The 54,922-nt window shown below is 52.1% G+C and carries 59 protein-coding genes; 26 read left to right on the plus strand and 33 right to left on the minus strand.

Features of this window, described 5'->3' with window-relative positions:
• Positions 1-314 precede the first annotated feature (314 nt).
• Positions 315-1,247, minus strand: coding sequence for a LysR family transcriptional regulator (locus QMZ30_RS23860; protein ID WP_283229137.1), 933 nt, complete (start codon positions 1,245-1,247; stop codon positions 315-317).
• A 100-nt stretch (positions 1,248-1,347) separates the two neighbouring features.
• On the opposite strand from QMZ30_RS23860, the gene aptA reads away from it, so the two are divergent.
• Both aptA and QMZ30_RS23870 read left to right on the plus strand, forming a co-directional pair.
• On the plus strand, positions 1,348-2,679 hold the full coding sequence (aptA, locus tag QMZ30_RS23865) for an omega-aminotransferase AptA (protein WP_283229138.1): 1,332 nt from the start codon (positions 1,348-1,350) through the stop codon (positions 2,677-2,679).
• A gap of 136 nt (positions 2,680-2,815) precedes the next feature.
• Positions 2,816-3,712, plus strand: coding sequence for an alpha/beta hydrolase (locus tag QMZ30_RS23870; RefSeq protein WP_283229139.1), 897 nt, complete (start codon positions 2,816-2,818; stop codon positions 3,710-3,712).
• On the opposite strand, the gene biuH is transcribed toward QMZ30_RS23870, so the two are convergent.
• From biuH to ptsJ, 4 genes are all read right to left on the minus strand, one after another.
• Entirely contained in the window at positions 3,701-4,408 is a 708-nt protein-coding gene (gene biuH, locus QMZ30_RS23875; RefSeq protein WP_283229140.1) for a biuret amidohydrolase, read from the minus strand. The genes QMZ30_RS23870 and biuH overlap by 12 nt on opposite strands.
• Positions 4,401-5,711, minus strand: a complete 1,311-nt coding sequence (locus QMZ30_RS23880) for a purine-cytosine permease family protein (protein ID WP_283229141.1) — start codon at positions 5,709-5,711, stop codon at positions 4,401-4,403. The genes biuH and QMZ30_RS23880 overlap by 8 nt, the downstream gene beginning before the upstream one ends.
• Positions 5,701-7,152, minus strand: a complete 1,452-nt coding sequence (locus tag QMZ30_RS23885; RefSeq protein WP_283229142.1) for an amidase — start codon at positions 7,150-7,152, stop codon at positions 5,701-5,703. The genes QMZ30_RS23880 and QMZ30_RS23885 overlap by 11 nt, the downstream gene beginning before the upstream one ends.
• A gap of 209 nt (positions 7,153-7,361) precedes the next feature.
• On the minus strand, positions 7,362-8,660 hold the full coding sequence (gene ptsJ / locus QMZ30_RS23890) for a MocR-like B6 salvage transcription factor PtsJ (RefSeq protein ID WP_283229143.1): 1,299 nt from the start codon (positions 8,658-8,660) through the stop codon (positions 7,362-7,364).
• 296 nt (positions 8,661-8,956) lie between these two features.
• Between ptsJ and QMZ30_RS23895 the strand changes: the two genes are divergently transcribed.
• On the plus strand, positions 8,957-9,793 hold the full coding sequence (locus tag QMZ30_RS23895; RefSeq protein ID WP_283229144.1) for an undecaprenyl-diphosphate phosphatase: 837 nt from the start codon (positions 8,957-8,959) through the stop codon (positions 9,791-9,793).
• A gap of 116 nt (positions 9,794-9,909) precedes the next feature.
• Here the strand turns inward: QMZ30_RS23895 and leuE are convergent, their stop codons facing one another.
• Positions 9,910-10,548 carry a leucine efflux protein LeuE gene (leuE, locus tag QMZ30_RS23900; RefSeq protein ID WP_283229145.1) on the minus strand — a complete coding sequence of 213 codons (639 nt, stop codon included), beginning with the start codon at positions 10,546-10,548 and terminating at the stop codon, positions 9,910-9,912.
• A gap of 220 nt (positions 10,549-10,768) precedes the next feature.
• Here leuE and QMZ30_RS23905 point away from each other — a divergent pair, with 220 nt between their 5' ends.
• Positions 10,769-11,806, plus strand: a complete 1,038-nt coding sequence (locus QMZ30_RS23905) for an ABC transporter substrate-binding protein (RefSeq protein WP_283229146.1) — start codon at positions 10,769-10,771, stop codon at positions 11,804-11,806.
• Positions 11,775-12,503, plus strand: coding sequence for a substrate-binding domain-containing protein (locus QMZ30_RS23910; protein ID WP_283229147.1), 729 nt, complete (start codon positions 11,775-11,777; stop codon positions 12,501-12,503). Before QMZ30_RS23905 ends, QMZ30_RS23910 begins: the two co-directional genes overlap by 32 nt.
• Here the strand turns inward: QMZ30_RS23910 and QMZ30_RS23915 are convergent.
• A complete protein-coding gene (locus QMZ30_RS23915; protein WP_283229148.1) occupies positions 12,489-13,346 on the minus strand; it encodes a LysR family transcriptional regulator in 858 nt (285 codons plus the stop codon). The two genes, QMZ30_RS23910 and QMZ30_RS23915, sit on opposite strands and share 15 nt — an antisense overlap.
• 165 nt (positions 13,347-13,511) lie before the next feature.
• Between QMZ30_RS23915 and QMZ30_RS23920 the strand changes: the two genes are divergently transcribed.
• From QMZ30_RS23920 to QMZ30_RS23930, 3 genes are read left to right on the plus strand one after another with little or no spacing between them, the layout of a single operon-like run.
• Positions 13,512-14,693, plus strand: coding sequence for a M20 family metallopeptidase (locus tag QMZ30_RS23920; RefSeq protein WP_283229149.1), 1,182 nt, complete (start codon positions 13,512-13,514; stop codon positions 14,691-14,693).
• A gap of 1 nt (position 14,694) precedes the next feature.
• Positions 14,695-15,498, plus strand: a complete 804-nt coding sequence (locus tag QMZ30_RS23925; RefSeq protein WP_283229150.1) for a transporter substrate-binding domain-containing protein — start codon at positions 14,695-14,697, stop codon at positions 15,496-15,498.
• Entirely contained in the window at positions 15,485-17,134 is a 1,650-nt protein-coding gene (locus QMZ30_RS23930; RefSeq protein WP_283229151.1) for a M28 family peptidase, read from the plus strand. Before QMZ30_RS23925 ends, QMZ30_RS23930 begins: the two co-directional genes overlap by 14 nt.
• Before the next feature lie 212 nt (positions 17,135-17,346).
• On the opposite strand, the gene QMZ30_RS23935 is transcribed toward QMZ30_RS23930, so the two are convergent.
• Positions 17,347-18,234: a LysR substrate-binding domain-containing protein gene (locus tag QMZ30_RS23935; RefSeq protein ID WP_283229152.1), complete on the minus strand. Its 888-nt coding sequence runs from the start codon at positions 18,232-18,234 to the stop codon at positions 17,347-17,349.
• Positions 18,235-18,325: 91 nt separating this feature from the next.
• Between QMZ30_RS23935 and QMZ30_RS23940 the strand changes: the two genes are divergently transcribed.
• Positions 18,326-19,300: an AEC family transporter gene (locus tag QMZ30_RS23940; RefSeq protein ID WP_283229153.1), complete on the plus strand. Its 975-nt coding sequence runs from the start codon at positions 18,326-18,328 to the stop codon at positions 19,298-19,300.
• 8 nt (positions 19,301-19,308) lie between these two features.
• Here QMZ30_RS23940 and QMZ30_RS23945 read toward each other — a convergent pair whose 3' ends face one another.
• A complete protein-coding gene (locus QMZ30_RS23945) occupies positions 19,309-20,190 on the minus strand; it encodes a LysR family transcriptional regulator (RefSeq protein WP_283229154.1) in 882 nt (293 codons plus the stop codon).
• 118 nt (positions 20,191-20,308) lie between these two features.
• Between QMZ30_RS23945 and QMZ30_RS23950 the strand changes: the two genes are divergently transcribed.
• Complete coding sequence (locus QMZ30_RS23950) at positions 20,309-21,160, plus strand: Vmh family MBL fold metallo-hydrolase (RefSeq protein ID WP_283229155.1); 852 nt, start codon at positions 20,309-20,311, stop codon at positions 21,158-21,160.
• 58 nt (positions 21,161-21,218) lie between these two features.
• Here the strand turns inward: QMZ30_RS23950 and QMZ30_RS23955 are convergent, their stop codons facing one another.
• From QMZ30_RS23955 to yajD, 3 genes are all read right to left on the minus strand, one after another.
• Positions 21,219-22,226, minus strand: a complete 1,008-nt coding sequence (locus QMZ30_RS23955) for an alpha/beta hydrolase (protein ID WP_283229156.1) — start codon at positions 22,224-22,226, stop codon at positions 21,219-21,221.
• Positions 22,227-22,518: 292 nt separating this feature from the next.
• Positions 22,519-23,802, minus strand: coding sequence for an NAD(P)/FAD-dependent oxidoreductase (locus QMZ30_RS23960; protein ID WP_283229157.1), 1,284 nt, complete (start codon positions 23,800-23,802; stop codon positions 22,519-22,521).
• Positions 23,803-24,184: 382 nt separating this feature from the next.
• Complete coding sequence (yajD, locus tag QMZ30_RS23965) at positions 24,185-24,535, minus strand: HNH nuclease YajD (RefSeq protein WP_039332287.1); 351 nt, start codon at positions 24,533-24,535, stop codon at positions 24,185-24,187.
• Between the two features lie 151 nt (positions 24,536-24,686).
• Between yajD and QMZ30_RS23970 the strand changes: the two genes are divergently transcribed.
• The gene (locus QMZ30_RS23970; protein WP_283229158.1) at positions 24,687-25,037 is read left to right on the plus strand and encodes a DUF1304 domain-containing protein; all 351 of its coding nucleotides are present in this window, start codon (positions 24,687-24,689) and stop codon (positions 25,035-25,037) included.
• A 75-nt stretch (positions 25,038-25,112) separates the two neighbouring features.
• Positions 25,113-25,652 carry a DUF2058 domain-containing protein gene (locus QMZ30_RS23975; RefSeq protein WP_283229159.1) on the plus strand — a complete coding sequence of 180 codons (540 nt, stop codon included), beginning with the start codon at positions 25,113-25,115 and terminating at the stop codon, positions 25,650-25,652.
• Positions 25,653-25,666: 14 nt separating this feature from the next.
• Here QMZ30_RS23975 and QMZ30_RS23980 read toward each other — a convergent pair whose 3' ends face one another.
• A complete protein-coding gene (locus QMZ30_RS23980; protein WP_283229160.1) occupies positions 25,667-26,365 on the minus strand; it encodes an RluA family pseudouridine synthase in 699 nt (232 codons plus the stop codon).
• A gap of 188 nt (positions 26,366-26,553) precedes the next feature.
• On the opposite strand from QMZ30_RS23980, the gene QMZ30_RS23985 reads away from it, so the two are divergent.
• Together QMZ30_RS23985 and QMZ30_RS23990 are read left to right on the plus strand one after the other, a co-directional pair.
• Positions 26,554-27,036 carry a cold-shock protein gene (locus QMZ30_RS23985; protein ID WP_283229161.1) on the plus strand — a complete coding sequence of 161 codons (483 nt, stop codon included), beginning with the start codon at positions 26,554-26,556 and terminating at the stop codon, positions 27,034-27,036.
• A 15-nt stretch (positions 27,037-27,051) separates the two neighbouring features.
• Complete coding sequence (locus tag QMZ30_RS23990) at positions 27,052-27,297, plus strand: DUF2543 family protein (protein ID WP_058970286.1); 246 nt, start codon at positions 27,052-27,054, stop codon at positions 27,295-27,297.
• A gap of 61 nt (positions 27,298-27,358) precedes the next feature.
• Here QMZ30_RS23990 and QMZ30_RS23995 read toward each other — a convergent pair whose 3' ends face one another.
• From QMZ30_RS23995 to QMZ30_RS24005, 3 genes are all read right to left on the minus strand, one after another.
• Positions 27,359-28,060: a GntR family transcriptional regulator gene (locus tag QMZ30_RS23995; protein WP_058970284.1), complete on the minus strand. Its 702-nt coding sequence runs from the start codon at positions 28,058-28,060 to the stop codon at positions 27,359-27,361.
• 184 nt (positions 28,061-28,244) lie between these two features.
• The gene (locus tag QMZ30_RS24000) at positions 28,245-29,741 is read right to left on the minus strand and encodes an aldehyde dehydrogenase (RefSeq protein ID WP_283229162.1); all 1,497 of its coding nucleotides are present in this window, start codon (positions 29,739-29,741) and stop codon (positions 28,245-28,247) included.
• 9 nt (positions 29,742-29,750) lie between these two features.
• On the minus strand, positions 29,751-30,653 hold the full coding sequence (locus QMZ30_RS24005; protein WP_283229163.1) for a dihydrodipicolinate synthase family protein: 903 nt from the start codon (positions 30,651-30,653) through the stop codon (positions 29,751-29,753).
• 381 nt (positions 30,654-31,034) lie between these two features.
• Between QMZ30_RS24005 and yddG the strand changes: the two genes are divergently transcribed.
• On the plus strand, positions 31,035-31,949 hold the full coding sequence (gene yddG / locus QMZ30_RS24010) for an aromatic amino acid DMT transporter YddG (protein WP_283229164.1): 915 nt from the start codon (positions 31,035-31,037) through the stop codon (positions 31,947-31,949).
• 291 nt (positions 31,950-32,240) lie between these two features.
• Positions 32,241-33,617 carry an MFS transporter gene (locus tag QMZ30_RS24015; protein WP_283229165.1) on the plus strand — a complete coding sequence of 459 codons (1,377 nt, stop codon included), beginning with the start codon at positions 32,241-32,243 and terminating at the stop codon, positions 33,615-33,617.
• 21 nt (positions 33,618-33,638) lie between these two features.
• Here the strand turns inward: QMZ30_RS24015 and QMZ30_RS24020 are convergent, their stop codons facing one another.
• Positions 33,639-34,670 carry a GlxA family transcriptional regulator gene (locus QMZ30_RS24020; protein WP_283229166.1) on the minus strand — a complete coding sequence of 344 codons (1,032 nt, stop codon included), beginning with the start codon at positions 34,668-34,670 and terminating at the stop codon, positions 33,639-33,641.
• A 1-nt stretch (position 34,671) separates the two neighbouring features.
• On the minus strand, positions 34,672-35,016 hold the full coding sequence (locus QMZ30_RS24025) for a MarR family winged helix-turn-helix transcriptional regulator (RefSeq protein WP_283229167.1): 345 nt from the start codon (positions 35,014-35,016) through the stop codon (positions 34,672-34,674).
• A 252-nt stretch (positions 35,017-35,268) separates the two neighbouring features.
• On the opposite strand from QMZ30_RS24025, the gene QMZ30_RS24030 reads away from it, so the two are divergent.
• Positions 35,269-36,729: a UbiD family decarboxylase gene (locus QMZ30_RS24030; protein WP_283229168.1), complete on the plus strand. Its 1,461-nt coding sequence runs from the start codon at positions 35,269-35,271 to the stop codon at positions 36,727-36,729.
• Positions 36,730-36,737: 8 nt separating this feature from the next.
• Here the strand turns inward: QMZ30_RS24030 and QMZ30_RS24035 are convergent, their stop codons facing one another.
• On the minus strand, positions 36,738-37,706 hold the full coding sequence (locus tag QMZ30_RS24035) for a GlxA family transcriptional regulator (protein WP_283229169.1): 969 nt from the start codon (positions 37,704-37,706) through the stop codon (positions 36,738-36,740).
• Positions 37,707-37,819: 113 nt separating this feature from the next.
• Between QMZ30_RS24035 and QMZ30_RS24040 the strand changes: the two genes are divergently transcribed.
• Together QMZ30_RS24040 and QMZ30_RS24045 are read left to right on the plus strand one after the other, a co-directional pair.
• A complete protein-coding gene (locus QMZ30_RS24040; protein ID WP_283229170.1) occupies positions 37,820-38,461 on the plus strand; it encodes an HD domain-containing protein in 642 nt (213 codons plus the stop codon).
• Positions 38,462-38,893: 432 nt separating this feature from the next.
• Positions 38,894-39,355, plus strand: a complete 462-nt coding sequence (locus tag QMZ30_RS24045) for a YlaC family protein (RefSeq protein WP_283229171.1) — start codon at positions 38,894-38,896, stop codon at positions 39,353-39,355.
• 14 nt (positions 39,356-39,369) lie between these two features.
• Here QMZ30_RS24045 and QMZ30_RS24050 read toward each other — a convergent pair whose 3' ends face one another.
• The 4 genes from QMZ30_RS24050 to QMZ30_RS24065 form a co-directional block, all read right to left on the minus strand.
• Positions 39,370-39,543, minus strand: coding sequence for a LysR substrate-binding domain-containing protein (locus QMZ30_RS24050; RefSeq protein WP_283229207.1), 174 nt, complete (start codon positions 39,541-39,543; stop codon positions 39,370-39,372).
• A gap of 17 nt (positions 39,544-39,560) precedes the next feature.
• Positions 39,561-39,716, minus strand: coding sequence for a hypothetical protein (locus QMZ30_RS24055; protein WP_283229172.1), 156 nt, complete (start codon positions 39,714-39,716; stop codon positions 39,561-39,563).
• A gap of 196 nt (positions 39,717-39,912) precedes the next feature.
• The gene (locus tag QMZ30_RS24060; RefSeq protein ID WP_283229173.1) at positions 39,913-41,109 is read right to left on the minus strand and encodes an FAD-dependent oxidoreductase; all 1,197 of its coding nucleotides are present in this window, start codon (positions 41,107-41,109) and stop codon (positions 39,913-39,915) included.
• Positions 41,110-41,233: 124 nt separating this feature from the next.
• Positions 41,234-41,740, minus strand: coding sequence for a GNAT family N-acetyltransferase (locus tag QMZ30_RS24065; protein ID WP_283229174.1), 507 nt, complete (start codon positions 41,738-41,740; stop codon positions 41,234-41,236).
• Between the two features lie 55 nt (positions 41,741-41,795).
• On the opposite strand from QMZ30_RS24065, the gene QMZ30_RS24070 reads away from it, so the two are divergent.
• On the plus strand, positions 41,796-42,377 hold the full coding sequence (locus QMZ30_RS24070; protein ID WP_283229175.1) for a helix-turn-helix domain-containing protein: 582 nt from the start codon (positions 41,796-41,798) through the stop codon (positions 42,375-42,377).
• A 3-nt stretch (positions 42,378-42,380) separates the two neighbouring features.
• Here QMZ30_RS24070 and QMZ30_RS24075 read toward each other — a convergent pair whose 3' ends face one another.
• Positions 42,381-43,319 (minus strand): AraC family transcriptional regulator, encoded by a 939-nt coding sequence (locus tag QMZ30_RS24075; protein ID WP_283229176.1) that lies wholly within the window; start codon positions 43,317-43,319, stop codon positions 42,381-42,383.
• Between the two features lie 108 nt (positions 43,320-43,427).
• On the opposite strand from QMZ30_RS24075, the gene QMZ30_RS24080 reads away from it, so the two are divergent.
• Positions 43,428-44,264, plus strand: coding sequence for an oxidoreductase (locus QMZ30_RS24080; RefSeq protein ID WP_283229177.1), 837 nt, complete (start codon positions 43,428-43,430; stop codon positions 44,262-44,264).
• 213 nt (positions 44,265-44,477) lie between these two features.
• The gene (gene ycgZ, locus QMZ30_RS24085; RefSeq protein WP_283229178.1) at positions 44,478-44,729 is read left to right on the plus strand and encodes a regulatory protein YcgZ; all 252 of its coding nucleotides are present in this window, start codon (positions 44,478-44,480) and stop codon (positions 44,727-44,729) included.
• A gap of 436 nt (positions 44,730-45,165) precedes the next feature.
• On the opposite strand, the gene QMZ30_RS24090 is transcribed toward ycgZ, so the two are convergent.
• The 5 genes from QMZ30_RS24090 to QMZ30_RS24110 form a co-directional block, all read right to left on the minus strand.
• Entirely contained in the window at positions 45,166-45,453 is a 288-nt protein-coding gene (locus QMZ30_RS24090) for a chorismate mutase (protein WP_283229179.1), read from the minus strand.
• Between the two features lie 23 nt (positions 45,454-45,476).
• Positions 45,477-46,094: a LysE family translocator gene (locus QMZ30_RS24095; protein ID WP_283229180.1), complete on the minus strand. Its 618-nt coding sequence runs from the start codon at positions 46,092-46,094 to the stop codon at positions 45,477-45,479.
• 79 nt (positions 46,095-46,173) lie between these two features.
• On the minus strand, positions 46,174-46,920 hold the full coding sequence (locus tag QMZ30_RS24100) for an AraC family transcriptional regulator (RefSeq protein ID WP_283229181.1): 747 nt from the start codon (positions 46,918-46,920) through the stop codon (positions 46,174-46,176).
• Positions 46,921-47,118: 198 nt separating this feature from the next.
• Entirely contained in the window at positions 47,119-47,469 is a 351-nt protein-coding gene (locus QMZ30_RS24105) for a DUF3147 family protein (protein WP_039332331.1), read from the minus strand.
• A gap of 11 nt (positions 47,470-47,480) precedes the next feature.
• Positions 47,481-47,756, minus strand: coding sequence for a metal/formaldehyde-sensitive transcriptional repressor (locus QMZ30_RS24110; protein ID WP_283229182.1), 276 nt, complete (start codon positions 47,754-47,756; stop codon positions 47,481-47,483).
• 114 nt (positions 47,757-47,870) lie between these two features.
• Here QMZ30_RS24110 and QMZ30_RS24115 point away from each other — a divergent pair, with 114 nt between their 5' ends.
• Both QMZ30_RS24115 and QMZ30_RS24120 read left to right on the plus strand, forming a co-directional pair.
• Positions 47,871-48,749: a nickel/cobalt efflux protein RcnA gene (locus QMZ30_RS24115; protein ID WP_283229208.1), complete on the plus strand. Its 879-nt coding sequence runs from the start codon at positions 47,871-47,873 to the stop codon at positions 48,747-48,749.
• Between the two features lie 13 nt (positions 48,750-48,762).
• Entirely contained in the window at positions 48,763-48,939 is a 177-nt protein-coding gene (locus tag QMZ30_RS24120) for a DUF1289 domain-containing protein (protein WP_283229183.1), read from the plus strand.
• Positions 48,940-48,989: 50 nt separating this feature from the next.
• Here the strand turns inward: QMZ30_RS24120 and QMZ30_RS24125 are convergent, their stop codons facing one another.
• From QMZ30_RS24125 to QMZ30_RS24135, 3 genes are all read right to left on the minus strand, one after another.
• Entirely contained in the window at positions 48,990-49,853 is an 864-nt protein-coding gene (locus QMZ30_RS24125; RefSeq protein ID WP_283229184.1) for a substrate-binding domain-containing protein, read from the minus strand.
• 117 nt (positions 49,854-49,970) lie between these two features.
• The gene (locus tag QMZ30_RS24130) at positions 49,971-50,612 is read right to left on the minus strand and encodes a LysE family translocator (RefSeq protein ID WP_283229185.1); all 642 of its coding nucleotides are present in this window, start codon (positions 50,610-50,612) and stop codon (positions 49,971-49,973) included.
• Between the two features lie 167 nt (positions 50,613-50,779).
• On the minus strand, positions 50,780-51,133 hold the full coding sequence (locus QMZ30_RS24135; protein WP_283229186.1) for a DUF1428 domain-containing protein: 354 nt from the start codon (positions 51,131-51,133) through the stop codon (positions 50,780-50,782).
• Between the two features lie 176 nt (positions 51,134-51,309).
• On the opposite strand from QMZ30_RS24135, the gene QMZ30_RS24140 reads away from it, so the two are divergent.
• Together QMZ30_RS24140 and blc are read left to right on the plus strand one after the other, a co-directional pair.
• Positions 51,310-51,993 (plus strand): RipA family octameric membrane protein, encoded by a 684-nt coding sequence (locus tag QMZ30_RS24140; RefSeq protein WP_283229187.1) that lies wholly within the window; start codon positions 51,310-51,312, stop codon positions 51,991-51,993.
• A gap of 101 nt (positions 51,994-52,094) precedes the next feature.
• Positions 52,095-52,622 carry an outer membrane lipoprotein Blc gene (blc, locus tag QMZ30_RS24145; protein ID WP_283229188.1) on the plus strand — a complete coding sequence of 176 codons (528 nt, stop codon included), beginning with the start codon at positions 52,095-52,097 and terminating at the stop codon, positions 52,620-52,622.
• On the opposite strand, the gene QMZ30_RS24150 is transcribed toward blc, so the two are convergent.
• A complete protein-coding gene (locus QMZ30_RS24150; protein ID WP_283229189.1) occupies positions 52,619-54,388 on the minus strand; it encodes a sensor domain-containing phosphodiesterase in 1,770 nt (589 codons plus the stop codon). The genes blc and QMZ30_RS24150 overlap by 4 nt on opposite strands.
• Positions 54,389-54,922: the final 534 nt, after the last annotated feature.

Consider the following 54,922-nt stretch of genomic DNA (forward strand, 5'->3'; position numbering starts at 1 on the left):
AACTGAGTGGAATACTTTGGCTTCATGATTTATCCCCATTATGTCGTTTTACAGTCCAACATTATGGGTTCAGTTCATCGGCACCGGTCCGTAAGGCAGACGAGTGAAGTGAAGGTACCGCGTAGCGGCGTGAGGACCGCCAGCCCCGGTGTGGCTTCAGACGGCGTTATCGTCAGCACCCGCTAACAAATTCATTTTTTGCTTAAATGAGCGCGACATGAACCTGATTAGCCAAATACGCACTGCGGCCTAATCACGTGGAAATCGTTATGCCAAAAGTATGTTGTAACTAGTAACAGCAACCCGTAATGAAATCACCAATTAGCATTCACCTCCCCCTCAGACTGTCGTGCAATGGCCTGCATAAACCGCTCAAGAATTACATTCTGGCTACGCGTCTTACGCGTGACCAGCGCAATCTGGCTGGTGTAGTGCAGGCGCTGCGGAGCAATCGCGCGCATAACCTTTTTCTCCACCCACTGCGCGGCATAGTGATCGGGCAGGAAACCGAGAAAACGGCCGGAGAGAATGAGAAAGGCAATGCCTTCACGGTCAGTGGCGGTCGCATTGCAGTTCAGCATCTGATGCATAGCAATGGCTTCCGTGGTCATGCGGAAAGCGGGCGCGATGGCATCATAGCGTAGCAACTCTTCATCACTGGGAGGCTGACGCTGCACGAACAATGGGTGAGTGTCACTGCAATACAGTTCTGATCTCTCATCGTAAAGCTGCATATAATCCAGTCCAGAGATCGGCGACGTCAGTGGCAACGCGCCTACGTGCAAGCGTCCATCCATCAGACCGCGCTCAATGTCTGCAGCGGTCATCATGCTGATATTGAGACGAATATCCGGACCGATGTCGCGCAAGGCTTCCAACGCATGGGTAATTTTCATCCGTGGTTGCGTCACCAGATTGTTGATGATGCCAATATTAAAATCACCGCGAAGCTGCTGGTGCATCTGATTAACCTGCAGGCGAAAATGCTCGACCGCGGCCATCATGCTATCGCTATGGCGTAATATCTCGCGCCCCTCATCGGTTAAAGCAAAACCTGCCCTTCCACGCTGGCACAAACGCATGCCGAGCCGTTTTTCCAGATCGCCCATATGCAAACTGATTGCTGAGCGCGTCATGCCCAGCAGACTTTCAGCAGCAGAAAAACTGCCGCATTCATTCACGGTTTTGAATAAGCGCAATAATTTGAGGTCAAAATCTGTGATTTGAGCCAGCGACTTACTTTTCATTTAGGTGAGTAATTCAATATCTAAAGATGAATTAATAAGGATTTAACTTACCTATCTCTTAATTGCAAACTCTTCCTACACCTGCCTGGAGGAATGGAACATGACTGACGTTGTTAATACTGCATCGCTTAATCTGCAATCACACTGGATGCCTTTCAGTGCCAATCGTAATTTTCAACGTGATCCGCGATTCATCGTCGCGGCGCAGGGCCGCTGGCTTACGGATGATAAAGGACGGCAGATCTTTGACAGCCTCTCAGGGCTGTGGACCTGTGGCGCGGGTCATACGCGCAGTGAAATTCAGCAAGCCGTGGCGCAGCAACTCGGCACCCTCGATTACTCACCCGGTTTTCAACATGGCCACCCGCTCTCATTCCAGTTAGCAGACAAAATCGCCCAGCACATGCCGGGGAATCTCAACCATGTGTTCTTTACCGGGTCGGGTTCAGAGTCTGCGGATACCGCAGTAAAAATGGCGCGCGCTTACTGGCGCATCAATGGCCAACCGGCAAAAACCAAATTCATCGGGCGTGCACGCGGCTATCATGGCGTAAACATCGCGGGTACCAGCCTTGGAGGTATTGGTGGCAACCGTAAGATGTTCGGTCAGTTTATGGATGTCGATCATATCCCGCATACGCTGCAAACCGATCTGCCCTTCACGCCGGGTCAGGCAGAAACCGGCGGCGTGGCGTTGGCGAATGAAATGCTCAAACTGATTGAGCTGCATGATGCCTCCAACATCGCGGCACTGATTGTTGAACCCCTTTCCGGTTCAGCAGGCGCGATAATCCCACCGAAAGGCTATCTGCAACGCTTGCGTGAGATCTGTACCCAGCACAACATTTTGCTGATTTTTGATGAAGTGATCACCGGTTTTGGCCGCATGGGACGCTGGAGCGGCGCGGAATATTTCGGCGTGACGCCGGATATCCTCAACTTTGCCAAGCAGATCACTAACGGTGCCATCCCACTCGGCGGCGTTGTCGCCAGCAGCGAAATTTATCACACCTTTATGGCACAGCAACTTCCTGAACACGCAGTGGAGTTTGCTCACGGCTATACCTACTCCGCTCATCCGGTGGCGTGTGCCGCCGGGCTGGCCACCTTGAATCTGCTGGAAAATGAATCGCTGATTGCACAGTCTGCCGAGCTGGCACCCTATTTTGAACACAGCTTACATGCGCTGCGTAACTGCCCAAACGTGGTGGATATTCGCAACTGTGGTCTGGTCGGAGCTATCCAACTCGCTCCCCGTGACGGTGATGCGACAATCCGCCCGTTTGACGCGGGCATGGCGCTGTGGAAAGCCGGCTTCTATGTGCGCTTTGGCGGCGATACGCTGCAGTTTGGCCCGATGTTCAATACACAACCCGCCGAACTGGATCGCCTGTTTGATGCTGTGGGTGAAGCCCTTCACCAGGTGCGTTAGTTGAATATGCTCGGCTGCCCTACACGAGCAGCCGAGCACTAATTGATGCGTTTATACATATCCTTCAACATCTTCTCCATCATCTCTGCCGATTATTCTGCTTCAATACCCTACTTTGACTCAGTCTGGATCGGCTATGAATCGTCGCCACTTTCTCACTTGCCTGACGCTCGCCCCGTTTGTCGCGCAGAGCAACCTTAGCCTGGCTGCAACAGCCAAACCCGAAGTTATACCCCTATGGCCCGGCCAACCGCCGGGCGGTGGCGGCCCGCTGGGTGCGATGCAGTTCTCTGCCAAAGGCGCGCAGCGCAATATCGCGATGCCGACACTCACCGTGGTTAAACCGGACAATCCCAACGGCCGCGCGGTGTTGATCGCCGCGGGTGGCGGCTATACGCGTATTGAAATGGGCAAAGAAGCCTGGCCGGCTGCTACCTGGCTGGCATCACAGGGTTACACCGCATACGTCCTGAGTTATCGCCTGCCTCAGGAGGGATGGAAGGATGGCGCGATGGTGTCTTTGCAGGACGCACAACGCGCACTGCGTTTAGTTCGGCACCGCGAGGATCATGTCAGTGTGCTGGGCTTTTCGGCGGGTGGTCATCTGCTTGGCATGGCGGTCAATCGTCCTGATTTTCATGCTTATCAGGCTACAGACACGCTGGATAATCTTCCCGCTACCGCTGAACGCGCGGCGCTAATTTACCCAATTATTACGTTGGAACCGCCCTATTCGCATACATCCACGCATAAGGTGTTGGTGGGTAAAGGTGCCACGCTGGCCGCCGATACCACCTGGTCAGTGCAATCCTACGTTAACCCACAATCGCCGCCTTTTTTCCTGGTTCAGGCGGAAGACGACCCCATTTCCGATCCGCACAACACCCTGATCATGGCTAGCGCTTGCCAGCAGCAGCATATTCCGGTTGAGATGCATCGCTATCCCACTGGCGGGCACGGTTTTGGCATGGGTAAACCCGGCACACTCACCACCGAGTGGCCGGGGCACTATCTACACTGGTTAAGCCGTTAACGTCGCGGGTGCATCCGCTAACGCCGCCAGTAAACCGTCTGAACTGGCGACCGCACCGAAAATGCCGCCCTGCATATGAATCATGCTCAGCGCCGCTTCATGGTGTTTTAGCTCAGTGGCGGCGCAGCAGTCTGACAACACCAGGCACTCGAACCCGCGATCGTTGGCTTCACGTAACGTGGTGTGCACGCAAACGTCCGTAGTGATGCCAGCGATAATCAGGTTGCGAATGCCCTGGCTGCGCAGAATCAGCTCCAGATCGGTGGCATAAAATGAGCCTTTTCCGGGTTTATCAATGATGGTCTCTCCCGGTAGCGGTGCCAGTTCGGGGATGATCTCCCAGCCGGGTTCGCCACGCACCAAAATGCGGCCGCACGGGCCAGGTGCGCCAATTTCGGCCTGCATACGTTTGGAGCGCCAGCGCTTGTTAGCAGGCAGATCGCTTAAGTCCGGACGATGCCCCTCCCGCGTATGGATGATCGGGAAAGATAATTCCCGCATGCGGGCCAGCACACGCTGCAAGGGTTCAATCGGCGCGCGCGTCAGCGCAATGTCATACCCCATGCTGTCAACGTAACCCCCTTTGCCACAGAAGTCGGTTTGCATGTCGATAACGATCAATGCCGTATCAGCGGGCGTGCCCCGTCCATCAAACGGCCACGGATACGGCGTAGAATCCACGGTAAATTCAGGCATTGTTCTGCTCCATCAGGTTGGCGGTGCTTTCACGTTTGAATTTCACAATCAGGGTGTAACTCACCGCTGCGGTCACCAAACCAATCACTGCTTCCCCAAACTGCGGGAATTCGATATGGGCAATGACGGCACACAGGCTTCCGATGGCCCATGCGGCGAAAGCGCTGCCACGTAAACGGCGGGTTTTACGCTGTTCGCTGATTTTGGCCATAAAGATCAAATCGACGATCATCACCGCACCAAACGGCGGCACCACGATACCGAGCAGACTCAACCACTCCAGGAAATAGGACCACACCCCCGCCAGCGCCAGTGCGCCGCCAATCACGCCAAGGATCACGGTCCAGAGACGCATTTTGCTGCTGAACAGATGGCTGAAGCCGACAGCCCCGTTATACAGGCAATGGGTACAGACCGAGCCAAGGTTGATGAAAACAAACAGGAAAGCGATGACCGAGAGCAGCATGCCATGGCCCATTAACATCGGCAGGAAGTTGCCGCCATTATTACCCGGATCAACCGCTGCCCCGACCGCCACAATCACCACGCCAAACAGATAGGAGATCACATTCGCCATCGGAAAGGCAGAGAACGCAGCAATCACCGCAGATTTGCCATCTTTGGACCAGCGTGTGAAATCGGCCGTCATGGTGCCGGAGTCGGCAAATCCCGCCACCACCATGGTCACTGCGGTGCCCATGCTCATGGCTCCTACCGCCGTTGCACTACCGTGGAATTGGGTGATGGTGCTGAAATCATGGTCCTGACCAATCAACCACAGCGCCACCAACCCCAGCACCACAAACAGAGGGGCGGCAATCATGCCGAGAATCGACAATGCGCGCACGCCAAGGAAAGTGACGCCGGTGTAGAGCACCATCGCCAACGCCGTTACCGCCAGCGAATTCCAGCCAAAGGTTTGATTGATCACGGTACCGGTGAGGCCCGTCTGGAAGGCATACCAGCCAATCACCACCGTGGAAAGAAACCCTGAGACCAGAATGTAGCCTTTGGTGCCAAAAGTACGTTTAGCTTGCAGCGCGAAGTTCATCCCGGTGTTGCCCGCAAACCAGCTCAACGCCCCGACATAGGCAAACAGCACCAGATTGCCCAACAAAATGGCAATGATCGCGGGCCAGAAGCCCAGGTGCCAGGTAATGATGCCGCCGAACAGCGCATTGGTCAGGATCATCGGGAAACCAAACCACACCGCCGATACGGAACGCGTAGAGTGACGGTGGCTCAACGGAACGGGTTCGTGTTCAAACTCCTGCTCCAACGCAGGTGATGATTTATCTTTCATGGGCAACTCCGATTGAAGCGGGATAAAGGTGATTCCAGGGTTGGATGTGCTCAAAAGCGGCACTGGCCGCCAGCACCAGACCGTCGTCCAGATGACGACCGACGATTTGCAAACCGATCGGCAAGCCGCTGGCGGTGAAGCCTGCTGGCACTGAAGCCGCCGGTTGACCGGTGAAATTGAACGGATAACAGAACGACAGCCAGTGATCGCTGCGCACCATGCGACCATCAATGATTTCCGGTCCCTGCATGTTGAGTGGGAACGGTGGCACGGCCAGCGTGGGCGTTAACAGCAGATCGTAGCGCTGCATAAAGCGCCACAGTTGGTTGCAAATTTTTTTGCGTGCAGTATTGGCATCGGTGAAGGTTTCCGCTCGCCAGTCACGTTGCAGCATGGCGCTGAGATGCGGCGACATGCGCGAGCCCAGTTCGGATTGCATCTGGCGCATGCCGGTCAAATCGCTTTCAAACGCCACCAGCGCTGCAAAGGTCGCGCCTTCGTCGGCGATGCCAGGATCGACTTCCTCTAATTCTGCGCCCAGTTCATGAGCAAACTTTCGCGCAGCACTAGTGACAACGTCACGAACTTCTTTATCGACTGCCACATAACCGAAGTCGGCACTGAAGGCAATGCGTAACCCGCTCAACGGCTTCTCTAACGCGCCAAGCCAGTCTACGTCACTACAGGGAATTGAGTGGCGATCGCGCATATCCGGCCCGGCCATGACAGACATCATCAAGGCACTGTCGCGCACCGTGCGCGTCATCGGTCCGATATGTTCAAGGGATTCCCAACTGGATACTCCCGGATAACGTTCATCCCGGCAACCCGGCCACAGTGGCACGCGGCCCATTGAGGCTTTGAAACCATAAACGCCGCAGTGTGCCGCCGGAATGCGCACGGAACCACCGCCATCGCTGCCCAGCGCAATCGGGCAAAGTCGCGCAGCCAGTGCTGCTCCCGAACCTGCACTGGAGCCACCTGGCGTTTTACTCAGATCCCACGGATTACGCGGAGAGGGAAACAACGGGTTATGACCGACACCGCTGTAACCAAACTCGGGTGCTGTGGTTTTTCCGAGCAAGACGGCATCGGCTGCCAGCAAGCGCTCCACCGTAATATCATCTTCTTCCGGGATAAAATCGGCATAGGCCGCTGATCCAGAGGTGGTTTTGACGCCTGCGGTGCAAATCAGATCTTTCACCGCCAGCGGGACACCGGCGAATGCCCCCAGCGTTTCTCCTCTTGCGCGTTTCGCATCCACCGCCGCCGCTTGCTGTAACGCCCGCTCCGGTGTTGCGGTGCAAAATGCCTGAATTTGCGGCTCGCGCTGTGCCATACGTTCCAGCGCCGCTTGCGTCATTTCGCTGGCGGAGACTTCACCCTTGCGGATCAACCCGGCCAGCGTGGTGGCATCGCCATCCAGTAATGCATCAAACATACAGAAACTCCCGATTTGGTCACTTAACGGGATTAATGCAGTTTGCGTGCCAGAAAATGTCAAATAAGGAGTACAGCGGAGCAAAGCCAGATGGGATACGGACTTGGATACAAGATCGAATACTTATGTTTGCTGGGGAGGCAGACTCAAAGCCTGAACGCACAAAAATGGCGCAGAGATGCGCCATGGATGGATGTGAATTGGGGTTTTTAGTGGGCGATTAACTGTCCCAGCGTGCGTGCGAAAACCTCAGCTTGCTGCACATCAAAATCTGACACGGTAATGCGCAAGCCATGCACCTTTTGGTCAAGACCGAAGACTTCGCCACTGCGCACCAGCCAGCCATAAGTCGCCAGTTGCGTCACAAGCCCAGCACTGTCCTGCTTTAACGGCAACCACAAGTTGACGCCATCATGCTTAAGTGACGTTGTCACTCCATGATTAAGCAGCGCGTTGCTGACTGCGGCACGCCTCTTTTGATACTGCTCGCGCGCATCAATGACCGCGCTATGTAATGTCGGTGACTGGAGTGCCGCCAGCGTGATGTCCTGCAAAATATGGCTCACCCAATTACTGCCCGCGTTCAGGCGAATCGTCAGGCGCTTTGCTGTCTCCTCATCGCTGGCGACAAAGGCTAAGCGCATATCTGGTCCGAGAAATTTAGAGACCGATCGCACCAGCGCCCAACGCAGGGTCTCAGGGGGGATCACAGAGTGATACTCGTGAGTGGAAAGCAGTGAAAAGTGGTCATCAACGATCACCATCACCTGAGGATACTTCGCCAGTAATGCACGAATTTGCGCAGCACGGGTGGCGCTGAATCCCCAACCTGTTGGGTTGTGCGCACGTGGGGTAATAATCACCGCCTGAACGCCTGACGCTAATACCCCTTCCAACGCATCTGCATTCAGTCCCTCTTCGTCAATACTGATGCCAACCGCATTTAATCGGCTGTTTTTCAGCGTATTGATACTGCTGAGGAAACAGGGATCCTCTACCACAACGCGATCGCCACTAATCAGATAACAATTGAGCAAACGCTCGACCGCATCCACAGCACCACTGGTCAGCGAAAGTGAAAAGTCACCTTGAATATCGTTGCCTAGCCATTCGCGCCCATAGTGCTCCAGTTCAGCATTGATAAGCGGTTCACCATAAAGACGATGACGAAACTGGAGCTGACTAAATACGCTGCTCATGTCAGGCAACAACGAGGCGGAGGGATTGCCACTGGCTAAATCGATCAGGTTGACATCAGGCGGTGAACCTTCCTGAGCAACGCTTTCCGCCACACCGAGGATCACCGTACCATTGCGTCCACGTGACTCTGCGATACCGGCTTCAATCAATCGTTTATAAGCGGATGCCACCGTGTTGCGGTTCACCTCCAGTGCAATCGCTAATTCGCGCACGGGCGGCAGGGTATCACCGGGCAGATATCCACCCGACTGTACCTCTGAGCGAATCTGTTCAAAGATTTCACCTGCGGTTTTACCTGAAATCATCATTGATCCGTGACAGATTATTTTTGGCTTACGGCATATTACTCACCGCTAACAGTGATGTCTAACGCAGAACCTGATCCAAAACACCTTCTTCCTTGCGCTGATCCGCAATATCTGATTACAGAAATATCCGTTCAATTAGTGCACCTCTTAATGAAAGATTAATCTGCATCCTTTTTTTTATTTATGACGTTAAACCATTCATCAACACCGACTTAAATAGGATTAAACGCATCACGTTCTGACACATAACTATGTCAGGGTGCTGAGGAACTTTTCATTTTTTCAAGGGGAATCAGGTGAACTATTTCGACGTATCCATTTTGGCCGTGATACAAGGGCTGGCCGAACTGCTGCCAGTATCCAGTTCCGCCCATGTCATCATGACAGAAAAACTACTTGGCCTTGATCCCAGCTCACCAGAGATGACCTTGCTGCTGGTGATGCTGCACACCGGCACCATGTTTGCGGTGATTGTTTATTTCTGGCAGAACTGGCGTGACACCTATTTCAGCTCAACCCATGCTTTTAAGAAGAATGTGGTATTAATTATTTTGGCCACCTGTGTCACAGGTGCAGTCGGATTAACCCTAATGAAGTTGATTAAATATTTCTTTGCGGCCAATGCAAACACCTTTGAAATAGAATCTCTATTTAGCAACAGTAAAATTATTGCCAGTGGATTAGCCGCAGCCGGTTTATTAATTATCGTTTCCTCGCGTCTGAAAGAAAAAGAACGTGGTGAGCTTTCCCCCTTGAGCGCAGCAGGAATTGGTTTCGTTCAGGGATTGTGCTTGCCGTTTCGCGGCTTTTCGCGCTCCGGTGCCACCATCTCGACCGGGCTTTCGCTGGGTGTGGCACGCAAACGCGCCGAGGAGTTCAGCTTCGCCCTGGCGGTGGTACTGATGCCTGCGGTGATTGTGAAAGAAGGCTTGCGTGCTTTTAGTGGAGGCGCAACGGGTAGCACAGCTGTCAGCAGCGGTATTCTAGTCCCCAGCTTAGTCGGCATGGTACTGAGTTTCGTCGCGGGCTTACTGGCATTGCGCTGGCTGTCTCGCTGGCTGGAACATGACCGCTGGCATCTGTTCGGCGGCTATTGTCTGTGCGCTGCCGTGCTGATTGGCTGGCTGGGTTAAATTTGGTATAGGCCTGTCTGTTAAGCGATTGACGATAACGCCGTCTGGGGCCGCCTATGCGCAGCCCCAGCCAGCTCATTTACGCTTGTGCGTGTTATTAATAAAGGCTGCATTACCTAACTCTGCGCGCTCACCAGGCGCACCGCAAAACCGAAGAACAGCATACCGGTCAGCATATTAGCCAGTTTGACCAGGCGTGTACGGTTTTTCAGGAAGCGCACCATCACGCTGCCCGCCATTAGCAGAATGAGGTAGTAGCTCAGACTCATCAGTTGAATCATTGAACCCAGCACAGCAAAAGCAGGCGCAGTATGCGTTACCGCCGGATCGACAAACTGAATGAAAAACGAAACATAAAACAGTATCGCTTTGGGATTGGTGACGCCAAGTAACAGGGCGCGCAGGAAATAGTTTTCCACTTTCACCGTTTCGGTTGATGACGTGTTATCACGCTTGCGTAAAGCGCCAATAATAATCTTCACACCAAGATAAAGCAGGAACATGGCGCCCAGATATTTCACCACCATAAAAATATGCGGGCTGGTCCGGATAAGGGTCGCAACCCCTGCCCAGGCAAGAAAAATCAAAATCAAATCGCCCAACATCACGCCAGCTATCGCTTTCGAAGCCGCCTTTGCTCCGCGACTCATTCCGGTACGCAGCACATACAGACTGTTTGGCCCTGGCAGCAGAATAATCACCAGCGCGCCGGCCAGAAAAGTCCATAAATTAATAATACCTACATCGTGCAACATAACGGCAATGACTCCACAGCCATGCTGGCAAAATAGCCAGATGACAATTGTTATGGGTTAAACAGGTGAGCAGCAATAGCGGATCGCACTGCTGACAGAGCGATATATTAGCAGATGGCACTGAGCGCTGTCGCAAACAACCTGCACCTGACGGAAACAAACCTATCCTGATGCCATCCACCGCTATATAATTCGCTGCATTACGCTTCAGGGACTCCGTATGAACACCACTCATCGCCTTATACTTGCAGGTTTACTGACCTTTACCTCCTTACACAGTTACGCCAGCCGTGTCGTGACCGATCAAATCGGCCGCGAGGTGACCATTCCAGACCAGGTCGATCGTGTCGTGGTGCTCCAACACCAAACGCTGAATTTATTGGTGCAGTTAAATGCGACCGATAAAGTCGTCGGTATTCTCACTAACTGGAAACAGCAATTGGGAGACGGCTACGCGCAGTTGGTGCCAGAACTGACGCACAAAGCGATGCTCGGCGACCTGACGCATGTGGATTTGGAGAAGCTGGTTGCGCTGCACCCTCAGGTGGTGTTTGTCACCAACTACGCGCCCAAGGAGATGATCGATCAGATCTCTGCTCTCGGTATTCCGGTGCTGGCCATCTCTTTGCGTCATGACGATGCCGGTCAGCAAGGCAAGATTAACCCGACGATGCAGAATGAGGATCGCGCCTACGACCTTGGCATTAAAGAGGGCATCACTTTGATTGGTGAAGTGGTGAACAAGCAGCAACAGGCAAACGACTTAATTGCCGCGGCTTTTGCCGGGCGCAAACTGGTCAGCGATCGGTTGAAGAATTTGCCGGATCAGCAACGTGTTCGTGCTTACATGGCCAACCCGGACCTCACCACTTACGGTTCAGGTAAATATACCGGTTTGATGATGGCGCACGCAGGCGCGCTGAATGTGGCTGCCGCCACCGTGCAGGGCTTTAAGCAGGTCAGCATGGAACAGGTGGTGGCGTGGGATCCACAGGTGGTGCAAGAGATCAACCAAGACCCGCGCTGGCGCACCATTAGTGCAGTAAAAAACCATCAGGTCTGGCTGATGCCTGAATATGCCAAAGCCTGGGGCTATCCTATGCCGGAAGCCATTGGTTTAGGTGAACTGTGGATGGCGAAAAAGCTCTATCCAGAAAAATTCCGCGATATCGATATGCAGCAGCAGGCGAATCGCTGGTATCAACGCTTCTACCGGACCTCTTATCATGACAACACTGCAGATACTGGCAGCCGGTAGTCTGCGCGGCGTGTGGCCTGAACTGATGGCGGCGTTTACCGCGAAATCAGGCATAACGGCGGAGACCCAATTTGGCCCGGCCGGGTTGCTGCGTCAGCGCATCGAGCAAGGCGAGGTTTGCGATTTTTTCGCCTCCGCCAACTTGGAGCACCCCGCCACATTGCGACAAAAAGGTCTCGCAAATGAGACTGGCCGCTTTACCGCCAACTCCTTGTGCCTGACCGCCATACGTGACGTTGTCACTGAAAGCGATAATTGGCTTTCACTGCTGCTGCGCGATGATTTGCGACTGGCCACCTCAACGCCACTGTGTGACCCATCAGGCGACTATACCTGGCAGATGTTCGGCAATATCGAACAGCGTCATCAAGGTTGGGGCGAACAGTTGAAGCGTAAAGCCCGCACTTTGGTGGGCGGCCCCAGCAGTTTGCCGGTTCCTGCGGGTGAACTGGCAGCGCGCTGGTTAATCGATGAGGGGCACGCTGAATTGTTTATCGGTTATGCCAGTTATCAACCTCGCTTGATGCTTCATCCTCAGTTGCAGGTTTTCACCATTCCTGAACCCTACAACGTACCGGCCGAATATGGTTGGGCGATGCTGTCCTCTGCGGCTCAGCCTCTTGCCGCTTACCTGGATTCTGCTACTGCACAGCAGATTTTGCAGCAGCATGGCTTTGTTTCGTCACTCAAGCCTTAGCTCGTCGAACATCTCGACGAACGGCAGAATCACCGAAGCCTCCGTGCTGGCGTGGTGATAAAGCAGCCATGTTCTGCTTTTCAACGCTTCGCCCGCTACCCTGATGGGCTGTCGGCATATGCCATCGGGCAATGGCTGATAGCTCGATACGATGGCGTAGCCCAATCCACGCTCCACCATTGCCAGACACACTTCCAGTTTATCTACCTGCATCGCCACGCGTGGCGCCAGTGAATAGTTTGCATTCCACCAGCGCTCAATCAGGTGAGTAATATGCCCGCCATGGTTAATGCGTATTTGCGGTAGCTGCGGGAGAAAGCGCAGGTCGAGCGGTTGCTGGCTCACCAACCAATAATCATCTTCATCCACCAGCCGCTTGCCATGTCGCCAGTGATAGTCATCTTTCACCAGGGCGACATGTACCTCTTCGCGTTGCAGTTTTTGGTACATCTCTTCACTTAAACCGCTGACCAGATTAACGCGAATGCCACTGTGTATTTCTGAGAAGCGCGCCAGAATGGCTGGGAGTCGATAGGCTGCATAATTGCTGGTGACGCCAATTCTTAACTCCCCCTGGCGTGGCTGAGACAAATTTTGCAACGTCTGACGCAGTTGCTGTGAATCATTCAGCATTTTAGCGGCGTGTTGCGCCAGATAGCGCCCCTGCGCACTAAACGTCAGTTGACGCCCCCCCTCTTCAAATAGCGAGACGCCCAGTTTACGTTCGATCTGCTTGAGGCGATAACTGAGCGCAGGCTGAGAGGTATACAGCTGCTGGGCTGCACGCGTAATGTTCTGATGCTGCCAAACGGTATGAATAATCAGCCAGTCTTTTTCGTTCATCGCCCCCTCCTTCAGTGCTTCCATAAAATAATTTTTGCGTAATCAGTGCAAGCAATAAAAAAGCTCAATTGGGAATCCAGGCAAAAGCCCTGTATATCTTAATAACACATTGAACTTAAATACTTTATTGCACTATCACAGTGAAGTTCCGCACGGGGATGCACCATGAGTGAGCAAAAGAATAAAATTCTTTTTGCGGTTGAGCAGATAAGCCAACAAATGACCGATTTGGCGCGTGCTATCCATGCACAGCCGGAATTAAGTTTTGCCGAGCACTATGCCAGTGCCGCACTGCAAGCCCCTCTGCTGGCCGCTGGGTTTACAGTCAGCAACTCTGTAGCAGGACTGGAAACGGCATTCCGGGCGCGATTGGACACGGGCAAACCGGGCCCACATGTGGCACTGCTGGCGGAATATGATGCGCTGCCGGACCTTGGACATGCCTGCGGTCATAATCTGATTGGCACCGCTTCAGTGGCGGCCGCCGTAGCGCTGGCTAACAGTGGCACCTTGCAATCTGGCGTACTGGAAGTGATTGGCACACCGGCTGAAGAGGAAGGCGGCGGGAAAATCATCATGGCGGACGATGGCGTATTTGCGGGCATTGACGCGGTAATGATGTTCCATCCGCGTGAAAAGAACATGATGACGCGGGGTGCATTAGCCTGCGTCGATGCCACCTTCAAATTTTATGGCAAAGCGGCACATGCCGCCTCCGCGCCGCATCTCGGTATCAGCGCGCTGGATGCGGTCATCCAGACGTTTGTCGGCATTAACGCCTTGCGTCAGTTCTTCACGGATGACGTAAGAGTCCATGGCATCATCACCGACGGCGGCAGTGCCACCAACATTGTCCCGGCTTATGCCGAAGCCAAATTCCTGATGCGCGCCGCAACGGTGGCGGGCTTACAAACCGTGCGCAGTAAAGTGTTCGCCGCCGCGCAAGGTGCCGCAGCCATGAGCGGTGCACGTCTTGAGATCGAAGAAGGTCTCACCTACGCCGAACGGAATAATAACCACGCACTGGCCGGTCTGTTCCAGTCCAATATTGAACAGCTGGGTTTAGTGGCCCATGCCGCACCGGAACGGGGTGGTGTCGGTTCCTCAGACATCGGCAACGTCAGCCAAGTGACGGCTGCCATCCATCCCTATTTACGTATTGGTGATGTGATCCCCCATACTCCGGAGTTTGCGGCTGCCGCAGCTTCTGACAGCGGGATTGAAGCGATGCTGAATGCGGCACGCGCCCTCGCCATGACCACCTTTGACCTACAAGACAACGATCATTTAACAACCGTTCGCGATGAGTTTATCGCCTGGCAATCAACCGATCCGCAGGAGAATTAAAATGAACAAGACGCTTTCCATGGTGGCCGCTTTGACCCTGGCATGCAGCAGCCCACTCTTTGCCGCAGACAACGTGTTACGCGTAGCCGCTGACCTCAGCTACCCTCCGTTCCAGTACCGAGACGCTTCCGGCACACCCACCGGTTTTGAAATTGATATCACCAATGCGGTGTGTAAAGCAGTGAATATCACCTGCGAGTACGTGGTCAGCAGCTTTGATGCAGAGATCCCCTCTCTGATGGCGAAAAAAGTGGATTTCATCTCTCCGCTCGGCGCCACCGAGAAGCGTCGTAAATCCATCGACTTTAGCGACTTCATTTATCACATCCCGACAAAATTAGTGGCGCGTAAAGGCAGCAACCTCCAACCCGATGCGGCTTCACTGCAGGGCAAACATATTGCCGTGCAACAGGGTTCCATCCAGGAGATGTACGTAAATAAATTCTGGGCTCCCAAAGGCGTGGATATTGTGATGTATGCCGATCAGGATGCGATCTATCTGGATCTCGCGGCAGGACGCCTTGATGGCGCATTAAGTCCAGGCGTTGCCGTGACCTATGGTTTTTTAAACAAACCCGAAGGCAAGGATTTCGCGCTGACCGGACCTGAAGTACGCGACGATCAATTGTTCAGCATTGGATCGGCCTATGGCGTGCGCAAAGGCGATGAAAAGACGCAAAAATTGCTGAATGAAGGTTTGGCGAAAATTGTAGCTGACGGCACCTGGGAAAAAGTGAAGCAGCACTATTTTGGCGATCTGGAGATGAAAGTCACACGTGTGGAACCCGCTCATGCCAGCCAGTGATTTACAGGCGCTGATGCGTGCGACGCTGGAGCAGTTCCAGCATCTGCATCGTTTATCTGGTAGCGCTGATGCGGAGCGAAGTGCGGACGGGTTGTGTGAACAGCTGAGCCAGCATCATATTCCGCATCGACGTGAATATTGCGATCTGTGGCTGAGCGATCCACTGGACGCCACCCTGAGCGTGGCAGGTCAACCGTTCGAGGCGAAAACCCGATCCTTTTCGGCCCACTGCCCTGAGGGCGTGGAGGCAGAAATATTTTACGATGCCCAATCTCTGGCGTTCATCCCGGAGAACGCGTTAGCCAGTTGGTCTAACAAGGTACGCGGTAAACTGGTGCTCGCCGACCAGGGCTTCGAGGATTACGTGCAGCGTTTGATGCAAGCGGGTGCGCTGGGGTTAATTCATATCTGGGGTTCAGCGGAATCCGCGCTGCATGAAGAGACGGTGGGCCCGATCTGGGGCACACCGGTACCCGATGATGTGCAACGCTATCCCACCATTCCGGTGATCAGCATTAATCATCAGGCTGGTGCGCAACTGCGAGCACAATTATCAACGCAAAAGCTTACGGCAAAGATCACCACCCGTTTAAATGAGCATGTTGCCACCTGCTCGCTACCCGTGGTGGAATTGCCTGGCAGCAGTGATGAGTTTGTCTTGCTCTCATCCCATTACGACTCATGGCATGAAGGTGTAACGGATAATGCCACCGGCAACGCCCTGTGCCTCGCGCTGGCTGTACTGTTCAATGGCCAGCGCTTATTACGCGGTTTACGTATCGCTTTCTGGCCCGGTCACTCCAATGCGCGCTATGGCGGTTCAACCTGGTATGCCGATCATCACCGTGCAGCGTTACTGCGCGATTGCGTCGCGCATATTAATGTCGACTCACCCGGCTGTCAGGGCGGTTCGCAGTTGGTGGTTAACGCCAGCGGCGCGGAATCGACTGATTGGCTTCATCAGGCTATCAAAGCCACAACCGGTAAACCTGCCGATCGCGTGACGCCGATGGGTAAAGGGGGTGACCAGTCTTTCTGGGGATTGGGCATCCCGCTGCATTTTGCTTTACGTGAAGTGCCTGAGCAGCGGCAATCCCTCTCGCCCGGCAGTGGCGGCGGTTGGTGGTGGCACACGGAAGAAGATACGATAGATAAAGTCGATGAAGACTACCTGTGGCGCGATTTTCAGATACATCAACGCTGGCTGGAATCACTGCTTTTCCATGAGCCGCTGCCGATCGATGCTGCACATTATCTGCAGCAGATCGATGCCGCTCTATTACAGCTGCAAGGTGAGATTGATACTGCGTTCTCGTTAAAGTCATTACGCGAACGTGTGGCCGCACTCATCACACGTATTGAAGAGAAAAGTTTTAGCGCTGCGCAACTCGTGCAAGCCATTGGCTTATGGCATCGTGCGCGCTACCGGGCCAGTGATGATTTCCATCCTGACCTCAGTTTCCACGGCGGCGCATTTCCTGGGTTACAGCTGTTGCGGGGTTTCCGTCGAGAGCAATGCAGCCCGCGCTACTGGTTGATGCTAACCACACAATTTATTCGCCAGCGCGATCGTATCGGCGAATTGCTCGCTTACAGCGAGCGTGTGTTGTCTCGTGATTCTGGTATTGACGAATGATGGTTGTGACTGTGAGGGCACTCTAGCGGGCGAAGATTAAAATTGGCTTAATGGTTAAGTAAGGACTGGTTTAATTTTTAATCAGCCAAAGGGGGGGGCAGTGGCGATTTCAGGCTGAAACCGCACGCAGTAATAAAACGCCCTCGACTTTAACAGATTGAATTCATAGCTTAAAACCACACCACACAAAAGAATGTGCGGCTGGCGGACGGTTATTTATCTGAATGGCGTTGAATCAGCAGTTTTAAAAAACTGTCGAGACAAGGATTGCGGTTGTCACTGCTCCATGCCACAGCGAGATTCACCTGCGGCGCATCGGCCAACGGTTTGAATACGATGCCATCCATTTTCAACTGCTGAACCGAAGACGGCACCAGCGCCACATAGCTGGCATCATTAACCAGACTCAGCATGGTGTGTTGTAATCGAACCTGTAAACTCACCATCGGCTCAAAACCGTGGGCGCGGCAATAATCCATAATCACTGCGGTTAAACGGCTACCGGCACTGGCTGCTGTCATGACAAAAGGATCGTCACGCAGATCTTCGATTTGTAATTTTCGACTTTTGGCCAAGGGGTGAGTGCGCGACATCGCCACGCACAAAGGTTCTGTTAACACGGTTAGCGTTTGCATGCCGACACGTGACGTGCCTTCCACCAGCACGGCGAGATCCACCTCGCCCGCCAGCACTTTATCCGGCAGGTCTTCAGTGACGGCCTCTTCCAGCTCCAGCGCGATATTTGGGTAATGGTGGCGAATCAAGCGCACATATTCAGGGATCACGCTGTGTGCCGAATACATGGTAAAGCCGACGCGCAAGGAACCCGATTTTCCTGAAGCGGTTTCACGCGCCAGGCTTTGCGCCTGCTGCAATGCCTCAAGGATCTTGCGCGCATCCTGATAAAAGCTTTCGCCTGCGGGCGTGAGCATCAGCTGGCGCGTGTTGCGCTCCACCAGCAAGGTTCCCACGGCTTTCTCTAAGGCAGCAATATGACGACTCAGCGACGGCTGCGACATATGCAGGCGCTCCGCTGCGCGATGGAAGTTCTTCACTTCAGCCAGCGCGATGAAGTAACGCAGCGGCTTAATATCCAGCATGATTCATTTTTCGTATCAATCCCGGTCAGATTTGCTATTGGAACTGTATCAGGAAACACTTTACAGTCCTCCAGCTTAACGGGAGGACATAATGTTAGCTACGTTTCTGATTCTTTTGCCGGTGTTCGGCTTAATTGTGGCGGGATACGCCTGTCGCATGTTGGGGGTACTGGGGCCCACTGCTGCCACTGAACTGAATAAGTTCGTGGTCTGGCTGGCACTGCCTGCGTTGTTGTTTGACATCATGGCGCATACGCCATGGCACACCATTTATCAGCCGGGATTTTTCTGGGCGTTTGCCCTCTCCTGTGCTGCGGCTTTCGTCATCGTTTTTGCCTTTCAAAAGGCCAAAGGCAAGTCCACTGCCGATGCCAGTGTCGACGGGGTTGCTGCTGCTTATCCCAATACCGGCTATCTCGGTTTCCCGTTATTGCTGCTGATCTTTGGTAAGAGCAGCCTGATCCCAACCACCACTGCCACCATTGTGGTCGCCTGTATCTTGTTTGCGATAGCCATCGCGATGATTGAAATTGGCTTGCAGAGTGAGCGCGAATTTCATCGACTGGCCATTAAAGTCCTGCGCGCCATCCTTAAAAACCCGCTGATTATCTCACCGTTGCTGGGCGCAGCTTGTTCCAGCGCGGGATTAACATTACCTGATAGCATTGAGACATTCCTGAAGATGCTAGGTGGCGCAGCCAGTCCCTGTGCTTTGGTTTGTTTAGGGGTGTTTCTGGCCAGCAGGCAGAAAGCTAAATCCAGCGAACTGCCAAGTGGCGCGAAAATGAGCGTTTCCACCGTCGGGTTAGTTGTGGTTGCTAAATTGATCTTGCAGCCATTGCTAACCTGGCTGCTGGCCGTGTGGTTGTTTCATCTGCCCGATGACCTGACCAAAATGGCGATTCTTCTGGCGGCATTACCCACTGGCACCGGGCCGTTTATGCTGGCGGAGTACTATCGTCGCGATGCACAGATCACGTCAGGCGCGATCCTGATTTCAACCGTGTTATCGATTGTCACCTTAGTAGCTATTATGCACTTTATGCAGGTCACGCCGGTCGCATAACGGATGGGCTACTCCCCGTTAAGCCGCTGCTGCACTGCATCCAGAAAGAGCCGTAGCGCCGCCGGTTGCCGTTCTCGCGACATATATAAACCGTAGATGCCCAGCGTTTTGGGGGCAAAATCGGGCAGCACGCATTGTAGCTGCCCGCTTTCAATGCCGGCTCGGGCTTCCATCTCCGGCACCATCGCCAACCCACATCCCGCGATGGCGGCATCACATAACACGGACGAAATGCCCGCACTAAAATTGCCACTTACCGCAACCGTCACCGCTTCGCCCTGTGCGTCTTTGAACTGCCAGCTCTGCCCGGCAAAGCGACTGTAGTGCAGGCAATTGTGCTGAGCCAGTGCCTGTGGCGTATCCGGTGTGCCGTGCTCACGCAAATAGCCCGGTGAGGCGCAGACCACCGAAATACATTCGCCAAGCCGCCGCGCAATCGCCCCTGGTTCCGGATCGTCGGTGATACGCACCGCGACATCAATACGTTCTCCCACCAGGCTTATCGGTTGGTTGTTGATTTCAAGTTCAATCCGCACCGCCGGATAGCGTGCCAGAAACGCCGGAATCATCGGACCAAGGATATGGGTTGCGGTGGAATGGGCGCAAGCCACGCGCAACGTGCCCTGCGGCTCTCCCGGCGCGCCCTGCCCGGTGATTTCATCTGCCAGCCGGGCCAACATGCGGGTTTTTTCGAGGATTTTCTCCCCGGCAGGCGTGATGGTGAGGCGTCGGGACGAACGATGCAGCAAACGAGCGCCCGCCCATTTTTCCATCTCATCCAGATAACGGCTGACCATCGGACGTGAGATATCCAGTGCCCGCGCCGCGGCACTCAGGCTGCCCAGTTCGCAAATGCGGTTAAACACCGATGCGGCGGTCACTCTGTCCATGCGTCTCCATCTGATCGTTTTATGAAACTGAGCATCTCTAATTGCGGGAATTCTATCAAACGGCAATTTACATACAATGGCCCTGTTACCTGCCGAAGACCGAATTAAGGACCTTAAAATGAAGATGAAGACCCTGCCGTTGATGATGACACTCGCCGCAAGCCCCGCCTTTGCCGCCCCATTGCATTTAGAGGTCTACAATCCTCAGGAGCAAGGCGTATTCCCGGTATCCTCTACGCTGGTTTCTGGCCCCCATGAGGCGATTCTGTTCGATGCACAATTCAGCCCGAAAGATGGCGAGAAACTGGTGCAGATGATCAAGGCCAGCGGCAAGAAACTGACGCAGATTGTCATCACCTCTGGCGATCCTGATTTCTATTTCGGTCTGGAACCGATTGTCACAGCCTATCCGCAGGTGAAAATCGTTGCATCACCGCTAGTGGTTGAACATATCGAAGCCACCAAAGACGCTAAATTGCAGTACTGGGGTCCGAAAATGCCCGGCGGCGCCCCCGCTCACCTTTATGTCCCGCAGATGACTCATCAAACGGCCTTTAGCGTGGACGGTGAACGCATTGAGTTACGCCATGCCGATGACAAATCAGCCTACGTGTGGATTCCAGCCAACAAAGCCGTATTAGGTGGCACCGCTGTGGCGGCCGGTATCCACGTCTGGACCGCAGATACACAGACACCGGCCAGCCGCGCGCAGTGGCGCAGCGTACTGTCTGAAATTCAGCAGTTGAAACCAAAAGTGGTGATCCCAGGCCACTACATCGGTACCCGTCCAGCGGGAGATCAGGCGGTGACCTTCACGCTCAACTATCTGCAAACTTTTGAGAACGCTCTGCAGAAAAATAAGGGTTCTGCTGAAGTGATTCAGGCGATGAAAGCGGCGTATCCCGGCCTGCCAGACGAGAGTTCACTGGAATTAAGTGCCAAAGTGAATACCGGTGAGATGAAGTGGTGAGGGGAATCTAAGTTCTGAGCGAAAGAGGCCAGACGCCTGATGCGTCTGGCCTGTGTGGTTATTGCAGATGGGTCTTGAGTTCCTCCGCCGCCTGGCGGATGGCGGTGCGAACCGCCGGGACATCACTCAAGCCGTTAAGCAGACCATAATCATGAATCAAGCCGTTATAGCGTGTAACGGTAACATCCACACCCGCAGCGTCCAGTTTGCGTCCAAAGGCTTCGCCTTCATCACGCAATACATCCAATTCTGCCGTCTGAATTAAGGTTGGCGGTAATCCCTGCAATTGTTCACGCGTGGCGCGCAGTGGTGAGGCCAGGATGTTGTTGCGATCGCTCTCTTTGGTGGTGTAAGCATCCCAGAACCACTTCATCATATTGCGTGACAGGAAATAGCCGTTCTGGAACTGGTCATAGGACGCTGTATTGAAATGGGCATCGGTCACCGGCCACAGCATTACATCATAGCGAATCGCCGGGGTGTGCTGTTGCTTCGCTTGTAGAGCAACGGCTGCCACCATATTGCCTCCCACACTGTTACCGACCAGCGCCAGACGCGTGCCATCTACCCCGATTTCGCTACCGTGTTCAGCTACCCAGCGTGTGGCGGCATAGGCTTGATTAATCGCCACCGGGAAGTGGGCCTCGGGTGACGGCGTGTAGTTAACAAATACCGCTGCGGCACCGGATTCCACCACCAGGTCACGCACCAGACGCTCATGAGTCTGGAAATCGCCCAATATCCAACCGCCGCCGTGGAAGAACATAAAGACCGGCAGTGTCCCTTCAGCATGCGGCGGCTTCACGATGGTCAGTGTGATTTTCTGGCCCTGCACATCAATGGTTTTTTCACTGACTAGAGCGGCGGGCAGTTTCACCCCCTTTTGCGCATCAATCAGCACCTGACGTGCAGCTTCAGGAGACAACTGCTCAATAGGTTTACCTCCTCCGCTATTGAGCGCATTCAAAAATTGCTGCACGTGACGCTCTGGCTGAGGTGACGCCGCAAAGCTATTGGTTGCAGCAGCGGCCATGGCAACGGCGATTAATGTGTGTTTGATTTTCATCTGGCATGTTCCTTTTTGTTTTTAGCGATTATATCGCGTGCTATTTAAATGATTAAAAACGTGTGTTGGTGTTCGTGTTGGATTAGAATTTATATAGCGCGCTATTTGATAGCAAGATATTTTTCAGCCTCAAAATGGCAATAAACCATAATGAATTGATTTTAAATAAGAAATAACCGCACAAAATGTTCATCTTCTGTCTCTCCAGCCGTTCTCAGGGCGAATTATGGACGTGGCGGACAACTTGAAGCTCCCGACCGTCCATTCGCCCGTTGCGCATTAATCAGGCAAATTACACTTCCAGCCCCGCACGATACTGCCCCCATTTCAGCACCGAGTTAACGCCAATCGACAAAAAAGGCTCGGCTGGGGTTTGATTGGGGCCGGGTGATTGGGTGAGAAAATCGATCAGATCGTTGCGTTCGCCGGCGATCATATCTGCAATCAACTTGCCCGTTGCTGTACCGCGCGTAATGCCCAGACCGTTACAACACAGCGCACCATAAACATTTGGTGCCAGTTTGCCGAAGAAGCCTTCATGGTTTTCAGACAAGCAGATCGCGCCACTCCAGGTGTATTCGAAATTAACGTCCGGCAGCATCGGAAAGCGGCGTTCAAACGATTTGCGATGGTTATCCAAATATTGCGTCAGATATCTGGCACGTGGGCGCCCATCGGGATGGAAGCTAAAGCTATTGCGTACCAAAATGCGATTATCCAGCGTGCGACGGATGGTGCTGCCAAACGGATGTGCCGGAATCACGCCCCACACGGGTTGGCCCCCCAGACGCGCTTGCTCCTCTTCAGTCAGCTGACGCGACAGGCTGCCATACAGGAAAGTGGGCAGTAATCGACGTTGTAAGAAACCAAAATGAGCGGCAAAACCGTTATTGGCCAAAACCAGCGTATCTGCGGTGATGCTGCCTTTTTCGTGCACCAGCGTAATTTTGCTGCCGTAATCAATCGAGGTAACGGGCGTGTATTCATAGAGAGTCACGTTGGGCGGAAGACTATCCGCCAGGCCTTTCACCAAAGCAGAGGGTTGCAGCAGAATGGTGCCGGGAATAAACAGCGCCTGTTTGTAATAAGACGTCCCAATATGATCCGGCAGATCTTGACCGGAGATCATCTGAGAATCCCGGCCTATTTTTGCCAGACCATTGCGATAGGCTTCCAGAATCTTCGTGCCCTCCTCACCTACCGCAGCCTGATATTTTCCGGACTCCGTCATCTGGCAATCGATATGATGCTCCTGCACGATTTGACGCAGCGTGTTCTGCCCCAGCGTATTGAGCGTGAGGATTTTATTCGCGATGGTGACATCCCCGATATAATCTTTCGCGCCAATATCATGCGGTACATCAATGGCGAAACCCGCGTTACGCCCTGCCGATCCAAAACCGACCTCTTGTGCTTCAATCAGCACCACTTCGTCATTGGGGAAGTTCAACGCTAACTGTCGTGCCGCTGCCAGACCGGTTAAACCTGCTCCAACAATCGCGAAACGTGCTTTCTTTTGACCAATATGCGCCGGGCGCGGCGTGCGTGCCGCACTGGTATGAAACCAACCAGGCATTGAATCATCTGCAGGTAGTGAGGTGATCTTTTGCAATTCCGTTACTCCAGTACACTTTTTGAGTGGATGGCTGCTTAAAAGCAGACACCCTGTAGGGTTTAGTTGTGGTGTAAAGCGTAAAGCTGAGATGCATTTTTAATGTATATTTCATGTATACATGATGTATCGAAATTTAATGAGGTTGATGAAATGTTGTCAACGCGATCCGTGCAAGGATGCGTAGTTGATCTCAAAAATGAATGAGAGTGATGGCGGGATACGGTGTTATCGCAGGTGATGGCGTGCAGGCAGGATCGGGAGTAGTGCTTAATGGTGCATCAAGGCCCATCACCACCCTTTATCCTGTCATGTAGGAAAGGTTCTGGCGTGAGCCTTGCTGGCGTTATTTCTTCTTCTTGTTCAGCATTGACTGCAAATCAGCAAAGGGATTGTAAGTCGCCGCCCCAACATCTTTCTGCGCGTCCTCTCCCGCCACCACAGTGGTGCCGTACTGGTCTGCTTCGGTGTATTTCGAATGCTCATGGTCATGGCAATACAGGCACAACAACTCCCAGTTGCTGCCATCTTCGGGGTTATTGGTGTGATCGTGATCGATATGGTGAACGGTGAGTTCGCGCAAGTTGGAATAGACAAATTCGCGCGCACAGCGTCCACATACCCACGGATAGATTTTCAGTGCTTTCTCGCGGTAGCCGCTTTCCAGCCGCGCGTAGTTTTTGGGGATCAAAGCCATTGCTGAGAGTACCTGTGACCAAGAAATTTTTAGGATAACGGTTCAAATATATCCCATGTGCGCCCCAGGAGAGAAATGATCGGCGGAAAAACAGTAAATTGATGACATCATCTATAATCCAGCACCATTAATTCTGATAAAAGGACTTCCCGTGTTAGCAAACATCCTTATCTTTATCGTTGCCGTAATACATCTCTACATTTTGGTGCTGGAAATGTTTTTATGGGAAACCAATACAGGTCGTAAAGCGTTTAAACTCAGCGCAGATTTTGCCCGCTCAACACGCGTTCTCGCCGCTAACCAAGGGTTGTATAACGGCTTCCTGGCAGCAGGTTTACTTTGGGGGTTATGGCTGGGCGAAAGCGGTTTGCCTGTCAGTTACTTCTTCCTCATTTGCGTAGTGATCGCTGGAATTTTTGGTGCTGCCACCGCCAGCCGCAAAATCCTCTATGTGCAGGCTCTCCCGGCTTTGCTGGCGTTAGTGGCGTTATTGATGCGTTAATCCCCTGCTTGAAGTGATCGCGCCCCGCATTACGGGTATAATCCCGCGATGGTTTTCACGGGTTTAGAGACGAAGATGACAAAACTCACCTTGCAAGAACAGATGCTTAAAGCAGGACTGGTCTCCAGCAAAAAAATGGAGAAGGTCCAGAGAACAGCGAAGAAATCACGCGTGCAGGCGCGCGAAGCCAGAGCGGCGGTAGAAGAGAACAAAAAAGCGCAAGTTGAGCGTGATAAACAGTTAAGCGAACAGCAAAAGCAGGCAGTGTTAACCAAAGAGTATAAAGCTCAGGTGAAGCAACTGATTGAGATGAACCGCATCACCGTCGCCAAAGGCAGCATTGATTTCAATTTCACCGACAATAATCTCATCAAAAAAATCGCTGTCGATAAGCAGACACAAACCCAGCTGATTAATGGTCGTCTGGCCATTGCGCGCCTGGTCACGGATAGCAGCGGTAAAAGCGAGTACGCAATTATTCCAGCGGTCGTTGCCGATAAAATTGCCCAACGCGATGCCGAAAGTATTGTGTTGAACAGTGTCGTAAGTCAGGACGTGCAGGATGAAGATGACCCGTACGCCGATTTCAAAGTGCCTGATGATTTAATGTGGTAATTAAGTTGCCAGGTTCAGAACGGACTGGCATTACGTGCCTCGATTAACGTTCCGCTGATGGGATGTACAAAATGCAGTTCACTGGCGTGCAACATCAAACGCCGAGTCCCTTCAGTCCCTGGTGATTTGAGCCCGCCATACAGGTCACAACCTAAAATCGGGTGCCCCAATTGTTGGCAGTGAATACGCAACTGGTGGGTGCGCCCGGTCTCCGGAAAGAGTTGCACCCGCGTCAAGGGTATTAACGTCCCGTCCTCCGCCTTACGCGTGAAGCGTTCCACCACCTGATAGCGTGAGCGTGCTGGTTTGCCGTTAATCGGGCAAATCGACATCAAGGGAAACATTGCGGGATCTTTAGCGATCGGCGCGTCTATTAGCCCTTCGTTTTCATCAAGATGTCCGTAAAGTAAGGCACTGTAGATTTTGGTCACGGTTCGCGCGCTAAACTGCTGGCAAAGCGCAGCATTGATGGCCTTGTTGAGCGCGATCACCATTAAACCTGACGTACCAAAATCAAGACGATGAACCAACGTACAACCGGGGAAAGTCTTCACTAACCGATAATGCACCGAATCGAGATTCTGTGGATTTTTCCCCGACAGACTCAGCAGTCCGCTGGGTTTGTTGATCAGCAACAAATGCTCATCCTGATAAAGCGTTTCAATCTGCTCATCACAAGGCGGGGCAATGAAAGTATCGAGGATGGGTGACATTTGGCTGCCCGGCTGGAAAGTGGCTGCGGATGATACCCCATTTTGCGCCGAACCACGAATTTACCCCTTCACTCGCACTCTACAAAATTCTCGTCCAGACTTAGCGCAAAGGCATAGTCTGCGCGCGCATTGTGCATTACACTGCGCGCTGCAAAAAATTGAGCAAATAAACGATTAAGTAGGCGGTAATGGCGATGAACGGAACAATCACAACCTGGTTTCAAGAAAAGGGTTTTGGATTTATCAAAGATGAAAACGGTGATAACCGTTATTTTCATGTGATTAAGGTCGCCAACCCTGATCTGATCAAGAAAGATGCGGCGGTGACATTCGAACCCACCACCAACAACAAAGGCCTATCCGCCTTTGCGGTGAAAGTCATCCCGGATAGCAAATACATCTTTATTGCTGGCGAACGCCTCAAGCTCACATCGATCAAATCCTTCGTGGTATACAGCGAAGAAGAGCCGGTTGATACCCGTATTGATAAAGAAAACACCGTGCTGTCTGTGGGCATCCTGATGAACAATATCAAGCCAAAATCAGATGTGAAACCTAATGAGATGCGCTCCGTGAAAAAACTGGCGGTGACCACCTTCCAGGGCACAACCTTAATCTTTACGGAAGATGAGATCGACATCGATGCCGCCGTTAAGATGCTTAAAGTCTAAATTGGGAAGCGAAGAATGAGACCTCAAATAGCACTGAAATATTATGACATCGCCGAAGAGTACGCATCGGAATCAGAATATGATGTCAGTGAAGCAGAATTTGAAGCACTGGCACACTATTTCCAGCTGTTACTCACGCGTCTGTCGAATAACGAAGAGATCAGCGAAGAATCACAGCAGGAGATGGCCGTTGAAGCGGGTATTGAAGCGCGGCGAATCGATGAGATTGCTAACTTTTTAAACCAGTGGGGCAACGAATAAGCGTTACTGGATGAGTGTAGCGGTGCGCATCAATGCGCACCTGTCTAAATTAAGTCAACGCTTAGCGCTTATTCCCTTCCGAAGACTGCACCAGATCATCCGCTGTTAGCCCCTGCGGCGCGATAAAGATTTCCATGTTCTCGCGTGACAACTCCCAATGCTCGAACACTAAATCGACCACCTTCTGTTCATCCCGCGCTTCTATCGCCTGAATAAAAGCATCGTGGTGCTCTGCCGCCAGCAGCAAACGGCGCTCCATATCTTCATTCTGCGGGCGGAAGAACGTGTGGCCGATACGACAATGGTCAATCAGTAAGCGTCCCAGGCTGGGCTGCAAATAGGGATTGCCCGCCATTTCGCCCATAATTTCGTGGAATCGGTTGTTCTCCAGTGCCAACGCTTCTGCGTCGCGACTTTGCACGGCTTTACGGAAGCGCTTTTGCGTTTCCTTAAGGGACTTTAACTGGGAAGGTTTCACGTTCTGCACTGCCAGGCGGCCGGTTGCGGCATAAATCATCGGCGCGACCAGGAAAAAATTGCGCAGTGTGGAGTGGCTCATCGGGATGACGCGAACACCGCGTTTCTCAACAATTTCCAGATAGCCTTCCCCGGCTAAACGCTGGAACACTTCACGTACGGGCGTGCGAGACAAACCGTATTGCCCGGTCAGGCTGGCTTCATCTAACAGTTCGTCAGGGTCCAGTTCCATGGTCAAAATAAGGCGTTTTAAATCTTCATATAACGCGGCTTTTCCCGATCGCAATGTGACCTCCTGTGATGAATAAACACGCTCAACTCCTGCTTAACCTACAGAAAAAGTGTGTATACGGCAAAAATAATCACAGCATATTGATCGCATTCTTATGCGCATCACACATCCTGGTCATGAAGCATAACAATGCGTTACCGGGCAGAATGCCTGCCATCTCTGGCAGGCGGATAAGAAATTATTCGGCAGGAACATCGATCCAGATGGTTTTTAACTCAGTGTACTGGTCGAGCGCAAAAACGGATTTATCCCGCCCGCCAAAACCGGACTGCTTATACCCGCCAAACGGTGTAGTCGCATCCCCTTCACCAAAGCAGTTAACCGTTACCGTGCCAGAACGCACCGCACGAGACACGCGTATCGCACGGCTCAACTTACCGGTGTAGACCGAAGCAGCGAGGCCGTAATCCGTATCGTTGGCTAATGCGATAGCATCTGCTTCCGTTTTGAAGGTGGTGACACACAGCACTGGACCAAAAATCTCTTCACGGAACAGTGCACTTTTCGGCGTAACACCATCAACAATGGTCGGCTGCACGTAAATACCGCGATCGGTAAATCCGCCCTGAATAACGCGTAATCCTTCTTTACGTGCCGTTTTCAGGTAATCGCTGACCTTGCAGAAATGCTCGGTGGAGATCATCGTGCCAAGGCGATTTTCAGGATCGAGTGGATTGCCCATACGCCACGCAACCAACTGATCGGCCATCAATGCCAGCAGCTTGTCTTTGACATCTTCGTGCACTAGCAAGCGCGATGTCGCGGAACAGTTCTCACCCATATTCCAGAATGCGCCGCTTAACACGTTGGCCGCTACACTCGCCAGATCCTCAGCATCTTCAAACACCAGCGCCGGGTTTTTACCCCCACACTCCAGCACAATCTTTTTCAGATTGGACTCCGCCGAATAGTGCAGGAACCGTCGACCGGTGGCGGTCGAACCGGTGAAACTCACCATATCGATATCAGGATGTAAGCCCATTGGCTCACCCACGTCTTTGCCCGTGCCGGTCACGATATTCAGCACGCCGGCAGGAATGCCCGCCTCGTAAGCCAACTCTGCCACGCGCAGCGCAGTCAGTGAGGTCTGTTCTGCTGGCTTCACCACCACTGAACACCCTGCGGCCAGGGCCGGACCGATTTTCCAAGCTAGCATCAGCAGCGGAAAGTTCCACGGCAATACGCAACCGACCACACCAATAGGTTCTCGCACAATCATCGCCATTGCCGTACTACCCACTGGGGCCGTTTGGTCGTAAAGCTTGTCGATGGCTTCCGCATGCCAGCGGATAACATGGATGGTCTCCGGCACATCGACGGCCAGACATTCACTGACCGGTTTACCGCTATCAAGACTCTCCAGCACCGCCAACTGCGTGACTTCCTTTTCCAGCAAATCCGCTAACTTCAGCAAGACTGCTTTTCGCTCGCCAGGATGCAGTTGGCTCCAGCTTCCTGCTTCAAATGCACACCGCGCGCCCTGCACCGCCACATTGACGTCATCACGGTTACAGGCGGCAATGTCTGCCAGCACCTCACCGGTTGCCGGGTTAGTGGTTTCCAGCGTGTGGCCGGATTGAGACGCGGTGAAGCGTCCGTTAATAAAGGCCTGATGGGGAAAGCGCAACTCGCGCGCGATATTGACAACATCGCTCAGCGTTTGGACTTGTTTCATGCGCATTCCTTACAGCACGGCAACAGCAGCAACATTGCGTTTTACATCGGCGATCACCGCCTGCAACTGCGCTTGCTCTTCTTCACTTAGTGCTTGCAGAGGAGCACGCACTGGGCCCGCGTTCAGCCCCGCCAGCTCAACACCGTGCTTGATAGATTGCACAAATTTGCCCCCGTCCAGGAAGTTCATCAGCGGCATCATGGCGGCCATGATGTTGCGACCTTTATCGAAATCCTTCTCCACCACGCAGGCGTTATAGAGCGCAACATGTTCACGTGGGATGAAGTTAGAACCCGCGCACACCCAGCTGCGCGCGCCCCAAGCAAAGAACTCCAGCGCCTGGTCATCCCAGCCGCACGACAGCGCAATGTTAGGGAACTGACAGGCCAGCAGGTGCAGATTATTGAAATCACCTGAGCTCTCTTTAATCGCCACCACGTTTTTCGAGCGGCTGACTTCGCGGAAGTAGGTTTCACCCATGGTGATGCCCATACGCCCTGGATAGTTGTAGAGCATGATCGGCAGCTGTGCGGCCTTATCCACGCTCAGCGCATGGTGCGCGTTTTCCATTTCGGTTGGCAACGCATACGGAGGAGAGGTAACCAGAATGGCATCGGCCTGATGGTCACGGGCATGAGTGGCAAACACGATGGCATCTTCAGTTCGAATGGCACCGGTGCCCACAATCAGTGGCAGGCGGTTGCCGATCACTTTGCGTGCGTGCTCAACCAGAGAAAGACGCTCTTCTGCGCTTTGTGCATAATACTCACCGGTAGAACCACCAATGATAATGCCGTGCACCCGCGCTTCAATCAGTGACTCCAGTACGTTGGCAAACGCAGCGAAATCAATGCTGCCGTCTGCAGCGTAAGGGGTAATCGCGGGGGTGTAGATACCTTCAAATGTCATCATCAGACTCTCCAGGGTGAAATCAGGGCCATATGCAACGCGATGAGGTTGCGTTTGTTAAAAATTTGCACAAGGCGCGCAGTGAGGTCAATTGGTGAGACTTTTTTGTATACATTAAAAATACAAAGGAAATACGATTTGATGGGATATTTCTACAGGAGAAAAATTTTTATATTATTATTTTCATATAGTTATGCATTTTTTATTGGCGTAATAATTTTCTAAACGATTTAAGAGAGCGATCACATTCCCTGACTTTTGCCCTTTTTAACGTCTTTACACTGTGCATCAGGCGGCATAGTTTGATGCTGGTTTTAACCTGAATTTAACAGGTCTGTGTTCCCCCCTGGGGGTGAACAGTAAATCCAAACGAGGTAGTGGGTTATGCCCCAGAAAAAAGCGACGCTCATCGGTTTGATTGCCATCCTGTTATGGAGTGCAATTGTTGGCCTGATTAAAAGTGTCAGTGAAGGTTTTGGCCCGGTTGCAGGGGCGGCATTGATTTACAGTTGCAGTGCTCTGTTGCTGTTGTTTACGGTGGGCTTCCCGGATCTTCGTAAGTTTCCACGCAGCTATTTGTACATCGGCAGCGCGTTATTTGTCTGTTATGAACTTTGCCTCTCGCTGTCACTGGGTTTTACCCATAACGGTCGTCAGGCGATTGAAGTTGGCATGGTGAATTATTTATGGCCAAGTATGACGATTGTGCTGGCGGTGATCGTTAACAGGCAAAAAGTCAGCCCTTTAATTATCCCCGGCGTTATTTTGGCCGTAGCGGGTATCTGTCGTGTTTTGGGCGGCGACCAGGGGTTCTCATTCGCTGAAATCACCCATAACGTGATGAATAATCCTTTAAGCTACGGCCTGGCGTTCAGTGGTGCGATAATTTGGGCAATTTATTGTGTGGTGACGAAAAAAATTGCCAACGGTAGTAATGGCATCACGCTGTTCTTTATTTTAACGGCATTAACGCTGTGGATTAAATTCCTGTTGTCACCGCAACCGCCGTTTGTTTTATCACTACAAGTTTGGATCTGCCTGGCACTGGCCGCCATGGCGATGGGATTTGGCTATGCCGCGTGGAACGTGGGCATACTGCACGGCAACGTGACTTTGCTGGCGGCAGCGTCTTACTTTATCCCGATTATTTCCTCCGTTTTAGCGGCTTTTATCCTGAGTTCACACCTGACGATGTCGTTTTGGCAAGGTACCGCGATGGTGAGCCTCGGCTCGCTGGTGTGCTGGTGGTCCACCCGTCTGGTTGAGAGCAAACATTTAAGCCGTAACGTTTCCGAATAAATAAATAAAAGGGAGGAACATCACCTCCCTTAATAAAAACAATGAATAGCAGCCATTTTATCTATCCGACTACCCTACACCGGAGGAATCTGCTTATGACGCATTTCACCTGGCACTTATAAGCGTAATACATCACGATCTTATTATCTGTTCTGGATAACGTTTTAAAGATCGCTACAAGTTTATATTCATTTTAGCGCGCTGATAAAACCAGGCACGCGTTGCTTTCGTGCCTGATTCAGGCGCGCCGGCAAATTGATTCGTCAGCGCCGAAAAAGACAGGAGTAATAAATGTCCAATAACATTTCTGTTGAAGATGTTCCCCTGAGCCGTTTCCATCGTTTATTAACGGTGCGTTCTGGTGGCGGCTCTTTTGTGGATGGCTATGTGCTGAGCATCATTGGCATTGCCATGACTAAAGTCTCTCCGGCTTTGGGTCTCAATCCCTTTTGGGAAGGCTTAATTGCCGCATCCGCTTTAATTGGTATTTTCTTTGGCGGCTTTATTGGCGGTGCACTGACCGATCGTTTGGGCCGCAAAATGCTCTACTTCGTGGGTCCTACGCTGTTTATTGTTTGTTCGCTGGCGCAACTGTGGGTGGAAAGCGGAGAAGTGTTGTTTGCCCTGCGTTTCCTGAATGGCGTGGCTGTCGGGATTGAGTATCCAGTGGCGACTGCGTTTTTGGTTGAGTTTATGCCGAGGAAATCACGTGGACCTTGTCTCGCCACACTGACTATTCTGTGGTTTGCCGGTGCTGCAACCGCCTACTTGGTGGGGGAAGCCATTCTCAATTTCGGCGGTGCAGACGCCTGGCGCTATACGTTGGCGAGCACCGCGGTGATTGGCACACTGCTGTTTTTGGTGCGTCTGGGTACGCCCGAATCACCACGCTGGTTGATCAGTAAAGGGCGCGACCAGGAAGCGGAAGCAATTATCCGCCGTGTTTACGGTGCCGACTTTAGTCTGAAGAACTTGCCCGAGCAGGCGGAAAATAACCAACTGTCATTTGGGCATTTACTGCACTCAGGCTACGGAAAACGCATGGCGTTTGTGACCATCTTCTGGACCTGTTCAGTGATTCCGGTATTTGCGGTGTATGCCTTTGCCCCGAAGGTGCTGGACGCCCTCCATCTCAGCGGTGACTGGGCATCTTACGGCTCCATCGCGATTACGCTGCTGTTTGTGGTTGGCTGTATCATCGCCACCCGTCTGGTGAATACGCTGGGAAGACGTAAATTGTTGCTACACAGCTTCCTGTGGTCAGGGCTCGCACTGCTGCTGTTAGGTGCTCTGCGCGATGGGCCGTCGATGATCATTCTGCTGATGTTTGGCGCGTACGCGCTGTTTATTGGCGGTGCTCAGGTATTGCAGTTGGTCTATCCCAACGAGATTTTCCCCACCGAAATTCGTGCAGGGGCGGTAGGGGTTGGCACGTCGATGTCGCGCATTGGTGCCGCTGTGGGCACATATCTGGTTCCGGTTTCACTGCAGACGATTGGTATCGGCCATACCATGTATATCGCCGCAGGTATCACCTTCTTTGGTTTAGTCGTGTCCTGGTTCCTTGCTCCTGAAACAGCGGCGCAAAACCTCAACGATGCGGCGTCGCTAGATGAAAACACCGGACACCCACCCGCTGCACGCACCTTGTCGAAGCACGCGCGTTAAGTGAGAGGGGGCCAGCGCCCCCTACTCTTTGACCAATCGTTCAACCTCACGCCGACGTTTGCGAAATGAACTCGGCGTTTCGCCATACTGCTTGCGAAACCAGGCAATAAGATGCGAGGCATCGGCAAAACCGGTTGCCGCGGCAATCGCATTAATGCTGTTACTGGAGTCTGCCATCAGTTTACGCGCTCGCTCAAGCCGCATTCTTCGCCAGTACACCGCTGCTGAATAGCCAGTACATTGAGTAAAAATCAAATTGAGCTGGCGGAAAGTGACACCAGCGAATTCTGCCACGTCTGCCAGAGGTATCGGCGAATCAAGGTGGTGTTTCATAAATTCAATCACCTTATTCACCTGATCATTTTCGTACACGTCCGGTTCGTGCAGATTTCTCTTCTGCTGCGTTTTTTTAACCGGCGCTGCGGGCTCCTCGACCAGTAAGTACTTGAGCACTTTTTGCGAGCGCACCACGCCACAATGCTGGCGAATGAGGTCGGCGGCCAGATCAATTGCCGTCCCGCCGGGACAGGAGATAATGCCGCCGTCTTTGATATAGGTTTTATCGATCACCGGAATCGCCTGTGGGAAACGCAGACGGAATTCATTACGGGTAGTGAAATGGATCGCACAATGGCGCCCATCCAACAATCCCGCGTTACCCGCGACAAACGCGCCACTGCATAGTGTGATGATCGGGATATTGCGTGCGTGCAATGCCCGCAGCGCTTCCAGAAGCCAGAGCGGTGACTGACGCGTCTCCTCCAGCAAGCCGCCTGCTACCACGAAATAATCCCAGTTTTTAGTAAAATCGAGGTCGGCAGTGGGAGAAACCGGCAAGCCACAGCTGGCCGTTACCGGTTGGTTATCGCAGGTCATCCACTCCCAGCGGCAGAAGATCTGGCGACTGCTGAAAGATTCATCCGCCGCAAAGCGCAGTGATTCCACCAGCCCGGCTACCGAGGCCAATGTGAAGCTTTTCATCAGCAAGAAGCCGATGGTGAGATCCGGTTGCGGATCGCTGGTGCGGTCAGCGTCGTTTGGTTGCGGCATCATTTTAGGGTTCCTGCAATCCACCCAATTTGCTCAGTAAGCGTTTTAAATCCGTAATATCCTGGCTATCCAGATTGGCGATAATCATTTGTTCGGCAGCTTTTGCTTGTTCGATCATCTGCTTGAGCATGGCTTCCCCTTGCGCGGTCATCGAAACCAGCTTACGCCGACGATTACCGGCGTCAGTTTCCACCTGAAGCAACCCACTTTTGGTCATACGATCGATGAGGTAAGTCCCCGTCGCTTTATCAAAACCCGCACGGTTACCCAGCGTTTGTTGGTCGCAGACATGGTCTTCTGCCAGCACCACCAAAACCGCGTATTGCACGGCTGAGAGCCCAGTATCCACGCATTGTGACCAACAAAATGTTGAGTGCTGCCCTGCACGTCGTACCAAGTGCATTAACGAACAATCGCCGTGCGGCCACAAGGGGGCAGCGATAATTAAGTCGGGATTTTGTGACATGGGTACGCTTGACTCCTTAAAATGCCAAATATATAGTTCGAGAACAAACAGTTCGACAACAAACTATATCACTGATGGTGTTGGGCGTTAACCCATATCGCGTGATCATATCAGTATTGAAACAGGGAGAGAGGGATGGCCTGGTATAAAGATTTGCGTGGTTTTATCGCGGCGCTCGATGAAATGGGCGACATTATGCATGTTCATCGTGAGGTGGATGGTGATTTCGAACCCAGTGCCATTACCCGCCGCAGCTATGAAATCCAGTCTCCTGCGCCGTTGTTCCATCGCGTGACGGGCGTGGCACCCGGTTTTCGCCTGTTTGGCGCGCCAGCCGCTTTATCCTCTCGCCGTGAGATGCCTTATGCACGCGTCGCCATGTCGTTGGGTTTAGCGCCTGAATCCAGCGGTCCTGACATTATTGAAGCGCTGTCAGCCGCTCGGTGTAAACCGGGTATTCCTCCGGTGCGCGTAACGTCCGCTCAGGCAGAGTGTCAGCAGAATATTTTGCGTGGTGAAGCCGCGAATCTTGACCGCTTCCCTATTCCCTTTGCGCATGATAAAGATGGCGGCCGCTATGCCAATACCTGGGGTACGTTGATTGTCAAAACGCCTGATGGCAAGTGGGTCAACTGGTCGATTGCACGAGTAATGAAAGTCGACGGTAAACGCATGGTGGGGTTAATCGTACCCAGCCAGCATATTGGTCAAATCTGGACACAATGGGTGGCACGTGGCGAGCCGATGCCTTATGCGTTGGTACAAGGCCCTGCACCCGCCATTTCCTGTGTTTCTGGCATCCCTATTCCCGCTCATGCCGATGAAGCGGACTACATTGGCACACTGGCCGGCAAACCGATCCCGGTGGTAAAAGCCATCAGTCTCGATCTTGATGTGCCAGCCAGCGCTGAAATCATCATTGAAGGTCACGTATCGATTGAACGCGACTGTCAGGAAGGCCCTTACGGAGAATATGGCGGCTATCTCGGGGAAGGCTCGTCGGCGCAGCCTACCTTCCATGTTGAAACCATTACACATCGCGACGATCCTATCTGGCCGATGTCGATCACCGGACGTCCGAGCGATGAATCACATACGCTATGGGCCATGGGTCTGGCAGCTGACGCGCTGACTCATCTGCGCGAAGCCGGACTGCCAGTGAGCACGGCCTGGATTCCTGAGGACTCAACGGTACACTGGTTGCTGGTGATGATGCCTGAAGACTGGCGTGAACGCTTGCCGGGTATGAGCAGTCAGGCATTAGCCCAGCGCATTGGCGATGTGTTGTTCAATACCGATGCGATGGTATTTATCCCGAAAGTGTACGTTGTGGATGATGATTTTGATCCGACCAATTTGCGTGAAGTGGTATGGGCATTATCGACGAGAGTGCATCCCGTTGGCCGCCGTGTCGTGTTTGACGATCAGCGCGTGATTCGCTTGCCACAGTGTTATGACGAAGCAGAATATGTCGCAGGCACGGGCGCTAAAGTGGTGTTTGATACTTTACAGGCTCAACGTCATTTGCATGCATCATTTGCGCAGGGTTATCCCGAAGAGGTGCGTCAACGTGTATTGGATAACTGGTCGGAATAGCCTGCCATCTAGGGTGTTCTTTGCCTGTCAGAGAACATCTTGCGATACACCGACGGTGTCATTCCTGTGACTTTCACAAACGCACGGCGCAGCACATCAGCGCTGTGATAACCACAAGCGGCGGGAATGGCCTTCAGGGGCATCGTACCCGCTTCCAGTAAAGCGCGAGCCTGCTCAATGCGTGCATTCTCCAGCCAGTTTCCTGCTTGCACATCCATCTGCTGTCGAAATAAGCGAGCGAGGTGGCGCGTGCTGATTCGCATATGATCGGCAAGATCCTCTAACCCGCGAATGCTGGGTAAATTCGCCAGCGCCCAGCGTTGCATCTCCTGAAAAGCACTGCGTCCTGCCAGGGCTACCTGCGGCTTGCGGACAAAATGGGCCTGCGTGACAGGACGCTGGAAGAACATCACCAGGTTGGCAGCGATATGCTGCGCCACTTCGCGCCCCAGGTCCTCTTCCACCAGACGCAGTGCCATATCCAGCCCTGCCGTCACACCAGCTGCCGTGCGCAGTGGGCCATCTGCAACATAAAGTGCATCACCCTCCACTTGCGCATCGGGAATTTGTGCGGCTAAACGCTCAGCGCATGCCCAATGCGTGGTGACTTTTTTGCCCTGTAGTAAGCCGGTCTGGGCCAACAACAACGCACCGGTACAGACCGAACCATAACGCTGGCTCCCCTTGCAAAGCTGGTCGATGCGTTCAAGCTGTGATGCGCTTAGCAGCATGTCACTGGCAGCTGGCGCACCGGCAATCAGAAAGGTATGCGGTTGATGGACGTCCGTCAGCACCACGTCGGCCATTAAGCGCACCCCTGATGAACACTGAACCTGCGTATGCTCCAACGACATCACGCGCAAGGTATAAACAGGGCGATTCAGCAATCGATTGGCTTCAGCAAACACATCCAAAGGCCCCGAAAGGTCGAGCAGTTGTGCACCCGGTACTGCCAGTATGGTGAGGTGATGATTCATGCGTTATCCCGTCTGATTAGGTCGCAATGTCCTGAATAGTCGCATTAAGTCGATTAACGACATTATGCGCAAGGTTTAAGCTGGCTGCAACTTCACTGAGCGGAGAGCACACCATGCAATTTTCCATTAACGGCATCACCATCCCAGATAGTCCAATGACCCGTGACGCCACCACGTTCGTTCGCGATACCGAATCCGATCTGCTGTTTCATCACTCCAGCCGGGTTTTCTACTGGGGCGCGCTGGCGGGCCGTCGGTTAGATCTGAAGGTGGATGCTGAGTTGCTATATGTCGGCTGCATGTTCCACGATATCGGGCTGACACATGAGCACTGCAGTTGCGATAAGCGTTTTGAAGTGGACGGGGCGAACGCCGCACGCGATTTCCTGCAGCAATACGGCGTAGAACAGGCAGATATCTACAAAGTCTGGACCGCGATTGCGTTGCACACCACACCCGGCATCCCGCAATTTATGGCACCGGAAATTGCACTGGTCACCGCAGGGGTAGAAATGGATGTGTTGGGCATCAATTATCAGCAGTTCAGTGATGCGGAGCGAGAGGCCGTGGTTCAGCAGCATCCACGTCCGCCACAATTTAAAGAAGAGATCATTCAGGCGTTTTACGAGGGGATCAAACACAAACCCGATACCACTTTTGGTAACGTGAAAGCCGACGTCATCGCGGATAAACAGCCGCAATTCACACCGCTTAATTTTTGTAGCGTGATTCGTCAGTCACGGTGGGTGGGCTGATGTGACGGGGCGATACGCTTCTTAGCAGGCTAATTGATAAGCACTCGCTTAGTCGCACTGAGTGCTGCCATGACATCAATGGCACGCCCGCCGGGAAGATCGCCCTTTCCAGCCGCTTCGCTGTGCATTTGTAAACAGCGGAATAACATTCCCGTCACAAATATAACGTTTATCAAATCAGCAAAATTAAATCATCGATCATTTTCTGTACGGACGGCGCTACGTTGCTAATATAGTGACGCAACACACAGCACTGCGTTGCCTACGAGAATTTTTTCCTTGGTTTAATTACCCCGCCCGCTTAGCGGGCTTCTTTTTGCCTGGCAGACAGGTCAATGTCAAACCGATCGCCTTCTCCCTGCCCAACATCACCCTGGTTATCTGGTAAACTCTCGCGAGCTGTGCCGATAAGGAAACCACTGAGGTGAATAAATGCGTAATCAACTGGATGATGTTTTACAAACTGAGCTGGACAGAATCAACGTAGAAGAGCAGCGTAATGACCGCCCCTACTTTGATATCTCGTTTATCAAAAATTATCCTGGTTTGTTCGGTCTGATGTGGATTCTGTTTATCCTGACCATGGCCCTGCTGATGTATTCCGACTCTTTCGGCGCTATTGAGTATGTTGTCTGCATCCTGATTTTTGCCGTGTGTAATTTCTTCTTTTTCTTCCACGTGAACCCGTCCTACAAAGCCCGAGACATCGATAAAGGGGCGTGGAAAAACTGCTACACCGGTGACTGGTACATGGAAGTGCACGTGCGTGAGGCTTTTATAGATAGCCTGATGACCAGTAATGTGCTGACAGAAAGTGAGAAAACACGTCTAAAGGAGATGCGGGCAAAAAAAGGCTACCTGTACTTTGCCGATATTTATCGTCTGCGGCATTAAGTCATCGCAACGCGTTAAATCCGCCAGTGTTCCAGACCAAAATCAATGATCGCCTTTAATTTCGCACTGGCAAAACGATCCTGGCGGTAAATCATGTTCACGGCACGATTTGGGATGGTGAATTCCGTAAGCAAGGGCACTAAAGCACCGCTGGCGAAGTCTTGCTGCAGCAGCACTTCCGGCTGCATGATCACGCCCGCACCGGCTAACTCAACATAACCAGCGCATTTTTACGCTTAAAACGCACCATAAAGGGCGTCAGCAACGGGGCGCCAATCACCACACCTAATGCGTAGGCTGTGACCAGCATGCCCGCCGATGCCACGCTAATCGACATGTCATGACTAATGTTAAGCAGCATGCCAACAATGACAAACTCTCAGGTACAAATGGCAAAGGCGCCAACCGCAAGGGCGAGTAAGGCAACAGGCATAATCACATCCTATTTATCGGACTCGCAGACAACCCGATGCTGTCTGCTGCTGTGAATGCATTGTTGCTATTCAGGGCTTACCGATAAATGGAAAGGGATTTACTGGATTAGAAAGTAAAATTTTCTAATTAAGATGCTTCGGCCGCTCTGTACGAAACCCTAAGCCAATTATCCGGCCAAACAAGTGGCGTAAGAAAGGGAAGCGACTGATGAGCTGCGGTACTTTGCTGGGAGTGCTGCGCTTTCGTTTATTACTGCTCATTTTGATTTGCAGAAACTGGGTCGCCACCGTGGGAAACTGTCGCCGCCGCTGGACCTTCTGTAGGTCACGCAAAGTCAGTGTGTTGTCCTTCAATGGTTCAATAAGGACGTTGGCAGCCGCCACCGCGTCCTGAATCGCCAGATTCACCCCCACGCCGCCTATTGGTGACATCGCATGGGCGGCATCTCCAATACACAACACACCGTGCTTTGCCCATTGCTCCAACCGATCTATACGAATTGAAAGCAGCTTGAGTTTGTCCCAGCTATCCAGTTGCGCCATTCGCTCCTCGCTGAAAGGTGCAACCTCAGCCATGGTGTGCTTCAGCACCTCCAGGCCCGCATGTTTTAACTCGTCAAACTGCCCTTTTTGAATAGTAAAACCGCACTGCCAGTAATCACCACGATCGATGACGATAAAATTTTGCTTGGGACCTTTATGGCCCATGCCCCATTGAGGATCGTCAGTTTGTTTATCCAGGCGGAACCACAACACATCCCGTGACGAGCCAAAGCTTTTGCTTTGTAGCCCGGCTTTAGCACGCACCTGGGAATTACGGCCATCTGCACCAATCACCAGCGGAGTTTGAATAATCAGCTGTTCGTTACCCTGTAACGTTTTAACGCCCACCATCGCACCATTTTCATAGACCAGGTCAGCAAATGCGGTGGATTGCAGCAGAGTAAAGCCAGGAAAAGCAGCCGCTTTGCGGGCGAGGAAGGTGAGGAAATCCCACTGCGGCATAAAAGCGATAAAACGGCACTGCACCGGCAAACGAGAGAAATCAGCCATGGTGATTTCTTGCCCCGCCACTTCAGCCTGCAACTTTTCGGCCCGCTGATGAGGCAACGCCAGTAATTCATCAAGCAAGCCCAGTTGGCGCATAATTTCAAGCGTTGAAGGATGGATAGTATCGCCGCGAAAATCGCGCAGGAAGTCGGGATGTTTTTCAATCACAACGACTTGTAGACCGGCTCGCGCCAGTAGATATCCCAGCATTAATCCTGCGGGACCACCGCCAACGATACAGCAGTCAGCGGTAAGTTCTGTGGATGGCATCCTGACCTCAGCACAAGGCAATTGATGATAATTGTTATCATTTATATAGCATTGTGGTGCAGAAAATGAGGAGATAAATGCCCCGCTAAAAGTGCGTTAACTGTTCACGTCACCCTTAAGCGCATCAAGGCTGATGACGCATGTCCAATTTAAGCTGCAAAAACGTCAGGTCGAGCCAGCGTCCAAACTTGCAACCCACCTGGTTTAACCTGCCGCCATCGCTGAACCCTAACTTCTTATGCAGTGCGATTGAAGCGCTATTCTCTGACTCAATGCCGGCAATCATCATATGTTTACCCTGTTCGCGCGCCCGTTCGATTAAAGCGAGCATTAGTTGGCACCCGATTCCTTTGCCACGCCCCTCTTTATGCACATATACCGAATGTTCTACGGTATGACGATAGCCATCCCATGGTCGCCAATCGCCGTAGGAGGCGTAGCCGATCACTTGATGCTCCTCGACGGCGACCAGCACCGGGAATCCTGCCGTCTGCCGGGACACTAACCACTGGATACGATTAGCCGTGTCCACCGTATTATCATTCCAGATCGCAGTGGTGTGGAGCACCGCATCGTTGTAGATCTCAGCAATTATTGCTGCGTCACTCTCTTGTGCTTCACGTATTTGCATGATGCCTTCCCCGTCACTATAGTGGATGTTTCGTTTACTATCGTAGTTATCCATTATGTTAGATGAATTGTCCAGAAAAGAAGACGACATCAATGCGCGCATTGGTCAGAACATAAAAATTGAACGTGAGAAACGTGGCTGGTCATTAACCGACTTGGCCGAGCAATCTGGTGTCTCGCGCGCCATGATCCACAAAATTGAACGTGGCGAAAGCAGTCCCACCGCCACCTCATTGGCGCGTTTGGCGGGTTCGTTTACCATGAGTATGTCGCAGCTTATCGCTCTCACCGAAGTTCAACCCGGCACTTTGCTGCGCCATGCACAACAGCCTGTCTGGCAGGACCCGGAAACCGGTTACATTCGCCGGCATGTTTCGCCGGGTGACATTCCGCTGGATGTGGTTAGCGTTGAACTCCCGCCGCATACTGACGTGCCAATGCCTGCCATCTCCTACCTGTCTCGTCGCCAGTTAATCTGGGTGCTGGAGGGTACGTTACGCTTTCAGGAGGGCGATAACCTGTTTGAAATGCAGCCAGGAGATTGCCTTGAGTTAGGTGATCCGGCGGATTGTGTGTTTAGCAATGCCACCGATAGCATGTGCCGCTATGCGGTGATGGTGTTGAAGACAGCCGCGTGAATTTCAATGCGAGGAAACAAACGCGGAAGCCTGCTGCGCAAGTGGCACCGCGAAATTGCGCTGCATGCGTTTGATCTCCTCTGCTGGCGGCAATCCAAACAGGCGTTTAAATTCACGGTTGAATTGCGAGGCGCTCTCGTAGCCCACGGCATGACTCGCGGCGGCTGCCGTCATCTCCTGACGCACCATCAACATGCGCGCCTGATGCAGTCGCACCGATTTCACATACTGCATCGGCGATTGCTGGGTGATGATTTTGAAATGCGCACTGAAAGTCGGCACGCTCATGCCTGCCTCATCCGCTAACTGTGTCAAATTCAGCGTCTGCGCATAACAGGCGTGAATATGGCGGAGCGCCTTGCCCACTTTGCCGAATTGCCCTTGCAGTGTCAGCGCAGCGCGCAATGTTTGTCCCTGCGCCCCTGTCAACACACGATAATAGAGTTCACGCACCAGTGATGGGCCAAGTATTGCGGCATCCAGAGGATGGTTGAGTACGGTTAAAAATCGTAAAACAGCATCACGTAGCGTTTCATCCATCGGACTGGACACCATGCTCTGTGCCGCCTTCACCGCAAGCGGAAGGTGTTGCTGCTCCAGTTCCAGTAACAATGCCGTCGCCAAACTAAAATCCAGATGCATGTAAATCGCCAGCAACGGATGTTCCGCTGTAGCAGCGGTCTCCATGGTGAAAGGCACCGGCACAGAAACCGCCAGGTAGTGCTGCTCATCATAGACATACACTTGATCGCCAAAATAACCGCGCTTACTGCCCTGGCAAACAATCACGATGCCGGGATCGTAGAGTACCGGAGTACGCGCCAGCGGACGATCTGAGCGTAAAATGCGCACATCCGGCAACGCCGTCAAATTGTATCCCTCTTGCGGGGCTAACGTTTTCAGTAGTTGAACCGTGCGTAGCTGCACATTGGAATTAAACATCACACTCTCGCAATCATAAGATTAGGCAATAAAAGCAGAAGATACGGTCTTAAAACGCATTCCTCCAGAGAATAATATGCATTCTTCACTCACTTAGGGAGAATCGCAATGTCAACTTTTAAAACACTTTTGATTACTGGCGTCAGTAGCGGATTTGGCCGCGCTCTGGCGCAAGAAGCGTTAGCAAAAGGCTATCGTGTGATAGGAACGGTGCGAAATGCCCCGTCGAAAACGGCATTTGAACAGTTACATCCTCAACATGCTGTGGCATTTGAACTGGATGTCACCCATTTCAGCGCCATTGATGATCTTGTAGCCGATATTGAAGGGCACCATGGGCCGATTGATGTGCTGGTGAACAACGCCGGTTACGGTCACGAAGGGGTTATGGAGGAGTCTTCTCTGGAGGAAATGCATCGCCAGTTTGATGTTAACGTCTTTGGCGCCGTGGCCATGATCAAAGCCGTACTGCCTTATATGCGGCAACGTCGCCGCGGACATATTCTCAACATCACTTCAATGGGCGGATTTATCACCATGCCGGGCATCAGTTACTACTGCGGCAGTAAGTTTGCGCTGGAAGGTATTTCAGAAACGCTGAGCAAGGAACTTGCTGCATTTAATATTCATGTGACCGCGGTGGCACCCGGTTCATTCCGTACCGATTGGGCGGGACGCTCGATGGTGAGAAGTGCGCGCAGCATCGCCGATTATGATGCGCTGTTCGACCCCATTCGCCAGGCGCGTGAAGAGAAGAGCGGCAAGCAACTTGGCGATCCGCAGAAGGCCGCGCGCGCGATGCTGGCGGTGATAGAGAGCGACAACCCACCCGCTCATCTGCTGCTGGGGAGTGATGCACTGAAACTGGTAAGAGAAAAACTGGCGGCGTTTAGCGCGGAGATTGATGCGTGGGAATCACTGACTCTTTCTACGGATGGCTATTAAACGATAGCCCCTCTTATTGAGGGGCATAATGATTTTGAAACTTCGCTGCCGTAATTAACGCCTCGCCTATTACTTAAGCATCTGTAATTAATAAATTAGCACTTTTTGCAAAAACAGCCTCCATGATGTTCCTTCATATTCTTGTACAGACTGATTAACCTTGTATAACTTTTACGAGCATTTCGCTCGCAAGTTAGCCTGGAGGATGGAACCATGCGTCAGGACAGAAACCTTTCAACCGCCTCAGATGCCATCGCGCGTTATTTTAATGAGGCGTCCTTTCCCTCTCAGCAAGATACCCTCGGGCACATTGTGGTGGAAATATTACGTTCAGGCCGCACGCTCAGCCGCAAAACGCTCTGTACCAAACTGATTTGCCGTCTGGAACAGGCCAATGACACTGAAGAAGCGTTGCACTATCAACAACTCATCGGGTTGATGTTTACTGCTAACCGGGAATCCTGAGAACAGGCGCACGACTCTGCTAACGGACAAAGTGGCTTCCGCCTCATCAGATCTTTTGCTTTAGACTGAACCCACTTTGTTATCTGTCGCGGATTTGTTGCGATAACCAGAGAACATTTATGCATAGAAGTGATGAGGAACGACTGGCCGATATCCTGATGGGCGATGCAGTTCTACAGCTATTGAGGAATGTAGGGCCAGTGTCCAATGATATTCTGCTCGAGAAACTGAGAATCATGGCCTCGCAAGAGTCTGACCCCGCGAGGCTGGAAGCGTTGCGTCTCGCTATGGCAGAAGTCATAAATAATAAGCAGACAGCATCTAGAAATAGCGTAGCGCTAAAGGACGCGGATAACGTCACGCATATTTTCCGTAATCGTAGTCTCACGGGCAAAGACGCACAGCATTAATTCTGGGGCCAGTTGGCCCCTTTTTCTTATGCCTGCAAGTCGTGATGTTGTTGCAATTCATACTCAATAAACGCCGCAATCATGGCGCGGTATACCTGTTCAATAATATCCCCTGAAAGTCCCTGCTCTACGGCTTGCTTTCTGACTTTATCGACAACTTGCTGAACCCGATCTGGCGCTCTGACTGCATCGCTGTCTTTCTTAAATGCGGCAGCGGCTTTGACGCAAGATCCGCGGCGAGCTATCAACGCCACCAACTGTGAATCAAGCCGGTCGATTTCGTGACGTACTGCTTCGATTGAATCAAATTCCATGAAAAATACTCCTTAAATGCTCATTATCGCGAAGTGACTAACAACTTGATGCTCAGGCCTACAAAACTCAGGGCAAACAACCGTCTTATCCAGTGCATGACTTGCGGTTGTTCGAGCACCCTTCTTCGCATCATTGCCGCAAATGCACCGTACAACATGAAGGTAAGCAGTGTCAGCACCATAAAAATCGTGCTCAACAGCAGCATATCCCTTGCAGGCGTGACACTGTCTGTCGCGATAAATTGCGGTAAAAATGCCAGAAAGAACAGCGGCAATTTAGGGTTAAACAAGTTGATAAACACCGCATGTTGGATAATGCGCAGCGGGGATGGCGAGATCGGTTCGACGTCGGAATGCAAAGACCCCCGTTCACGCCAGGTCATCCAGGCCATGTAAAGCAAGTAAATGACTCCCAGCAATTTCAAAAAGTTGAAGGCATAGACGCTGGTATGAAAAACCACAGCCAACCCCAGTAATGCGGCTAAAAGATGCGGCACAATACCGAGTGTACAGCCGAACGCCGTTATCATACTCGTACGCGCCCCTTGCGTAAGACCGCTGGCGATAGTTAACAGGGCACCGGGGCCTGGCGATACCACCACGATCAGCGATGTGGCAATAAATTCAAAACTCAGTTGCATCTGACTTACCTCAGTCGAAAGTGTCGGCTGAGTATCAGTGCCAGGATTTAACGCGTCTTGAACAAAATTGCAGGAGTGTTCATGCCAGAATCGCATTTTGGTAGCGCGCTGGCGTCACGCCCATCTGACGTACAAATGCGCGCGTCAGATGGCTTTGATCGGAAAATCCACTAAGTATGGCCGTATCAGCAAGGCTGTTGCCTTTCGCCAGCCATCGTCTCGCGTGGCGTACCCGCAGTTGCAGTAGATAAGCGTGTGGCGTGATCCCCACTTCTCGGGAAAAGCTGCGCAATAACTGGAAACGGCTGAGATCGCCCAATGCCGCCAATTCTGTCAGGCTGGTTTGCAGCGTGGGTGAGTCATCCAGATACTGTTTCACGCGCTGAATCGAGGGGGTGATAACAGACCGGCTAGGCGAGGTAAGTGAATGGTCACGGCTGAGACGCATCATGCACTGCAACAACGCCTCTTCCAGTAAACCTTGCTCAATACCCGGCTGAGTCATTGAGGAGAAGAGCTTCAGCAACATAGCGCTCAACTGTTTATCTTGCACACAGGGGCGTAACACCGCGTCTCCCTTCTGCTTTTCCATCCTCAACTCCTGCCATAAAACTTCAGGTTCCAGATAGATCATCTGCCAACTGCGTGGGCCATCAAGTGGCATTCCATCATGGATCTCACCGGGATTAACAACGATCACATCACCTGGACCCGCCTCAATCTGCCCCAGTAAGCTCCAGGAACGTTGCGCACCTTGTGAAATGACACCAATGCCATAATGATCGTGAGAATGGCGCGGGAAAGCATGTCCGCTATGTATTGCCATAGCTTCTGTGCCCGTCATTGGACTGCGCAACAGATGGGTTAAATGAATGGGCTTTACCAATTCCGTCATCCCGCAGATAAGTGATGGCGTCCACTTTAGCGGCTTTTTATCCCGATGGGGTAACGTAAAAGGAAAATGCCGGTAATTCACACGATTACTGTCCACATTGAACGGTTGACTGGTTGCATTCAGACCCGGTTACATGAGCGCAATACCAAAGCGTTTCAGCAACGTGGCCCAAAGGAGAAATAACAGAATGGTCAGTAAGCAACTCGCCACCAGCGTTGGCCAAAATCCCCAGCGTTGATAGAGAAAAGGAAATGCCACAAACATCGGCAAGGTTGGCACTACATACCAGAAGGTGTACCACGCGTGGCTGGCAATTTTGGCTTGACTCTGCCCTTCCAGCTTCATCCAGATCAATACCAAGACCGTGACCAAAGGCAGTGCCGCAATCAATCCGCCCAAGCGGTCACTGCGTTTAGCCACTTCAGAAATCAGCACCACCATCCCCGCCGTTATAGCGTACTTTGCGATCAACCACAGCATGCAACACGCCCCTATTTTAAGTAAGAACGAATGACGCTGACGATCTCTTCGAGATCCTGACTGCGCTCAGCTTCCGTCGCCGATTCATTCATCAAATGCTCTTTAATGTGCCCCTCCAGCAGTTCGGCCATTAATCCGTTCACCGCGCCACGCACCGCAGCGACCTGCTGCAATACCTTCAGGCACTCCTCACCGGACTCCATTGCCGTCTCTAGCGAAGCCGCCTGCCCTTTAATGCGACGCACGCGCGTAAGCAGGCTTTTTTGATGCTTCAGTGTATGGCCCATTGTCAGCTCCTGTTGATCTTAATGTATACTGGGGTATAGTATATTTTCTTTGCTTTTTTGATTTTACGGCACTCCAATGCCGCTTTCAACTTATCACGACACAAGATGATGACTATGAACGATTTCGCGGCACTGTTGAATCAGGGCACGTCCAGCGCGCTCCTGTTTATCCCCAGCGCCATACTGCTGGGTGCCTTGCACGGCCTGGAACCGGGCCACTCGAAGACCATGATGGCGGCTTTTATCGTGGCGATTCGCGGTAGCGTGCGTCAGGCGGTGATGCTCGGGTTGGCGGCAACACTATCTCATACTGCCGTAGTGTGGTTGATTGCGATGGGCGGGATGTATCTCAGTCGTCAGTTTACCGCTGAAGCGGCTGAACCCTGGCTACAGCTGGTGTCGGGCATCATTATTTTGATCACGGCGGCCTGGATGGGCTGGCGTACATGGTCAGAGGCGCATGCGTGGCATCACGATCACCATCACGGCCATCACCATGAGCACCATCACCATCACGACTCGCCACATCACCATCACCATCATCATCATCACCACCACGCGGATGATCTTCCTCGCGTCTCTCTTCCCCATTTTGGGGCTGAAAGTCAGGTCTTCCAGGATGCACATGAACGCGCTCATGCAGAAGATATTCGCCGCCGCTTCAATGGCCGTGAAGTCAGCAACCTGCAAATTTTGCTGTTTGGCCTGACTGGCGGGTTGATCCCCTGCCCAGCGGCGATCACCGTGCTGCTCCTGTGTCTGCAGGTAAAACAATTCAGCCTCGGGGCAGCGCTGGTGGTGTGTTTCAGTATGGGTCTGGCATTAACGCTGGTGACAGTGGGTGCCGGTGCTGCGCTCAGTGTTCGCCATGCGACCCGTCGCTGGAAAGGGTTTGCCGATGTTGCGCGTCGTGCGCCTTACTTCTCCAGCGCCCTGATCGCCGTTGTGGGCATCTATATGATGCTACACGGCTTAAACGGTCTCACTCGTTAAGGAAAAAGTCACTATGTCGGTAAAATCGCCCTGCATTGATGTCTGTATCTTTGAGGGTAAAAGTGGTTGGTGCCGTGCCTGTGGTCGCACTCGCAAAGAGGCGCAAGAGTGGCGCAAAATGTCACCCTATCATCGCAAGGCGATTGAACGGGCGTTAAAAGACCGCGTGGCAACCTTAGAAATCAAATAGATGAGGTCATCGGGGTGCTGAATTTTTAGCACCCCATTATCTACAGCAAATTAATGGCGAATTGCGCAGCCACACTGCGACATCTCGCCCGGCACATATTTTCCGTGATGAGAATGGCGCACCTGCAGTTCACCCTGCTGCCAGGCATCGGTTTCGTCAGTTTTGTTTTCCAACAGGCGATTCAGCGCCTCGGTGACCCACAAATCACGTCGTTGTGCCCAACTGGTAAGGTGCCAGGTTGAAGCGCGCGCTTCATCTACATCATCAAACCCCACCACCGCCACATGCGAGCCTTGGCCAAAATCACGCACGGCTTGCAGTGCACCAAAGGCCAACACATCGCTCTCACAGAACAACGCGTTGATACGCTCTGCCGCGCGGGTTGTCTTCAGATAGGCCATCATCGCCTGATAAGCCCGTTCACGGTCGTTCGCACCGGCGGATAGCGCTACTGTCAGCGCTTTCTGCTCTGCCTCTAAACTCGAAATGAACCCAGCCATTTGTTGCACCGGGACATCATTTTCCTGACTATGCATAAAGCCAAACCGCTGATGCCCCTGCGATAGCAGCAATAATCCCATCTCGGCACCGGCATCAAATCCATCGGCGATCACTGTGTTCGCACGACTATCACGGCTTTGGCTTAAATGCACCGTTGGAACCTCTGGCAGTGCCTCCGCAACGGCACTCAGTTCATCGTCAAACAGTGATGTTAGAAACACCAGCCCCGCCAATGGCAAAGCAGCAGTATTGCGCAGCGTGCTTTGATAACTTTCACGGGAATCCACATTCAGCAGTAGCGTAAGGTATCCGCGAGCATTTATTTGACGAGTGACTTCATTCAACATTCTTACGGTATTGGGATTGGTGAATTCATCGCTGACAATACCGATGATGTTGGGATTAACTGCCATGGCCGAGCTCTCCTGCAACTAGCGTGCGGTTATGATTATGTAGGTGACGAAAGTGATTCCACGTTACCCGAATAATCCGTTATCGCCAATCATCAGACTTGTTGTCCATGATGATTTTTAACGCCGTGTCATGGCAAGGCGAACCCCCAGGCCAATAAAAGTCATTCCCACGATGCGGTCTAACACTCTTTGCAATGTGATGTTGCGTGATACCGCACTGGCCGCGCCCCCCGCCAGCAGAGCGAAACAGACGTCAGTCAGTAAACCAATCACGGCGTATGTCAAACCCAACACGAGAAACGAACTGGCATGGTGTGCACCATCGACCACCACAAATTGCGGGAAGAACGAAATGAAAAACAACAATACTTTTGGATTCGTGATGGAGGTGATAAAACCGCGCAATAACAAACTTCGCGTATTAGTGCGAGGAACCTCAATCTTATCATTGCTATTTTTCGGACGGGAAATAAAGGTTTCCCACAGCATTTTACTGCCTAAATAAATGAGATAGGCGGCACCGATATATTTAATCACGGTAAATAACAGGGGGGAGGCCGTGATTAATGCCGTGAGGCCGACTGCACTGGCCAGTGCATGGGTGCAACTGCCTAACGCCACCCCACTTGCCGATATCACACCACTTTTTCGTCCATTCGCCACGCTTTGCCCAACAACATAGGCCAGATCAGGACCCGGTGTGATACACAATAACAGGACTGAAACGATGAAAAGGGGAAATTGAATGATATCCAGCATAGAAATCTCCTTGTTGATGAGAAATCGATTTTATCGTTTAGACTTTAAAGATCCATTTTTAAATTTAAGCCTGATGGACTATTTATTGGCTGATATGGAAAAAAACGGACTCACTGTAACGGCGCGATTTATCGCGCAAAAAAATGCGCCGCTACAGAGGCTAATCATCACTCTTCCAGTAAAATGGCGAATCCACCGTATATCATCCGCCTGCCATCGAAGGGCATATTTTCACCCATCTCTTTCATTCGCGGATCGGCCATCATTTTTTGATTCGCCGCATCACGAACTTCCCTTGAGGGATATTCAATCCAACTGAATACCACCGTTTCGCCCTCCTCCGCTTGCACCGCCCTGTAGAAATCGGTGAGTTTTCCTTCCGGCACATCATCTGTCCAACACTCCACAACACGCGTGGCACCAAACTCTTTGAATAGCGGTGCGGCTTTCGCTGCCATGGCGCGGTACTCCTCCTTGTTGATCTCAGGTACCGCCACAACAAAACCGTCAACGTACGACATAGGGTATTCCTCCGTCGTGATTACTGCGGCCGAAACTGACCGCACCCTAAGGTGTACAAATAACGAACAACTCACGAGCAGCAGGAGAAGATAAATGCGGACTGACTCGCAGATTCCAGTATCCGATCAAATTTACGTTACAATGTGGCCACGATAGTTACGTCATCAGGATTGTTATGCGCATTACCATTGATTCGGCCGATCAACCGTTTATTCACCGCCTGCTGGGCGAAGAGATCGAACAGATTGATATCCCCTCCGCTGACCCACGTTTATCACTGGCGCTGCAGGTTGCTCGCCAGCAGAAAAACCATGAGGCGGATCTCGACTGGAAACGCAACGCCCTCTTTTTATTCTTGTTTGTATTTCTCTACGTCGTACTGGGCGCATCTTTAACACTGGATCTCACCGCGCAGGCACCCAGCCATAAGAGCCTGGTTTACGCGCTGGAAGCGGTACCTGTGTTGATTGCTTTTTCTGGCTTGTTTGTGTCACTGCTATTCTTGTTTTTCACGCGCAGCAGCGCACGCCGCTTGCGTAGCTGGGACCACAGTATTTTTGTTCTGGAAAAATACACCGGCTCCAACCTCTATTTGCAGGTCAATGAGATGGGCGCGCGCACCACGAATTATTCGCAATCGGCCATAAATATCGCCCTGGCGCTGTTTATCTGTGTGACCTGGGTGGTGATGTACAACTACTTCACCTTCACCACCAGCGGCGTCATCGGAAGCGTGATCTCACTGTTTATCACCACCATGACCTACGTCATTTTGGATATTCAATTGTTGAAATCAGGTACATCAATCGCCATCGATGAACCCTTGATTCCTGCCGAGGAAGATAAAGATAAGAAATAACGTCACATCTGAGGCGGTCTCCAGGCCGCCTTGAATAATGTTGCCTATAATCAAACGGACATTCGTCACGATCACGGATGCAGTTTGATTAAGGAGCAGTCATGAAGTTATGGCCTTTAGCCGCCCTCGCCGCGTTATCTCTCACATTGGTTGCCTGTAAGTCACCCACGCCGCCCAAAGGGGTAACGCCGATCAGGCCTTTCGATGCCAGTCGCTATTTGGGGAAATGGTATGAGATAGCCCGCCTCGATCACCGCTTTGAACGCGGCAAAGATCATGTGACCGCCACTTATGCACAACGCAGTGATGGCGGTATCAGCGTTGTAAATCGCGGTTACGACCCGGAGAAAAAACAGTGGAGTGAGAGCGATGGCAAAGCGTATTTCACCGGTAAATCAGATACTGCAGCGCTTAAGGTCTCCTTCTTCGGTCCCTTCTACGGTGGCTACAATGTTATCGCCCTGGATGACGACTATCAGTACGCGCTGGTGAGCGGGCCAAATCGTGATTATCTGTGGATTTTATCGCGCCAGCCCACGCTGCCTGATGCCGTTAAACAGCAGTACCTTGCCATCGCCAAACGCCTCGGTTTTGCCGTGGACAAGTTGATTTGGGTAGATCAGGGTTAATTCTGCATTTTCCAGCGCAGCCAACTATCAAGCTCCTGTTCGGGCAACGGTCGGGAGTGAAAGAACCCTTGAGCCTGATCGCAGCCAAACTCTTTTAACGCCTCCAGCGTCTCACTGTTCTCGACTCCTTCGGCCAACACCACATAATCCAACTCTTTCAGCATGGAGATAATACTTCGAGTGATAATGCGTGAGGCGGTATCGGTTGCAAGGCCGCTAATAATGGAGCGATCGAGCTTGATGACATCCAACGGCATGCGCCGCAGATAACTGATATTGCTGTAACCGGTACCGAAGTCATCCAGCGAAATATCAAAGCCGCGCAGTTTCAGCATTTCCAGCCCTTTAATCGCCGCAGGACTTTCGAGGATACGTTCGGTTTCCAGACACTCAATACCCAGCAGGTTCGTCGGGAGACGAGCCTTGGTCATTTTGCTCTCCAGCCTCTCGGCAAAATCCCCGTGGCTAAAATCCCGTACACTGACGTTAACGGTAATGGGTAACTGAATGCCTTGCCCCTGTAATCGCCTTAAACGTCCAATGGTTTTTTCAATCACCCACTCGGTAATTTCCTGCAGCAGTGAGGTTTGTTCGGCAAGCGGGATAAAGTAAGCGGGAGACAGTTCACCTCGGTTTGGATGACGCCAGCGGATCAACGCCTCTAGCCCGATCGGCAACCCCGTTTTCAGGCAAATTTTGGGTTGATAAACCAGATAGAGACCGTGGTTATGGCGTACCGCAGTCGCCAGATCATTCACTAAGGTAAAGTCATCGGTGCGGCGTTCATCGTTACGCTCACTAAAACTCATGAAAGGTACTGCACGACAGATGGCTTCGTGTAAGGCGCTGACTGCACGGCGCAACACTTCCTGCGGGGATACCTCGGCAGGGAGAAAAACAGCTTCACCGGTATGGGTGGTGAGATCGACAGATAGTCCTTCCCCCATATCCGCATGAACGCCTTCCATCCTGCCCGCCACCCACTCGGCATCGAAGTGGCTGCTGGTCAGCGTTAACAAGGCGAATCGCCCTGTTGCAACCGTGTAGAGGAACTCACTAGGGCCCGGACGCAATCGTAAGGGCAGTAAGGTCGCCATATCTTTGAGAAGCCCTTCGACTGGCGCCATCCCTAACGATCTTGCTAATTCATATGCACGAGGCATATCAATACAGTCAATCAGCACCAGTCGATGGGAAACCTGGTTCCCCGCCACCCGTAGAGTTTGCAGATCACGGATCAATTGCTGGCGATTGGGTAAGCCGGTGATGAGATCGGTAAAGCCAACCGAATGCCAGGCTTCCAGAAAAGAGATCACCAGTTGGGATAACAGCGTCAGGGTAGCCAGTTTTTCCGCGCTAAATTCGCGCGGTTGGGTGTCAACCACACACAGCGTCCCTAAAACATGCCCCTCCTGGGTTATCAGTGGTACACCGGCATAAAAACGAACAAACGGTGCCCCGATGACAAAGGGATTGGTTGCAAAGCAATGATTTTCTAGCGTATCCGGAACGATTAAAGGAACCGCATCTTCAACAACAAACTGACACAATGAATCGGCTCTCACGGATTCGCCAACGGCAAAATCGTGTGCGGCTTTAATGTACTGATAATTATCGTCGAGTACAGAGATGAAGCTGCTGGGTACATCCAGTGTTTTACTCACCAGATGGGTAAATTTACTCAGTACATCATCACGGCAGAGATCAGGAGCACGAAGAGCCTGAAGCGTAACCCCACCATGAACGAATTCATTCGTTACGCTCATGCACAGTCATCCTTTTAGTTTGCAGTCACTGCAAACTAAGATGTAAAAAACAACGCTGCTGATAACAACGGAAACCAACCTCATCGTTGCGCTTATTTTGTTCATTATTGCTTAGCTTAATCGCCATAGTATGCGTGATGCAGAGATTTGTCATGTTTATTTGTCCTGACAATATCCTTACACATACTGCTATCAATATTGATAATTTACCAAGGCGAAGCGTAATATCACATCTAATAAAACCAACCTTTAAACTCTCTATTTTCCCTTAATTAATTCATAACCAGTAATTCGTAGGCTAAGCAATTTTATTAACCACAAATCGAATTACGCCACTGGCTGGAATGATAAGTTAGAGAGGCTCTCTGTGGTTTAGATACTGTGTAAATAAGCTTTAAGACTAAAGAGAATCAAAGTCATAATTTACAGTAAGTTAGATCGTCATTATCAATGATAAGAAAAGCACTCACTTCTTGACTCTACATAAAACCTGCTAAAATACCTTATCAATCATGAGCTGCACTCTGCCTGAGA

This window comes from Pantoea sp. EA-12 (assembly GCF_030053355.1).
Lineage (GTDB): Bacteria > Pseudomonadota > Gammaproteobacteria > Enterobacterales > Enterobacteriaceae > Pantoea > Pantoea vagans_C.

Excerpts from the sequence above, each read along its gene's own strand:
- QMZ30_RS23860 (WP_283229137.1), bottom strand. The coding sequence starts at position 1,247 with ATGAAAAGTAAGTCGCTGGCTCAAATCACAGATTTTGACCTCAAATTA.
- aptA (WP_283229138.1), top strand. The coding sequence starts at position 1,348 with ATGACTGACGTTGTTAATACTGCATCGCTTAATCTGCAATCACACTGG.
- QMZ30_RS23870 (WP_283229139.1), top strand. The coding sequence starts at position 2,816 with ATGAATCGTCGCCACTTTCTCACTTGCCTGACGCTCGCCCCGTTTGTC.
- biuH (WP_283229140.1), bottom strand. The coding sequence starts at position 4,408 with ATGCCTGAATTTACCGTGGATTCTACGCCGTATCCGTGGCCGTTTGAT.
- QMZ30_RS23880 (WP_283229141.1), bottom strand. The coding sequence starts at position 5,711 with ATGAAAGATAAATCATCACCTGCGTTGGAGCAGGAGTTTGAACACGAA.
- QMZ30_RS23885 (WP_283229142.1), bottom strand. The coding sequence starts at position 7,152 with ATGTTTGATGCATTACTGGATGGCGATGCCACCACGCTGGCCGGGTTG.
- ptsJ (WP_283229143.1), bottom strand. The coding sequence starts at position 8,660 with ATGATGATTTCAGGTAAAACCGCAGGTGAAATCTTTGAACAGATTCGC.
- leuE (WP_283229145.1), bottom strand. The coding sequence starts at position 10,548 with ATGTTGCACGATGTAGGTATTATTAATTTATGGACTTTTCTGGCCGGC.
- QMZ30_RS23905 (WP_283229146.1), top strand. The coding sequence starts at position 10,769 with ATGAACACCACTCATCGCCTTATACTTGCAGGTTTACTGACCTTTACC.
- QMZ30_RS23910 (WP_283229147.1), top strand. The coding sequence starts at position 11,775 with ATGACAACACTGCAGATACTGGCAGCCGGTAGTCTGCGCGGCGTGTGG.
- QMZ30_RS23915 (WP_283229148.1), bottom strand. The coding sequence starts at position 13,346 with ATGAACGAAAAAGACTGGCTGATTATTCATACCGTTTGGCAGCATCAG.
- QMZ30_RS23920 (WP_283229149.1), top strand. The coding sequence starts at position 13,512 with ATGAGTGAGCAAAAGAATAAAATTCTTTTTGCGGTTGAGCAGATAAGC.
- QMZ30_RS23925 (WP_283229150.1), top strand. The coding sequence starts at position 14,695 with ATGAACAAGACGCTTTCCATGGTGGCCGCTTTGACCCTGGCATGCAGC.
- QMZ30_RS23930 (WP_283229151.1), top strand. The coding sequence starts at position 15,485 with ATGCCAGCCAGTGATTTACAGGCGCTGATGCGTGCGACGCTGGAGCAG.
- QMZ30_RS23935 (WP_283229152.1), bottom strand. The coding sequence starts at position 18,234 with ATGCTGGATATTAAGCCGCTGCGTTACTTCATCGCGCTGGCTGAAGTG.
- QMZ30_RS23940 (WP_283229153.1), top strand. The coding sequence starts at position 18,326 with ATGTTAGCTACGTTTCTGATTCTTTTGCCGGTGTTCGGCTTAATTGTG.
- QMZ30_RS23945 (WP_283229154.1), bottom strand. The coding sequence starts at position 20,190 with ATGGACAGAGTGACCGCCGCATCGGTGTTTAACCGCATTTGCGAACTG.
- QMZ30_RS23950 (WP_283229155.1), top strand. The coding sequence starts at position 20,309 with ATGAAGATGAAGACCCTGCCGTTGATGATGACACTCGCCGCAAGCCCC.
- QMZ30_RS23955 (WP_283229156.1), bottom strand. The coding sequence starts at position 22,226 with ATGAAAATCAAACACACATTAATCGCCGTTGCCATGGCCGCTGCTGCA.
- QMZ30_RS23960 (WP_283229157.1), bottom strand. The coding sequence starts at position 23,802 with ATGCCTGGTTGGTTTCATACCAGTGCGGCACGCACGCCGCGCCCGGCG.
- yajD (WP_039332287.1), bottom strand. The coding sequence starts at position 24,535 with ATGGCTTTGATCCCCAAAAACTACGCGCGGCTGGAAAGCGGCTACCGC.
- QMZ30_RS23975 (WP_283229159.1), top strand. The coding sequence starts at position 25,113 with ATGACAAAACTCACCTTGCAAGAACAGATGCTTAAAGCAGGACTGGTC.
- QMZ30_RS23980 (WP_283229160.1), bottom strand. The coding sequence starts at position 26,365 with ATGTCACCCATCCTCGATACTTTCATTGCCCCGCCTTGTGATGAGCAG.
- QMZ30_RS23985 (WP_283229161.1), top strand. The coding sequence starts at position 26,554 with ATGGCGATGAACGGAACAATCACAACCTGGTTTCAAGAAAAGGGTTTT.
- QMZ30_RS23990 (WP_058970286.1), top strand. The coding sequence starts at position 27,052 with ATGAGACCTCAAATAGCACTGAAATATTATGACATCGCCGAAGAGTAC.
- QMZ30_RS24000 (WP_283229162.1), bottom strand. The coding sequence starts at position 29,741 with ATGAAACAAGTCCAAACGCTGAGCGATGTTGTCAATATCGCGCGCGAG.
- QMZ30_RS24005 (WP_283229163.1), bottom strand. The coding sequence starts at position 30,653 with ATGATGACATTTGAAGGTATCTACACCCCCGCGATTACCCCTTACGCT.
- yddG (WP_283229164.1), top strand. The coding sequence starts at position 31,035 with ATGCCCCAGAAAAAAGCGACGCTCATCGGTTTGATTGCCATCCTGTTA.
- QMZ30_RS24015 (WP_283229165.1), top strand. The coding sequence starts at position 32,241 with ATGTCCAATAACATTTCTGTTGAAGATGTTCCCCTGAGCCGTTTCCAT.
- QMZ30_RS24020 (WP_283229166.1), bottom strand. The coding sequence starts at position 34,670 with ATGATGCCGCAACCAAACGACGCTGACCGCACCAGCGATCCGCAACCG.
- QMZ30_RS24030 (WP_283229168.1), top strand. The coding sequence starts at position 35,269 with ATGGCCTGGTATAAAGATTTGCGTGGTTTTATCGCGGCGCTCGATGAA.
- QMZ30_RS24035 (WP_283229169.1), bottom strand. The coding sequence starts at position 37,706 with ATGAATCATCACCTCACCATACTGGCAGTACCGGGTGCACAACTGCTC.
- QMZ30_RS24040 (WP_283229170.1), top strand. The coding sequence starts at position 37,820 with ATGCAATTTTCCATTAACGGCATCACCATCCCAGATAGTCCAATGACC.
- QMZ30_RS24045 (WP_283229171.1), top strand. The coding sequence starts at position 38,894 with ATGCGTAATCAACTGGATGATGTTTTACAAACTGAGCTGGACAGAATC.
- QMZ30_RS24050 (WP_283229207.1), bottom strand. The coding sequence starts at position 39,543 with ATGCAGCCGGAAGTGCTGCTGCAGCAAGACTTCGCCAGCGGTGCTTTA.
- QMZ30_RS24055 (WP_283229172.1), bottom strand. The coding sequence starts at position 39,716 with ATGCTGCTTAACATTAGTCATGACATGTCGATTAGCGTGGCATCGGCG.
- QMZ30_RS24060 (WP_283229173.1), bottom strand. The coding sequence starts at position 41,109 with ATGCCATCCACAGAACTTACCGCTGACTGCTGTATCGTTGGCGGTGGT.
- QMZ30_RS24065 (WP_283229174.1), bottom strand. The coding sequence starts at position 41,740 with ATGCAAATACGTGAAGCACAAGAGAGTGACGCAGCAATAATTGCTGAG.
- QMZ30_RS24070 (WP_283229175.1), top strand. The coding sequence starts at position 41,796 with ATGTTAGATGAATTGTCCAGAAAAGAAGACGACATCAATGCGCGCATT.
- QMZ30_RS24075 (WP_283229176.1), bottom strand. The coding sequence starts at position 43,319 with ATGTTTAATTCCAATGTGCAGCTACGCACGGTTCAACTACTGAAAACG.
- QMZ30_RS24080 (WP_283229177.1), top strand. The coding sequence starts at position 43,428 with ATGTCAACTTTTAAAACACTTTTGATTACTGGCGTCAGTAGCGGATTT.
- ycgZ (WP_283229178.1), top strand. The coding sequence starts at position 44,478 with ATGCGTCAGGACAGAAACCTTTCAACCGCCTCAGATGCCATCGCGCGT.
- QMZ30_RS24090 (WP_283229179.1), bottom strand. The coding sequence starts at position 45,453 with ATGGAATTTGATTCAATCGAAGCAGTACGTCACGAAATCGACCGGCTT.
- QMZ30_RS24095 (WP_283229180.1), bottom strand. The coding sequence starts at position 46,094 with ATGCAACTGAGTTTTGAATTTATTGCCACATCGCTGATCGTGGTGGTA.
- QMZ30_RS24100 (WP_283229181.1), bottom strand. The coding sequence starts at position 46,920 with ATGGCAATACATAGCGGACATGCTTTCCCGCGCCATTCTCACGATCAT.
- QMZ30_RS24105 (WP_039332331.1), bottom strand. The coding sequence starts at position 47,469 with ATGCTGTGGTTGATCGCAAAGTACGCTATAACGGCGGGGATGGTGGTG.
- QMZ30_RS24110 (WP_283229182.1), bottom strand. The coding sequence starts at position 47,756 with ATGGGCCATACACTGAAGCATCAAAAAAGCCTGCTTACGCGCGTGCGT.
- QMZ30_RS24115 (WP_283229208.1), top strand. The coding sequence starts at position 47,871 with ATGAACGATTTCGCGGCACTGTTGAATCAGGGCACGTCCAGCGCGCTC.
- QMZ30_RS24120 (WP_283229183.1), top strand. The coding sequence starts at position 48,763 with ATGTCGGTAAAATCGCCCTGCATTGATGTCTGTATCTTTGAGGGTAAA.
- QMZ30_RS24125 (WP_283229184.1), bottom strand. The coding sequence starts at position 49,853 with ATGGCAGTTAATCCCAACATCATCGGTATTGTCAGCGATGAATTCACC.
- QMZ30_RS24130 (WP_283229185.1), bottom strand. The coding sequence starts at position 50,612 with ATGCTGGATATCATTCAATTTCCCCTTTTCATCGTTTCAGTCCTGTTA.
- QMZ30_RS24135 (WP_283229186.1), bottom strand. The coding sequence starts at position 51,133 with ATGTCGTACGTTGACGGTTTTGTTGTGGCGGTACCTGAGATCAACAAG.
- QMZ30_RS24140 (WP_283229187.1), top strand. The coding sequence starts at position 51,310 with ATGCGCATTACCATTGATTCGGCCGATCAACCGTTTATTCACCGCCTG.
- blc (WP_283229188.1), top strand. The coding sequence starts at position 52,095 with ATGAAGTTATGGCCTTTAGCCGCCCTCGCCGCGTTATCTCTCACATTG.
- QMZ30_RS24150 (WP_283229189.1), bottom strand. The coding sequence starts at position 54,388 with ATGAGCGTAACGAATGAATTCGTTCATGGTGGGGTTACGCTTCAGGCT.